General features: G+C 61.2%; 45 protein-coding genes and 2 tRNA genes (2 of these 47 only partly in view). 22 read left to right on the top strand and 25 right to left on the bottom strand.

The annotated features are described in order from the left end of the window. The 9 genes in view from LCL94_RS09430 to LCL94_RS09390 are tightly spaced (at most 3 nt apart) and all read right to left on the bottom strand, a layout consistent with a single transcriptional unit that may run on beyond the window. On the bottom strand, nt 1-5 hold the beginning of the coding sequence (locus LCL94_RS09430; protein ID WP_224831978.1) for a molybdenum cofactor biosynthesis protein MoaE. It extends 496 nt beyond the left edge of the window; the window shows 5 of its 501 coding nt (coding positions 1-5); its start codon is at nt 3-5; the stop codon falls past the left edge of the window. After that, nucleotides 2-262: a MoaD/ThiS family protein gene (locus tag LCL94_RS09425; protein WP_224831977.1), complete on the bottom strand. Its 261-nt coding sequence runs from the start codon at nt 260-262 to the stop codon at nt 2-4. The genes LCL94_RS09430 and LCL94_RS09425 overlap by 4 nt, the downstream gene beginning before the upstream one ends. A 3-nt stretch (nt 263-265) precedes the next feature. After that, a complete protein-coding gene (gene moaA / locus LCL94_RS09420; RefSeq protein WP_224831976.1) occupies nt 266-1,294 on the bottom strand; it encodes a GTP 3',8-cyclase MoaA in 1,029 nt (342 codons plus the stop codon). Continuing rightward, entirely contained in the window at nt 1,291-2,103 is an 813-nt protein-coding gene (locus LCL94_RS09415; RefSeq protein WP_224831975.1) for a peptidylprolyl isomerase, read from the bottom strand. Before LCL94_RS09415 ends, moaA begins: the two co-directional genes overlap by 4 nt. Next, a complete protein-coding gene (gene narI / locus LCL94_RS09410) occupies nt 2,096-2,797 on the bottom strand; it encodes a respiratory nitrate reductase subunit gamma (RefSeq protein ID WP_067598206.1) in 702 nt (233 codons plus the stop codon). Before narI ends, LCL94_RS09415 begins: the two co-directional genes overlap by 8 nt. A 3-nt stretch (nt 2,798-2,800) precedes the next feature. Then, nucleotides 2,801-3,505 carry a nitrate reductase molybdenum cofactor assembly chaperone gene (gene narJ, locus LCL94_RS09405; RefSeq protein WP_224831974.1) on the bottom strand — a complete coding sequence of 235 codons (705 nt, stop codon included), beginning with the start codon at nt 3,503-3,505 and terminating at the stop codon, nt 2,801-2,803. Beyond that, nucleotides 3,505-5,034, bottom strand: a complete 1,530-nt coding sequence (gene narH, locus LCL94_RS09400) for a nitrate reductase subunit beta (RefSeq protein ID WP_224831973.1) — start codon at nt 5,032-5,034, stop codon at nt 3,505-3,507. The genes narJ and narH overlap by 1 nt, the downstream gene beginning before the upstream one ends. Next, nucleotides 5,031-8,768 (bottom strand): nitrate reductase subunit alpha, encoded by a 3,738-nt coding sequence (locus LCL94_RS09395; RefSeq protein ID WP_224831972.1) that lies wholly within the window; start codon nt 8,766-8,768, stop codon nt 5,031-5,033. The genes narH and LCL94_RS09395 overlap by 4 nt, the downstream gene beginning before the upstream one ends. After that, the gene (locus LCL94_RS09390; RefSeq protein WP_318245577.1) at nt 8,765-11,512 is read right to left on the bottom strand and encodes an MFS transporter; all 2,748 of its coding nucleotides are present in this window, start codon (nt 11,510-11,512) and stop codon (nt 8,765-8,767) included. Before LCL94_RS09390 ends, LCL94_RS09395 begins: the two co-directional genes overlap by 4 nt. A 217-nt stretch (nt 11,513-11,729) precedes the next feature. Here LCL94_RS09390 and LCL94_RS09385 point away from each other — a divergent pair, with 217 nt between their 5' ends. After that, nucleotides 11,730-12,425, top strand: a complete 696-nt coding sequence (locus tag LCL94_RS09385) for a helix-turn-helix domain-containing protein (RefSeq protein WP_200981227.1) — start codon at nt 11,730-11,732, stop codon at nt 12,423-12,425. Here LCL94_RS09385 and LCL94_RS09380 read toward each other — a convergent pair. Further along, nucleotides 12,422-13,636, bottom strand: a complete 1,215-nt coding sequence (locus tag LCL94_RS09380; protein ID WP_200981228.1) for an alginate export family protein — start codon at nt 13,634-13,636, stop codon at nt 12,422-12,424. The genes LCL94_RS09385 and LCL94_RS09380 overlap by 4 nt on opposite strands. 82 nt (nt 13,637-13,718) lie before the next feature. On the opposite strand from LCL94_RS09380, the gene LCL94_RS09375 reads away from it, so the two are divergent. From LCL94_RS09375 to LCL94_RS09365, 3 genes are all read left to right on the top strand, one after another. Beyond that, entirely contained in the window at nt 13,719-14,189 is a 471-nt protein-coding gene (locus LCL94_RS09375) for a hypothetical protein (protein WP_200981229.1), read from the top strand. A gap of 50 nt (nt 14,190-14,239) precedes the next feature. Further along, nucleotides 14,240-14,851, top strand: coding sequence for a carbonic anhydrase (locus LCL94_RS09370; protein ID WP_224831971.1), 612 nt, complete (start codon nt 14,240-14,242; stop codon nt 14,849-14,851). A 730-nt stretch (nt 14,852-15,581) separates the two neighbouring features. Continuing rightward, nucleotides 15,582-16,298 carry a Crp/Fnr family transcriptional regulator gene (locus LCL94_RS09365; RefSeq protein ID WP_224832694.1) on the top strand — a complete coding sequence of 239 codons (717 nt, stop codon included), beginning with the start codon at nt 15,582-15,584 and terminating at the stop codon, nt 16,296-16,298. On the opposite strand, the gene LCL94_RS09360 is transcribed toward LCL94_RS09365, so the two are convergent. From LCL94_RS09360 to LCL94_RS09350, 3 genes are read right to left on the bottom strand one after another with little or no spacing between them, the layout of a single operon-like run. Next, the gene (locus LCL94_RS09360; protein ID WP_224831970.1) at nt 16,295-17,479 is read right to left on the bottom strand and encodes an SAM-dependent methyltransferase; all 1,185 of its coding nucleotides are present in this window, start codon (nt 17,477-17,479) and stop codon (nt 16,295-16,297) included. The two genes, LCL94_RS09365 and LCL94_RS09360, sit on opposite strands and share 4 nt — an antisense overlap. After that, entirely contained in the window at nt 17,466-18,848 is a 1,383-nt protein-coding gene (locus tag LCL94_RS09355) for a cytochrome P450 (protein ID WP_224831969.1), read from the bottom strand. Before LCL94_RS09355 ends, LCL94_RS09360 begins: the two co-directional genes overlap by 14 nt. Next, nucleotides 18,845-20,737: a lipoxygenase family protein gene (locus tag LCL94_RS09350; RefSeq protein WP_224831968.1), complete on the bottom strand. Its 1,893-nt coding sequence runs from the start codon at nt 20,735-20,737 to the stop codon at nt 18,845-18,847. The genes LCL94_RS09355 and LCL94_RS09350 overlap by 4 nt, the downstream gene beginning before the upstream one ends. A gap of 114 nt (nt 20,738-20,851) precedes the next feature. On the opposite strand from LCL94_RS09350, the gene LCL94_RS09345 reads away from it, so the two are divergent. Beyond that, complete coding sequence (locus LCL94_RS09345) at nt 20,852-22,465, top strand: TIR domain-containing protein (RefSeq protein ID WP_224831967.1); 1,614 nt, start codon at nt 20,852-20,854, stop codon at nt 22,463-22,465. Between the two features lie 17 nt (nt 22,466-22,482). Here the strand turns inward: LCL94_RS09345 and LCL94_RS09340 are convergent, their stop codons facing one another. Beyond that, nucleotides 22,483-22,947, bottom strand: coding sequence for a hypothetical protein (locus LCL94_RS09340; protein WP_224831966.1), 465 nt, complete (start codon nt 22,945-22,947; stop codon nt 22,483-22,485). Between the two features lie 183 nt (nt 22,948-23,130). Here LCL94_RS09340 and LCL94_RS09335 point away from each other — a divergent pair, with 183 nt between their 5' ends. The 8 genes from LCL94_RS09335 (at nt 23,131) to LCL94_RS09300 (ending at nt 33,856) form a co-directional block, all read left to right on the top strand. Beyond that, nucleotides 23,131-24,564, top strand: a complete 1,434-nt coding sequence (locus LCL94_RS09335; RefSeq protein ID WP_224831965.1) for a hypothetical protein — start codon at nt 23,131-23,133, stop codon at nt 24,562-24,564. A gap of 74 nt (nt 24,565-24,638) precedes the next feature. Then, a complete protein-coding gene (locus LCL94_RS09330; protein ID WP_224831964.1) occupies nt 24,639-25,022 on the top strand; it encodes a hypothetical protein in 384 nt (127 codons plus the stop codon). 3 nt (nt 25,023-25,025) lie between these two features. After that, nucleotides 25,026-25,475, top strand: coding sequence for a hypothetical protein (locus LCL94_RS09325; RefSeq protein WP_224831963.1), 450 nt, complete (start codon nt 25,026-25,028; stop codon nt 25,473-25,475). A 23-nt stretch (nt 25,476-25,498) separates the two neighbouring features. Next, entirely contained in the window at nt 25,499-26,842 is a 1,344-nt protein-coding gene (locus LCL94_RS09320; RefSeq protein ID WP_224831962.1) for a serine hydrolase domain-containing protein, read from the top strand. Nucleotides 26,843-26,867: 25 nt separating this feature from the next. Then, nucleotides 26,868-28,208, top strand: coding sequence for a mechanosensitive ion channel family protein (locus LCL94_RS09315; RefSeq protein WP_224831961.1), 1,341 nt, complete (start codon nt 26,868-26,870; stop codon nt 28,206-28,208). Nucleotides 28,209-28,376: 168 nt separating this feature from the next. After that, nucleotides 28,377-29,576 carry an acyl-CoA dehydrogenase family protein gene (locus LCL94_RS09310; RefSeq protein ID WP_224831960.1) on the top strand — a complete coding sequence of 400 codons (1,200 nt, stop codon included), beginning with the start codon at nt 28,377-28,379 and terminating at the stop codon, nt 29,574-29,576. Between the two features lie 28 nt (nt 29,577-29,604). After that, entirely contained in the window at nt 29,605-30,735 is a 1,131-nt protein-coding gene (locus LCL94_RS09305) for an acyl-CoA dehydrogenase family protein (RefSeq protein ID WP_224831959.1), read from the top strand. A gap of 250 nt (nt 30,736-30,985) precedes the next feature. Beyond that, nucleotides 30,986-33,856 (top strand): M16 family metallopeptidase, encoded by a 2,871-nt coding sequence (locus tag LCL94_RS09300; RefSeq protein ID WP_224831958.1) that lies wholly within the window; start codon nt 30,986-30,988, stop codon nt 33,854-33,856. A 575-nt stretch (nt 33,857-34,431) separates the two neighbouring features. Here LCL94_RS09300 and LCL94_RS09295 read toward each other — a convergent pair. Together LCL94_RS09295 and LCL94_RS09290 are read right to left on the bottom strand one after the other, a co-directional pair. Next, nucleotides 34,432-36,423, bottom strand: coding sequence for a TonB-dependent receptor (locus tag LCL94_RS09295; protein WP_224831957.1), 1,992 nt, complete (start codon nt 36,421-36,423; stop codon nt 34,432-34,434). A 210-nt stretch (nt 36,424-36,633) separates the two neighbouring features. After that, a complete protein-coding gene (locus tag LCL94_RS09290) occupies nt 36,634-37,089 on the bottom strand; it encodes a hypothetical protein (RefSeq protein WP_224831956.1) in 456 nt (151 codons plus the stop codon). 571 nt (nt 37,090-37,660) lie between these two features. On the opposite strand from LCL94_RS09290, the gene LCL94_RS09285 reads away from it, so the two are divergent. Then, nucleotides 37,661-39,271 (top strand): AAA family ATPase, encoded by a 1,611-nt coding sequence (locus LCL94_RS09285; protein WP_224831955.1) that lies wholly within the window; start codon nt 37,661-37,663, stop codon nt 39,269-39,271. 68 nt (nt 39,272-39,339) lie between these two features. After that, entirely contained in the window at nt 39,340-39,705 is a 366-nt protein-coding gene (locus LCL94_RS09280) for a carboxymuconolactone decarboxylase family protein (RefSeq protein ID WP_224831954.1), read from the top strand. Nucleotides 39,706-40,504: 799 nt separating this feature from the next. On the opposite strand, the gene LCL94_RS09275 is transcribed toward LCL94_RS09280, so the two are convergent. Continuing rightward, the gene (locus LCL94_RS09275; RefSeq protein WP_224831953.1) at nt 40,505-44,383 is read right to left on the bottom strand and encodes an autotransporter domain-containing protein; all 3,879 of its coding nucleotides are present in this window, start codon (nt 44,381-44,383) and stop codon (nt 40,505-40,507) included. A 70-nt stretch (nt 44,384-44,453) separates the two neighbouring features. On the opposite strand from LCL94_RS09275, the gene LCL94_RS09270 reads away from it, so the two are divergent. Next, the gene (locus tag LCL94_RS09270; protein ID WP_224831952.1) at nt 44,454-44,594 is read left to right on the top strand and encodes a hypothetical protein; all 141 of its coding nucleotides are present in this window, start codon (nt 44,454-44,456) and stop codon (nt 44,592-44,594) included. A 66-nt stretch (nt 44,595-44,660) separates the two neighbouring features. Here LCL94_RS09270 and LCL94_RS09265 read toward each other — a convergent pair whose 3' ends face one another. Beyond that, the gene (locus LCL94_RS09265; RefSeq protein WP_224831951.1) at nt 44,661-45,338 is read right to left on the bottom strand and encodes a hypothetical protein; all 678 of its coding nucleotides are present in this window, start codon (nt 45,336-45,338) and stop codon (nt 44,661-44,663) included. Between the two features lie 163 nt (nt 45,339-45,501). Here LCL94_RS09265 and LCL94_RS09260 point away from each other — a divergent pair, with 163 nt between their 5' ends. Next, nucleotides 45,502-46,440, top strand: a complete 939-nt coding sequence (locus LCL94_RS09260) for an LCCL domain-containing protein (protein WP_224831950.1) — start codon at nt 45,502-45,504, stop codon at nt 46,438-46,440. A gap of 11 nt (nt 46,441-46,451) precedes the next feature. Then, the gene (locus tag LCL94_RS09255) at nt 46,452-46,937 is read left to right on the top strand and encodes a hypothetical protein (RefSeq protein WP_224831949.1); all 486 of its coding nucleotides are present in this window, start codon (nt 46,452-46,454) and stop codon (nt 46,935-46,937) included. Nucleotides 46,938-46,940: 3 nt separating this feature from the next. Here LCL94_RS09255 and LCL94_RS09250 read toward each other — a convergent pair whose 3' ends face one another. From LCL94_RS09250 to LCL94_RS09235, 4 genes are all read right to left on the bottom strand, one after another. Next, complete coding sequence (locus LCL94_RS09250; RefSeq protein WP_224831948.1) at nt 46,941-49,412, bottom strand: serine/threonine-protein kinase; 2,472 nt, start codon at nt 49,410-49,412, stop codon at nt 46,941-46,943. 81 nt (nt 49,413-49,493) lie between these two features. After that, nucleotides 49,494-50,042, bottom strand: coding sequence for an ECF-type sigma factor (locus tag LCL94_RS09245; protein ID WP_224831947.1), 549 nt, complete (start codon nt 50,040-50,042; stop codon nt 49,494-49,496). Nucleotides 50,043-50,285: 243 nt separating this feature from the next. Continuing rightward, nucleotides 50,286-50,361 (bottom strand) — tRNA-Thr (locus tag LCL94_RS09240). Between the two features lie 20 nt (nt 50,362-50,381). After that, a tRNA-Cys gene (locus LCL94_RS09235) sits at nt 50,382-50,455 on the bottom strand. A gap of 129 nt (nt 50,456-50,584) precedes the next feature. Between LCL94_RS09235 and LCL94_RS09230 the strand changes: the two genes are divergently transcribed. Both LCL94_RS09230 and LCL94_RS09225 read left to right on the top strand, forming a co-directional pair. Continuing rightward, nucleotides 50,585-51,364, top strand: coding sequence for an acyl-CoA thioesterase (locus LCL94_RS09230; protein WP_224831946.1), 780 nt, complete (start codon nt 50,585-50,587; stop codon nt 51,362-51,364). Between the two features lie 410 nt (nt 51,365-51,774). Next, the gene (locus LCL94_RS09225; protein WP_224831945.1) at nt 51,775-52,275 is read left to right on the top strand and encodes a transglutaminase-like cysteine peptidase; all 501 of its coding nucleotides are present in this window, start codon (nt 51,775-51,777) and stop codon (nt 52,273-52,275) included. 36 nt (nt 52,276-52,311) lie between these two features. Here the strand turns inward: LCL94_RS09225 and LCL94_RS09220 are convergent, their stop codons facing one another. The 3 genes from LCL94_RS09220 to LCL94_RS09210 form a co-directional block, all read right to left on the bottom strand. After that, entirely contained in the window at nt 52,312-53,109 is a 798-nt protein-coding gene (locus LCL94_RS09220) for a crotonase/enoyl-CoA hydratase family protein (protein ID WP_224831944.1), read from the bottom strand. Then, nucleotides 53,084-53,821, bottom strand: coding sequence for a winged helix-turn-helix domain-containing protein (locus LCL94_RS09215; protein ID WP_224831943.1), 738 nt, complete (start codon nt 53,819-53,821; stop codon nt 53,084-53,086). The genes LCL94_RS09220 and LCL94_RS09215 overlap by 26 nt, the downstream gene beginning before the upstream one ends. A gap of 122 nt (nt 53,822-53,943) precedes the next feature. After that, nucleotides 53,944-55,128: an LL-diaminopimelate aminotransferase gene (locus tag LCL94_RS09210; protein ID WP_224831942.1), complete on the bottom strand. Its 1,185-nt coding sequence runs from the start codon at nt 55,126-55,128 to the stop codon at nt 53,944-53,946. A 151-nt stretch (nt 55,129-55,279) separates the two neighbouring features. Between LCL94_RS09210 and LCL94_RS09205 the strand changes: the two genes are divergently transcribed. Together LCL94_RS09205 and LCL94_RS09200 are read left to right on the top strand one after the other, a co-directional pair. Then, on the top strand, nt 55,280-57,157 hold the full coding sequence (locus tag LCL94_RS09205) for a PHA/PHB synthase family protein (RefSeq protein ID WP_224831941.1): 1,878 nt from the start codon (nt 55,280-55,282) through the stop codon (nt 57,155-57,157). A gap of 108 nt (nt 57,158-57,265) precedes the next feature. Continuing rightward, nucleotides 57,266-57,671, top strand: partial view of a phasin family protein gene (locus LCL94_RS09200; RefSeq protein ID WP_224831940.1) — the 5' portion only. Its footprint extends 371 nt past the window's final position; 406 of the gene's 777 nt are visible here — the first part of the coding sequence; the start codon lies at nt 57,266-57,268; the stop codon falls past the right edge of the window.

The raw sequence follows: 57,671 nt of genomic DNA, 5'->3' as shown, positions 1-57,671 counted from the left end.
CTCATCCACCGGACACCGGAGGAAAGATCGCCACGACATCGCCGGGCCTCACGACCGTTTCGTCGGGGACGATGGTTTCGTTGATGCAGGCCCGGATCCGTCCTTTGGCCAGACTATCCTGAAGGAGCGGAAAGGTGCTGCCCAGACTCGCCAGGAGGTCAGGCACGTGGAGCCCCGTTGCTGGTAGCGGGATGTCGACAGTCGGACCGCATGGATCGGCCAGTCGGCCGCAGAGTTCGACGCTGATCGTCAGTTCGGCCATGCGTTATCCTCCAATCGATGCCAGGTGCGGTGTCGCGCCGCTATTCCCCTCGTGCAGGCGATGCGCAGGCGCCTTGGCTCCAACCAGCGTCCGAATGCGCTCCGCCAGGTCCGTTTCAGAATCCTCTGCCAGCAGCGGTCGTAGATCGAAACCGCCATCCCCGAACAGGCAGAGATGCAATTTACCGTCGGATGACAATCGCAGGCGATTGCAGCTTGCGCAGAAGTCCTTCGAATAGGGGGCTATGATACCGATGCGGCCCTTCGCCTCCGGATGGCCGAACTCTACGGCCGGGCCTGCACCGACCTCGCGAGGCAGCCGCTGCCACCCGACAGCTTCCAGCCGGTCGATGACGCTCTGCCCCGCGACATGGCGCTCGTCAAAGAAGGAAGCGTTGTCGTTCGTTCGCATCACCTCGATGAAACGCAGCGACAGATCGCGGGCGGCCACGAATTCCACCATCGTCTCCAGCTCATCATCGTTCACTCCGCGCATAAGCACCGCATTGAGCTTGATGCTCTCAAACCCCGCAGCCTCGGCAGCATCAATCCCGCGCATCACCTCGGCAAGCCGGTCATGGCCGGTGATGGCCGAGAAGCGGGCGGGATCGAGCGAATCCACGCTGATATTGATCGCGCTCACACCGCAATCGCGCCATGCTTTTGCACGCTGGGCGAGACGGTATCCGTTTGTGGTCATCGCTACTTTGTGGATCCCTGGCACTTGCGAAACCGTACGGACGACGTCTTCGAAATCGCGCCGCAAGGTTGGTTCCCCGCCCGTCAGGCGGACTTTCCATAGGCCAAGCTGTGCAAAGGCCGTGACAGCTCTGCGAACTTCCTCAACGGACAGTTCGTTCGGCAAATTGCACGGCTTCTTGTATCCCTCCGGGAGGCAATAGGTGCAGCGAAAGTTGCAGACCTCGGTCAGCGAAAGGCGCAGATATTCGAAGCGCCGCCCGATACTATCGCTCAGCCGCGTGGAGCCGCCTGACGCCAACGGCAGAACATCTCGGATACGATGATCGTTCACTGAACCAGCGGACCTTCTGCCGCAGCGAGATCGACGCCTTCGATCTCGGTTTCACTGGCAAGGATCGACAGATACTGGGACATGGCCTTGCGGTAGCTTGCCTCCTCCAGATAGTTGCGGATCGATTGCTCGACCACTTCGAACGGCAATTGCCTGCCCTCGGCGCGGCGCCCGGCACGGATCACATGCACGCCATAGGGTGACTTTACCGGATCGCGGCACAGCTCGCCTTCTGCCAACCCGAACAGCGCCTGCTCGAACTCCGCGACCGTCTGACCCTTCCCGACCTGGCCGAGATTGCCGCCTTGCTCTTTCGACGGACAGGCAGATTTGGCCTTGGCCAGCTCAGCGAAACAGGCAGGGTTTTTCTCGAGCTCGCGAATGGCCATCCGCGCATCGCCCACTGCCAGGCTGTAGTTGAACTCATCCTCCGGGCTGGCGGAAAACAGGATATGCTCCGCCTCGATCAAGGTCTCGCTGCAGAAGCGGTCGGTGTGGTTGTCATAGAAACGCCTTGCCTCCTCTATGGTTGCGCTCGGCACCATGACATTCTCGACCAGGAGAGCGTCGATCCGGGCATCGTCCTCGACCAGTTTGCGGCCTTCGACATCGGTGCACTCACCGGCGACGATCTCTTGCCTGTCTGCTTCGGCCAGCAGGAGCTGGCGGACAGCGAGCGCCCGCGCCGCTTCCTGCCAGGCTTCCTCTGCGTCGGGGGCCGGATGGTTCTGTACCTCGGCGGCGATAGCGGCAGCGGGAATCTCGACCCCGCCGACAACCACTTTGGGATGCTCCAAGAAGTCAGCCATGGCTCAGGCTCTTGCGCGAACGCACGACTTGATAGCCGCCACGCCACAGATAACGTACCGGAGCCGATAGCATGTGCACCAAGCGGGTGAACGGAAACAGCACGAAGATTGTCAGGCCCAGGAACAGGTGCAATTTGAAGATGATATGGACATCCGCAATATAACTCGCCGCATCGCCCTGGAAGGTGAAGATGCCCTGCGCCCAATTCATGAACTTGACCATTTCATGCCCGTCGAGATGACCGGCGGAAAGAGGGATGGTCGCTAGACCCAGTGCCAGTTGCACCCAAAGGATCAGGATGATCATGTTGTCGCTGAAATTCGAGGCAGCGCGGACGCGGGGATCGAAGAAGCGACGATGGATTAGCAATGTGGCGCCAATGATCGCTGCGACGCCGGCTATTCCGCCAGCGACGATCGCCAGCAACTGCTTGGCTCCGTGGCTGATACCCAGAGCATCGAACAGCGCGATCGGGGTCAGCAGGCCAACCAGGTGGCCAACAAAGATGAATAGCACCCCGACATGGAACAGGACCGATCCAACCATGAGCTGCTTGCGACGCAGCAGCTGGCTGGAACCGGAACGCCATGTATAGGGCTCCCGGTCGAAGCGTATGATCGAGCCGATCGCGAGTATGGCGAGCGCGATATAGGGATAAATCCCATAAAGCAGGTGGTGGATGAAGTCTTCCATGGCTCAGCTCCTTGCCGAGGATTGGATTGCTGGGGTTTCTCGCATGCGATCGAGCATCTCGCCGACCTTCGGACAAGCCGCATTGGGATCGGGGACCGCTTCAGCCCCGAAGCGGATTTCCTCTTCTTCCCATTGCGCATCTAGTTCTTCCAGGCTCTCCGGATCTTCCGCCGGAGGAAGCGCGTTCTTCGCCTCTTCGTCCATCTCGACCCCGGCAATGTCGCACAGCAGGGCGAACAGCGGAGCATAGTCGGACCCCTTCTCTGCCAGCCGCGCGGCCAAGGCGACTAGTACCACCCCCGGTTCGGCCAGCGTGTCACGCGCGGCCTCATCAGGCAGGGTCGAACAATAGTCGAGAAACAGTGGCAAGTAATCGGGCAGTTCATTGCCGGTCGGCTCCAGCCCTGCGGCGAGATACCGCTCACGCAAGTCGACCATAGCCTGGCCGCGATCGCGACTTTCGCCGTGAACATGCTCGAACAGATGCAAGCTGTGCGCCCGCCCACGATCGAACAGTTCGACATAGGCCTCTTGCACATCATAAATGTCACTCGTGGCAAGCCGGGTCAGGAGCGGATTCAGTGCCTCTACGGATTTGGCCTGAAGTGAGCGGTCATCATTGAGCCGCTGACGGATTTCGCCTGACACTGCCTGCAAGTCCAGCGAAGGATATTGCAGCAGCAGAGAAAGCAAATGGAGCGATTTCATCAGAATACCTCCGTCGGAGTCTGGAGTTTCTTGCGGGCGGCGGGCGCACCGAACAGGTTCGGTTCGCCACTGCCGCCTGAGCAACCGTTACCAAAGGAAAAGCCGCACGAGCCGCGCTCGTCGAACATGTCTTCGGCATCCTCGCGGTGGCCGGTGGGGATGACGAAGCGGTCTTCATAGTCCGCCAGCGCCATCACCTTGTACATCTCCTCGATTTGCTCGCCGGTGAGGCCGACATCGGTTGCGATGGCCTCATTGTGGACACCCTCGACAGTTTTCGCCCGCATATATCCCCGCATCGCGAGCATGCGTTCAAGGCACACCGCAATCGGCTCTTCGTCTCCTGCGGTCAGCAGGTTGGCGAGATATTTGAGCGGGATCCGCAGGGATCGAATATCGGGCATGTTATTGTTGATCGAAATTTGCCCAGCATTGGCGGCAGCGCTGATGGGTGACAGCGGCGGCACGTACCAGACCATCGGCAGCGTGCGATATTCCGGGTGGAGCGGGAAGGCGACCTTCCATTCCATCGCCATCTTGTAGACGGGCGAATTACGCGCCGCTTCCAGCCAGGCTTCGGGGACACCATCCTTGCGCGCCTGCTCGATCACTTCGGGATCGTTGGGATCGAGGAAGATATCGAGCTGGGCCTGATAAAGATCCTCGACATTTTCTGCCGAGGCGGCCTCTTCGATCCGATCCGCATCATAGAGCATCACGCCGAGATAGCGGATCCGGCCAACGCAGGTTTCCGAGCAGACGGTGGGCTGGCCCGCTTCGATACGCGGATAGCAGAAGATGCACTTCTCGCTCTTACCAGTCTTCCAGTTGTAGTAGATCTTCTTGTACGGGCAGCCCGACACGCACATGCGCCATCCGCGGCAAGCTTCTTGGTCGATCAGGACGATCCCGTCTTCCTCGCGCTTGTAGATTGCGCCGGAGGGGCAGGCGGCGACGCAGGTCGGATTGAGGCAGTGTTCGCACAGCCGCGGCAGATACATCATGAAGGTGTTTTCGAACTGGCCGTAGATCTCCTTCTGGACCCCTTCGAAGTTGTAATCTTCGGAGCGCTTGGAGAATTCGCCGCCGAGGATTTCCTCCCAGTTGGGACCCCACTCGATCTTCTCCATTCGCTCGCCCGAAATCAGGCTGCGCGGACGCGCCGTCGGAAACGCCTTGCTCTCGCCTGCCTTCTGCAGATGCGCGTAATCGAAGGTGAAGGGTTCGTAGTAGTCGTCGATTTCGGGCAGATCGGGGTTGGCGAAGATCTTCGCCAGAACCCGCCACTTGCCGCCCATCTTGGGCCGGATCGAACCGCCGGGCGTGCGGACCCAGCCACCATTCCAGCGCTTCTGGTTTTCCCAATCCTTCGGATAGCCGATGCCTGGCTTGGTCTCGACATTGTTGAACCAGGCATATTCCATGCCTTCGCGGCTGGTCCACACGTTCTTGCAGGTGACCGAGCATGTATGGCAGCCGATGCACTTGTCGAGATTGAGAACTTTGCCGATCTGTGCGCGAATCTTCATGCTGCGGTCTCCCCTTCAGGAAGCGCTTCTTCGAGCCAGTCGACCTTCTGAAGCTTACGGACGATCACGTATTCGTCGCGGTTCGACCCGACCGTGCCGTAGTAGTTGAAGCCATAACTCTGCTGAACGTAGCCACCGATCATGTGGGTTGGCTTGAGCACCGCGCGGGTCACCGAATTATGAATGCCGCCGCGCTGGCCGGTCAGCGGCGATCCGGGGACGTTCGTGATCTTCTCTTGCGCATGGTACATGAAGAGCGTGCCTTCCTTCATGCGCTGAGACACCACTACGCGGGCGACAAGCGCTCCGTTGGCGTTGAAGGTTTCGACCCAGTCATTGTCGACGAGACCCGCCTTCGCAGCATCAACCTCGCTCATCCAGACGATCGGCCCGCCACGAGACAGGGTGAGCATCAGCAAATTGTCAGTGTAGGTCGAGTGGATGCCCCATTTCTGGTGCGGCGTAATGAAGTTCAGGATCACATGCGGAGCGTCCTTGGCCTCATCCAGCATAGGCTGCACGGCCTTGGTATCGATCGGCGGGCGATAAACGCAGAACCCTTCGCCAAAGGCGCGCATCCACTTGTGATCCTGATAGAGCTGCTGCCTCCCGGTCAGCGTCCGCCAAGGGATCAATTCGTGCACATTGGTATAGCCGGCGTTGTAGCATACATGCTCGCTTTCCAGCCCCGACCAGGTCGGAGAGGAAATGATCTTCCTCGGTTGCGCCTGAATGTCGCGAAAGCGGATCTTCTCCTCTTCCTTCGGCAGTGCAAGATGCTTGTGGTCGCGACCCGTCTTTTTCGACAGGTCACCCCACGCCTTGACCGCAACCTCGCCATTGGTTTCCGGCGCGAGCATCAGGATGACCTCGGCGGCATCGATCGCGCTCTCGATCCTCGGCGCGCCTTTATCCGAGCCATTGAGCTTGGTGGTACCATTGAGCTTCCGCAAATTTTCCACCTCCCTCTCGGTATTCCAGGCAATGCCTTTTCCGCCATTGCCGAGCTTGTCCATGAGGGGACCGAGCGAGCAGAACCGTTCATAAAGCGCGGGGTAATCGCGCTCGACGAGAGCAACGGTTGCCATCGTCTTGCCAGGGACAGGTTCGACTTGTCCCTGGCCCCAGTCTTCGACCTCGAAGGGCTGGGCGATCTCGTTAGGGCTGTCATGCTGGATCGGGCTCAAGACCACGTCTTGTTCGACGCCTAGAACCTCGGGGGCAACTTCGGAGAACTTCTTTGCGATCCCCTTGTAGATGTCCCAGTCGCTGCGCGATTCCCAAACGGGGTCAACCGCTGCCGATAGCGGGTGGATGAAGGGGTGCATGTCGGACGTGTTGAGATCGTCCTTCTCATACCAACTCGCAGTCGGCAGGACGATGTCCGAATAGACACAGGTGGTCGACATGCGGAAGTCGAGCGTGACGAGCAGGTCGAGCTTTCCTTGCGGTGCATCATCGTGCCACTTTACTTCCTTCGGCTTCTGGCCACCGATCTCTCCCAAGTCCTTGCCTTGCACGCCATGCGCGGTACCGAGCAGGTGCTTGAGGAAATATTCGTGGCCCTTGCCCGAAGAGCCGAGCAGGTTGGAGCGCCACACGAACATGTTGCGCGGCCAGTTGGCTGGATCGTCCGGATCGAAGCAGGACATTTCCAGCTCACCCGACTTGAGCTGCTCCGCCACATAGTCCTTGGCGTCCTTGCCCGATGCCTTGGCGGCCTTGCCCACTTCGAGCGGATTGGTCTTGAGCTGCGGCGCGCTTGGCAGCCACCCCATGCGCTCAGCGCGGGCGTTGTAATCGATCAGGCTCGCGTCCCATTCGCCCTCCGGCGCGGTCGGCGAGAGGATTTCGTCCACGCCAAGCGTTTCGTAGCGCCATTGGTCGGTATGCGCGTAGAAGAAGCTCGTCGAATTCATCTGCCGCGGCGGCCGGTTCCAGTCGAGCGCAAAGGCCAGCGGGAGCCACCCGGTCTGGGGCCGGAGCTTTTCCTGGCCGACGTAGTGCGACCAGCCACCGCCCGACTGGCCGACACAGCCGCACATCACCAACATGTTGATGATGCCCCGATAATTCATGTCCATGTGGTACCAGTGGTTCAGGCCGGCCCCGACAATGACCATCGACTTACCCTTGGTCACTTCGGCATTGCTGGCGAATTCGCGGGCAATCGTAATGATCTGTTCAGCCGGTACCCCGGTGATTTTCTCAGCCCAAGCAGGGGTGTAGGGGACCATCTCGGCGTAGTCGCGTGCAACATGTTCGCCGCCCAGACCACGGTCGAGGCCGTAATTGGCGCAGAACAGGTCGAACACCGTAGCAACGAAGGCCTTGCCTTCCTTGAGCTGGACCTGGCGCACCGGCACCCGACGATTAAGCACGCTGGGGTGATCAGTGCCTTCGAAATGATCGTGTTCGCGATTGCCGAAATAGGGGAAGGAGACCTCGACCACCTCGTCGTGCTGACCTTCGAGGATGTTGGTCATGCGAAGGGCAGTGTCGTTGCCACGCCCATCTTTTTCCTCCAGGTTCCACTTGCCCTCTTCGCCCCAACGGAAGCCAGCGGAACCGCTGGGCACCACGACTTCTTCTGTGGTGTCGTCAATGGCGACGGTTTTCCAATCGGGATTGTTGTCTTCCCCAAGATCCTCGAGGAAATCCGCAGCCCGCAAGAGCCGTTCGGGCACGTATGCACCGTCTTTTTCGACCAAACGCACAAGCATCGGCATGTCGGAATACTTGCGGCAGTAATCCTCGAAATACTCTGCCTGACGGTCGAGGTGATATTCGCGCAGGATGACATGCCCCATTGCCATCGCCAGCGCCGCGTCTGTGCCCTGCTTGGGATTGAGCCACAGGTCGGCGAATTTGGTCGCCTCGGCATAGTCAGGGCTGACCACGGCAACCTTGGTCCCGCGATAGCGTGCCTCGGTCATGAAGTGCGCGTCGGGCGTGCGCGTTTGCGGCACGTTGGAGCCCCACATCATCAGGAAGCCGGCATTGTACCAGTCGGCGCTTTCCGGAACGTCGGTCTGCTCACCCCAGGTCTGAGGGCTGGCGGGTGGCAGATCGCAGTACCAGTCGTAGAATGACATGCAGGTGCCGCCGAGCAGCGAAAGGTAGCGCGAGCCAGCCGCATAACTCACCATCGACATCGCCGGGATCGGCGAGAAGCCGATCACCCGGTCGGGGCCGTAGGTCTTGGCGGTGTAGGCATTGGCCGCGGCGATGATCTCGTTGACCTCATCCCACGTCGAACGCACGAAACCGCCGTGACCACGTATTGCGGTGTAGGTTTTGCGCTTGGCCGGATCCTCGACGATCGAAGCCCATGCCGCGACGGGAGTCCGCACCGTACGCGCTTCGCGCCACAGCTTGACAAGCCGCGAGCGGATCATCGGATACTTCAGCCGCTGGGCCGAATAGATGTACCAACTGTAACTTGCACCGCGCGGGCACCCACGAGGCTCGTGGTTCGGCAGATCGGGCCGCGTACGCGGATAGTCGGTCTGCTGTGTTTCCCACGTGATGATCCCGCCCTTAACGTAAATCTTCCAACTGCACGAGCCGGTGCAGTTCACCCCGTGGGTCGACCGCACGATTTTGTCGTGCTGCCAACGCTTGCGATAGCTGTCCTCCCAGTCTCGGTTCTGGTTGGTTGTGATGCCGTGGCCTTTCGAAAACGGCTGCTTGGCCTGTTTGAAGAAGGTCAGGCGGTCGAGAAGATGGCTCATGCGGTTGCTCCCTTGATCTGAGCGAGTGTTTCAACCGGGGCTGGTGCCCGGCCGCGCTCGATGTCGTGCAGCAGGCCGCCGCGGCGGGTGTAGGCCCACCAGGTCAATGCCGCACAGCTGGAATAGAAGATGAAGAAGCCCCACAGCGCCGCCATTGGCGAACCGGTGGCGGCAATCGCGCTACCGAAGCTCTTCGGAATGAAGAAGGCCCCGTAAGCGGCAATGGCCGAAGTGAAGCCAACGATCGCAGCGGATTCCTTCTCTGCCTGGCGAACCCGGGCCGTTGCATCGAGTTCCGGCATCAGGCGCGGGACTTCCTGGCGCATGATGTTGGGGATCATCTGGAAGGTCGATGCATTGCCAACACCGGTCATGAAGAACATGAAGATGAAAGCGCCAAGGAAGCCCCACCAGTTGGCCGCTTCGAGGAAGTACACCACCCCGAGCACGCCCAGCATCATGAGTACAAAGACCCAGAAGGTTACCCGAGCCCCGCCCCACTTGTCCGACACCCATCCCGTCGCAGCACGGCTGAGCGCCCCCACAAGCGGCCCGAGGAAGACGAACTGCAGCACATCCACATCGGGGAACTGGTGCTTGGCGAGCAACGGCAGGCCAGCGGAGAAACCGATGAAGCTGCCGAATGTGCCGGTGTAGAGCCAGCACATCAGCCAGTTGTGCTTGCGCTGGAAGATCACCGACTGTTCGGAGAAGCTGGCTTTTGCATCGGCGATGTCATTCATCCCGAACCATGCCAGCAGCGTGGACACCATGATGAACGGCACCCAGATGAAGCCGGCATTCTGCAGCCACAGCTGACCGCCTTCGGCAGTTTGCTGAGGCTCCCCGCCCAGCGCGCCGAACACGCTGGCGACAATCACCAACGGAACGAGGAACTGCATCACCGAAACTCCCAGGTTTCCGAGTCCGGCGTTAAGCGCGAGCGCATTGCCCTTCTGCGCCTTCGGGAAGAAGAAGCTTATGTTGGACATGGAGGAGGCGAAGTTGCCGCCACCAAAGCCGCACAGCAGCGCCAGAGTCAGGAAGATGACATAGGGCGTATCCGGGTTCTGGACCGCATAGCCTATCCCGAATGCCGGGATCAGCAGCGACGCGGTCGACATCGTGGTCCACAGGCGCCCGCCGAATATCGGAACGACAAAGCTGTAGAAGATCCGCAAGGTCGCGCCCGAAAGGCCCGGCAATGCCGCCAGCCAAAACAGCTGATCGGTGGTGTAGTCGAAGCCTATCGAGGGCAGCTTCGCGACCACCATCGACCACACCATCCAGACCGAGAACGCCAGCAGCAGCGCCGGGATCGAGATGTAGAGATTGCGGCGAGCAATCTTCTCGCCCGTTTGCTCCCAGAAACCGGGATCCTCTGGCTTCCACTCGGTCAGCACCTTGCTGGGCGTAGCAACGGCCTGCTTTTCCTCATCGTGCAGCTCGGCCATTTCAGGGAATTCGGGAAGCGAGCGCATATCGATGCCGCTGGCCTTCTGTTCCATCTGCCGGATAGCGATATGCATCCATGCGAGCGCAATGCCGACCAGGGCGAACAGGACCATGAAACAGCTGGTCCAGATGCCGGTCAGGTCACTGACCGCGCCGAACACGATCGGCAAAATAAAGCCGCCGAGCCCACCGACGAGGCCCACGAGACCGCCCACCGATCCAACGTGGCCCGGATAGTAGACCGGAATGTGCTTGTAGACCGCCGCCTTGCCGAGCGACATGAAGAAGCCCAGCACGAATACAGTGATGACAAAAGGCACCAAGTTCATCGAGGTCGAGAACGTGATGTCGCCTTCGATCCCGTGGATGACGTAATCGGTCGCGGGATAGGACAGCATGAAGAGGCAGATCAGCGAGACGCCGAAGGTGGCGTACATGATCTTGCGCGCGCCATACTTATCCGAGAGCACGCCTCCATAGGCGCGGAACACACTGGCCGAGAGCGAGAAGGTCGCAGCGAGCATACCCGCCAGCTTCACGTCGATGCCGTAGAGTCCCACCATGTAATTGGGCAGCCAGAGCGCGAGCGCCACGAAGGCTCCGAAGACGAAGAAGTAATAGAGCGAGAAACGCCACACCTGCTCATTACGGAGCGGTTCGAGCTGTTCGAGCAAGCCTTTTGCCTTCACCCCGCTAGTCTTGCGGGCCGCGAACTCGGGATCGTCCTTGGCAAAAAGGTAGAACAGGACGGCTACGATCGCCAAGGCTCCCGCCCAGACCTGGGCCACGCCCTGCCAGCCGATCGCCACCATAACCCACGGCGCCAGAAACTTGGTCACCGCCGCACCGACATTGCCCATGCCGAAGAAACCGAGAGCCGAGCCCTGCTTTTCAAGCGGGTAGAACTTGGAAACATAGGCGACGCCTACGGCGAAGCCGCCACCCGCCAAGCCAAGACCCAACGCCGCCAGCAGCATCATGAGATAGCTGTCCGTGTAGGAAAGCAGGAATGTCGATGCCGCCGAGGCGAGCATGGTGATCGGGAAGACGATGCGACCACCATATTGGTCAGTCCAGATACCGAGGAACAGGCGGGTCAACGACCCCGTCAGAATCGGGGTTCCGACTAGCAGTCCGAACTGGGTATCGCTGAGGCCCAGCTCGGCCTTGATTTCGATCCCGACGATCGCGAAGATCGTCCAGACAGCGAAGCAGATCGTGAACGCGAATGTGCTCAGTCCTAGAGCCCGATTCTGTTCGCTGCTGGTCGCGATTTCCTGTCCTGGCATGATATGGTTCCTGATCTGGTATTTCGGACAGGACCTCAATTACGGGAGGCTCATCGAGGCTCTTTGACGAGGATCAAATTGGAATACGAGGCCCGGGCAATCTCCTCTCGGCATGACGAGGCGCAATGGAGTCACCGAAATGGATCATGCACCTTCTTGATAATTATCAATCTGAAGGCTAACTTGGCGAATTCATCGAGCTGGAGCTGCGACAATCATGCGAATCGGAGAGAAGCCTGAAATCGCACGGCTTCCGCTGTTTCGGGACATGGCCGAAGCGCAGCGCGATACGATCCTTGCGGGGGCCTATCTCCAGGTATTTCCTCCCCAGCTTACGCTGTTCGAGAAAGGGCAGGATGCGGACTTCCTGCATGTGCTTGTCGATGGGCTGGTGGAACTGTTTGTGGAGGGCGCCGGGCGCGATACGACCATGCGGATCGTGGAACCCGTCGAAAGCTTTATTCTCGCCGCCGTCGTGACCGATACACCCTATCTGATGTCGGCACGCACGCTCGCATCATCGCGCATCCTGCTCGTTCCTGCATCCGGTTTGCGCGAATCCATTCGGCATGATGCTGCCTTGATGCAGGCGACCATGCACGAGCTCGCACATGGCTATCGCGATCTTGTCCGCGCGCTAACGGATATGAAGGTGCGACAGTCGGCCGAACGGTTAGGCAATCACTTGCTTGAAAAATCCGCCCGGAAAGGCGGGCAGTGGGAGTTCGAGCTCAAGGGTGAAAAGCGACTGCTCGCCTCGCTGCTCGGCATGACGCCCGAAAACCTCTCCCGTGCTTTCGGTACGCTCAGGAAACACGGCGTCTCGCTTGATGGCTCAAAGGTGAGGATCGAGGACCGCGAAAGCCTTGAGCGCTATTCCCGGCCCGATCCGGTTCCGCCTGACCTGCGCTAGAAACTGACCTGGACTTGCAGCCATCCTTTTGTGGTATCGACACTGAACCCTTCCGCTTCGTAATGCGCAAACTTCGCCAGAACGGTAAGGTTCTTCCTTATCGGAAATACCGCAAGCAGGTTCACTTCCCGTCCGTAAGCAAGGTCCGTCTCGGTAGCGTCGAAATCGTGCACGATACCGCGCAATAGCAACCCCTTGAGAGGCGATCCGTCGCCGAAACGATAGCTCACGTCGCCATAGAAATCGCGCAGCCCGTCTGGTGGGGTGGCGAGGAACTTGTCGGCCCAGCCGTTGAAAGCGTGCAAGGTCGCCAATGGAGTCTGCAGCCCGGTCGATCCGTTGCCTTCCAGACGCTCAAAGCCGACCTTGGCAGTGAAACCCCCGGTCGAAACCCCCGGCTCGAGCAGCAGGTAGTCGAGCGAAAAATTGCCCGGATTCGGCCCCAGATCGCGCTGGTTCGCGTATTCCGCAGTGTAGAGGAGTTTCGTACTGCCGCTCACCGGCTGCGAGCCCGCAAGGCGCAAACCCAGTGTTTGCGAACTGGCCGCGGGCGCATCGGGGATATCGAGGAAATAGCCATAGGCAGAAACCGTACCCACTGACGGAATGGCGTAGCTGGCGTTGAGGGCATGGATATCGTTGTCCCGCCAGATTCCGTTGGGGGAATCCGGCCCAAAGATCCGGTTGACCCGCCATGCATGGAAGTACTGGATCGATGCCCCTTCGACGGGCTTCACCGATAGCTGTGCAAGGTCGAATGTCTGGTCGTTCTGGCGCCAGTCGACCGAACCGATCCAGCGCTGATTGTCGAGGTTGACCTTTTGCCGCCCGGCGACCGCTTCGATCGCCGGATCAGGGCGCCATCGCACGAAGGCGCGGTTGAGCAACACGTCGGACGAATCGGCGACGACGGGGAACTGGACCAACCCGTTGGTGGTGTCATTAAAATCCTCTGGCCCGATCCGGACCACGGCCTCGCCTTCGACCAGCGCGCTGAAACCGTTCCACTCGTCGGTCTCGACCCCGCCCCTGATCCTGAGTGTCGAAGCGGTGGCATCTTGCGGCAGATTCGCCTGATCGACTACTTCGAGCCGGTACCTCAAATCCAGATAGGGGTCGATCGGCAGGTCATTGCCGTCATCTGCGAAGGCGGCGGTCGGCGAAAGTATCGCCAGCGAAGCAGCCGTAAGGCTGAGAAGGTGTGTTTTCATATCGCCCGAATAGACTCGCAAGCCGAGATGTATTTGATGCTGATCAAAGTTGTGCAGGCGATAACAGCTAGAAGGCAAGACCATGATCTTCGACGACTTCACCATTGCTCGCGTGCTGCATGTCGTCTCCATTGTCGGCTGGATCGGCGGCGTCTGGTTCGTCACATTCGTGGTGATGCCGGCCATACGGAAGACCGAAGCGCCTGAGAACCGGTTGCAGGCCTTTCACCGCATAGAGCAGGGCTTTTCCGCACATGCCAAGGCGTGGGTTCTGCTGGCTGGCGCCTCCGGGTTCTGGATGACGTGGCGCGGCGACATGTGGGGGCGTTTTGCCGAGCAGGGTTACTGGTGGATGCATGCGATGCTTGCCCTGTGGCTGGCGTTCTTTGTGATGCTGTTCATTGCCGAACCGCTGTTTTTGCACCGACGGATGGCGCACTCGCAAACACCCGAACGCGATTTTCGCTTGATGGTTCGGGTGCATCAGGCCCTTTCCATTGCCGCCCTGTTGACGACGCTTGGTGCAATGGCCGGCGCCCACGGAATACTCTGAACGGGATGGCTCAAGAGCCGTCAGCGAGAACCGAAGGATGATGAGACCAAGTGGAAGAGGTACCTCAACTTACACCCGATCAAGCTCTTGAACTTTTGAAAGAAGGCAATCGGCGTTTTCTCGACGATACGACTTATGAGCCGACCATGGATCGCATGCGGCGGCTCGAGCTTGCGGCGGCGCAGCGCCCCTTCGCGGCCTATCTGAGCTGCTCCGATTCGCGCGTTCCGCCAGAGCTTCTCTTTGAACGTGGGCTTGGCGAGCTTTTCATTATCCGCAACGCAGGCAACACGCTGTGCACGACGGCACTCGGTAGCCTCGAATTCGCGGTCACGAACCTCAAGGTGCCGCTCATCGTGGTGATGGGGCACGAAGCCTGCGGCGCAATCAACGCCGCGGTGTCCCTCGCGCGGGGTAAGGCCACCTTCTCAGGAAACATTTCCAAGGTTTTGCAATCGCTGCTCCCAGCCGTGCTTGAGACAGATCCCTGGGCAGATCACATCGTCGACGCCGCCGCGATCAGCAATGTCCGGCGCGTGGTCAGAGAGCTGCGAGAGGAAGCTTCACCGGCCTTACTAGCACCGCAACGCCAGGGCTCACTCAAAGTGGTCGGTGCCTTCTATCATCTCGACAGCGGGAAGGTTGATTTCCTTGAGAATTGAGACGGGATCGCATTTGTTTTGATCCGAGACAATGACACAGATACGAGTTATTCTTTAAATTATTAGATTGGCCCATTCTGCTGTTGATTGAGTGAAGTGGGGAGTCTGCCATGATGAGCAATCTAACCAGACGCGAGGCTATGGGACCGGCGGCGGTTGGTGGCGCGGGAGCGGCGCTGGCTGGTGCGTGCTGACCATAAACGCACACACGCGATCGCTCCACAATTACTCGACATAGGATCACATGCATGGCGCGATGACGGGAACGCCGCTGATTGCGCTAGCTATGAACGACCTCTCCTCTCCTATCACATGAACTTCGGCACAGCAGCTATGCACATCATCGACGCGTTCATGGCAAACCTGGATTGTGAAGTGATCGACGCCCGCTATCGGGCTTCGAAGGCATAGTGACGCGGCCCAACGTCAGGGGTGAATCAGATATCCGACTGGATGCAGCCATTTGGATGCCTTGCACCAATCGCGATACTCTGGCGCTGGGCCCCAAGTAGCCCTAAGTTTTTCTGGCGCAGGAGTTCGCTTGCATCCATTCGAAAGTGTGGGTCTAGGTGTGGGTCTGGTTCATTTCGCGACATCTATAGTTTCTTGATATCAAGATGTTAGATCAAAATCAGATCGGACTCCGTCTCCGCCATTTCACTGCTTGTCTGGACAAAAGGCGCAAGCGCGCTTGGCAGACCATGCCGCCATGGGTATCTGCTTGGTGGAAATGTCGATGCCCGAAGCCCTCACGAACTTCTGCCAGTCCTGCACGGTGCGCAACCGCGCGATCTGCGGCGACCTGCATGACGATGAGATCAACGTCCTGAACAAGATCGGGCGGCGTCGCTGGGTCGAAGCAGGCGAGCAGGTGCTCTGGGAAGGCGACGACGCCGTCGTCGTGGCCAACGTGATCGAAGGGCTGCTGAAGCTTTCGACCCAGACGAGCGAAGGCAAGGAACAGATTCTCGGCATCGCCTATCCGTCCGACTTCCTCGGCCGGCCATTCGGCGAGACCACGCCTTACGGCGTCGAGGCCCTGACCCCTGCGCTCGTATGCACCTTCCAGCGCTCGGACTTCGACCATTTCGCCCGCGAACATCCACGGCTCGAACACAAGCTCCTCGAACGCACCTTGTCCGAACTGGACCGCACGCGTCGCTGGATGCTGCTGCTCGGGCGGATGAATGCAGAGCAGAAGATGGCTACATTCCTGCTCGACATGGCCGACCGGCTGGTGCCTGCAACCTGCGCACCGACGGAGGGAAGCAACGAGGTTATGGAGCTGCCGCTTACCCGCCAGCAAATCGCCGACGTCCTTGGTCTCACGATCGAGACGGTCAGCCGCCAGTTCACTAAGCTGCGCAAGGAAGGCCTGATCGACCTGCCTTCGCGCAGGGACGTGCGGATTATCGACCGCGCGGGACTAGAAGCGCTGGCCAGCTAGGGCCGGGCGGTTTCCCGGCGCGCGTGAACATACCAGAGCGCGTGCGCAGGCCGCGCCTTCCTCGGCTCCAGATCCATCCCGCCGAACTGCCACATCCACGACCGGCGCAGGTGGTAGATCCACGACCAGGGCGCGAACGGGTTCACGACGAGTAACAGCAGCGCGGCAACGGCCTTGCGTGCTGTCCAGCGGACGGTGAAGTTGCCGAAGTGCCTGCTCGAGGCGATCGAGCTGTACTGGTAGTCGACCGTCGTGTCCTGCAGGTGCTCCACCTCGAACCAAGGTACGCAGAGCCGGTCGAAATCGCCGATCCGCGGATAGAGCCCGGAATAATGGGCATGGAACGAATAGGCATGGAGCCAGTCCGAGGCCGTCCATCCGCCCGAAGCCGAACTGTGTAGCGTCGCGGAAAAGACCTTGCCCGATCCCGTGTCGGGTTTGAGCGCCTCCGACGCCGAACGGAAGACATTGGCATAGACCTCGTCGGTGCCGCGCCGATCGCGCATCTGGTAGGATGTGCAGAAATGTTCGAGCGAGCCGATCAGCGTGACCGCATCGAACCTGCCCGCCAGCTTTGCCGGCAGGGGTTTGCGGAAATCGAGCACATGCGCCTCGATCCCACGCGCCTCGACAATCCGTTGCTGGTCGGGTGAAAGGGTGAGGCCCGTCCCGTCGATGCCGACCGATTTCAGATAGGCGAGAAAGTCGCCCAGGCCGCATCCCACGTCGAGCACGCGCATGCCCGGTTTGAGGCCAAGCAGTTCGACGATCCGGCGATACTTGTCGCGGGTCGCCTGCTCGATGCTCTTGTCGAAATCGCCGTCGAAAAGGCCCTCGGTAAGGTCTCCGCGAGCTTCGAGATCCGCGCGATCGCCGAGGAAGATCGTGAACCACTGATAGACCCGCGCGACGCGTTCGGACGAAGGGAACAGCCCGCGGTGGAACACCGTAAAGGCCAGCAGCTCGTGCAAGGCCAGCACCGCATAAGCAAGGACGGGCATCCACCACCACGAGAGCCCTGCAACAAGGCAGATTGCACCCGCAACGGCGATCATGCCGAGCCAGACCGCGGTGCTGACGGGTGTCAGGAAAAGGATCGACCTCAGGTCACCGGCCTGCCGCGAAGTCGCCCGGAGGTCTGCCTCCGCTCGGATATCGGCGCTCCGCTCAGCGAGCGCCATCTACCGGGGTCCGCTTGCGGTCGAAGTTGGAACTCAGGTCCTTCGGCACCATGCAGCCGAACCAGAAATCCTGGTCCAGTTTCTCGCCCAGCCCGACGTTGGGGTCACTGTGCATCAGCGCGGTTCCCACCGCGAGCTGGATATAGGCAAGGCCCACGTCCTGCGCGAGGCAGGTCCGCTCGCCCCTGCCGAAGGGGAAGAAATAGTCGCTGCCGAGCGGATCGCTCGCCCGCCTTTCAGCGGTCCAGCGGCCCGGCCTGTAGTGTTCGGCATCCTCCCAATGATCGGCATGGGTATGGGCGTGGCGATTGCCGATGAGCAGGCTGGTATCCGCGGGCATTCGGTATCCTGCGACCACCACGTCGGCATCCGTCCGGACATTGCGCGTCCAGAGCGAAACGGGCGGCAAGAGGCGCAAGGTCTCGAGCATCGCGGCCTGCAATTCCTCGCAGGCCCTGATCTGGGCGTGCGCGGCATCGGGCCCGAGTTTGGCGAGTGCATTGCACACACGCTCCATCTCCGTGTCGGACTTGCCGAGGAGATAGAGGGTGCAGGTTACCGCACTCGAACTGGAAACGATGCCGCCGTAATACATGTTGGCCAGTTCGGTCGCGAGCAGGTCGTCATCGTGGTCGCAGCCCGACCTGATCGCGTGCCGCAGGAGATCGGTGCCCGCAGGGTTGGTCTCGGCCCGCGCCTTGCGCACCGCACCGACAAAGGCCGCATGGTTGCGATCCTGCGCCGCCTGCGCTTCCTCGGGAAGTGTATCGAAGAGAAAGGGCATCTTGCTCTTCATCCGCCGGTCGAGTTCGCTGGCAACGATGACCCAGTCGCGGAAAGTGCTTTCCCCGAATTCCTCGCCATAGAGCATCACCGAAAACGCATCGAACGCCATGTGCAGAAGCGTGTCGTAGGTGTGCTCGAAACTCTTCCCGACGAAGCCCGAAACGCGCTTCCTGAGCTGCTCGTGCATCCGCGGCAGGGCGGTGTCGAGCCAGCCATCGCGCAGGGCGAGCACCATGGGATTGGACGCCATGCGTTCCGCCCAGACCTTGCCGCCCGGCTGGGTGAAAACGTCGCCTTCGTCAGTCGAAACCGGGCGCAGCGCGGCGGTGGGCGTCTTCTTGTAGAAGTCGGCCGTGTCCGTGACCATGATCTGGGTGATCGCTTCCGGATCGCTCACCAGCACGATGTCTGCCCCCGGCAGGTCGACCCGGGACAAGGCTCCCACGTCGCGCGCGTAATGAAGCATTACGTCCCACGGCAACTGGCCGTCCACGAAATCGAGCATATCGCCGAGTATCGGCAGGCCCTTGGGAGAGGGAAGGTCGTCGATCGACGGCTGATGTCCTCCACCCTTGCCCGTCATATGTTGATGCTCGCCGGGACCTTGGACGGAAGGAGGTAGACATAGGGTGCGGAGCGCGTGACGAGGTCACGGTTTTCACGGGCGATCTGTATCTCGATTTCCTTCAGGCGCGCCTGGAACACGGCGAGAGCACCCTCGACGATCTCCGGTTCGGTGATCATGTCGGAATAGGGGAAGCTGTTGGACTTGTATTCGCCCAGATGGGTGTGGTGGACGCCGCCGAGAAGCGAGAGGAACTCGGCCTGCAACTCCCCGAACTGGAGCGGGGGCAGGAGATCGAGCCAGTCCTGCTCGGTCGCGTCCCCCTCCTTCCATTCCGCCCACAGCGCTCCGGCAAGCGCGGGTGAATAGGACATGTCCGCCCACTGGGTGAAATTGACTGCCGCGTGCTGCGCGCTGGCGGTGAACATGATCATGGCCAGCGCCTTGCGCAGGTCGGCGCGGTTGGTGATCGGCGTGAAACCCCCGATCCCGCCTTCCGACAGAGGCGACGAAAGCGTCTTCGACCAGGCCCCGAGTTCGTCGTCGGCAGCGACGTCCGCATCGCTGCGATAGTAATAATCGACATAGGACCGCGCCCAGTCGCCGATGGCATCCCACAGGCGCAGGGCATCGTCACGATAGGGGTAGTCGACGAGCCGCCCTTCCGGACCGATCTTGCGCCGCGCGAAATCGGCCGGCGGCATGGCGGCATGGAAGTCGTATTCCGACACGGCCCGCCCGGCGAGCCGGATCATGCTTTCCAGCGTGCCGCCGAAGGACAGGTCGATCACGCCGCCCGGCGCCAGCATGGAATGGGCGGCCGAATTGTTGATCGCCAGCGTGCCTTCGAAATGCGGCATCAGCAGCTTGTAGAGCGGGTGCCGCTCAGACAAGTTGCGCTTCGTCGCCAGCGCCGCCGCCTCCATGATGAGATGCGTCTGGCCAAGATGGCAGACCAGCTCGTGATAGTTCGCATCGGCGACCTGCACTGCGGTCTTCGCCTTCTGCCACGCCCAACCGTCGGCGGGGGTGGAAATCGAGAAATTTGCCGGATCCTGCCCTACCTGTATCGCGACAGGGCGCAGGGACCCGCCGGTTGGCGGCACGGCGAACAGGGCAATCGGAGCGGGTGTGTACTTGCGCTCCCCGAGGATGGGGTTCGTATTGTCCTCGACCGTATCGCCGATCAGCTCGTAGTCGAGCAGGAAGAGGCGACCGTCCTTCAGGGCCGCAGCCAGCGTGTCACCGGCCTCGGCATTCACGGCGTAATGGTCCTCGGTGACCGGAAACTTGGCGGGCAAGTCGTCGACGCCCTTGATCAGCATCGGGTTCTGTCCGGCGACTCGCATCTGCGCAAACCAGCCGTCATCCTGCCACTTTTCCATGACAGGCGGGCGGGCGACCTCGCGATAGAGGTCGTCATAGCACTGGATGGACTTAGGGCGCCCATGCGGCGTCAGGGGTGACATCCAGGGGCTGCTGGCAGTGGCATCGTGATGTCCGGTAATGTGCTGGCCGCGCAGAACCTTCTTCATCAGCGAATGGCTGGCGTCTTCGCCGAGGTGGTCGAGCAACTCGCCCACCTTTTCGATCCCTGCCCCGAAACCCTTGATCAGGTTGGTGAAACTCAGGCCCTTGGCGACCTGTTTCTCGAAGGCGTTCTCGACATCGTGCTCTTCCTCGATGCAGCGGTTTGCCACCACATTGGCGAGGATGTTCTTGAGCGGCAAGAGCGTGCGGAGCGTCCATTCCTTGCTCGGCGTCGCCTCCTCCGGCACCTGCGCCACCATCGGAATTCCGGGCACGATATCGTAGGATATCGCATAGCGAGCCTGCGCGACAGCAAGGTCGGCAGAGCGTTTCTGCCGATCAGGGTCGTGCTGCGGTAGTGTTGCCGTATCCCCCATGAAGCAAAGTCTGTCAGCAGGTTTGGCGCCAGTCAATCTGCGGTTGACCGCCGTGTCCCGTGCGGGGAACAAAGGGCTTGGTCGAAACAGGGAGGCGTTATAGGTCGGCATTCCATGAGCGGGATCTTCATTTCCTATGCCCGGGCGGACGAGCGCAAGGCGCGCTTGCTGGCGGAGATGCTGCGCCTCCACGGCTACAAGGTCTGGCGCGACGACCAGCTTCCCGCACACCGTGCCTATGCCGAGGTGATCGAGGAACGCCTGCGCGATGCAGAAGCGGTCGTGGCCCTCTGGTCATCGGCAGCCGCGCGGTCGCAATGGGTGCGGGCGGAAGCCGATACGGCCCGGCAGGATGGCAAGCTGGTCCAGGTCACGCTCGACGGAGCGCAGCCGCCTCTCCCCTTCAACCAGATCCACTGCCTCGACATGAGCGGGTGGGACGGCAAGGAAAGCCCTGCCTGGCACCGCCTGCTGGCAACGATCGAGGAACTGGCCGAAGCCGGCGAGCCGGTGCCCAAGGCCTCACCCCGGCCTGCCATGGGCACCCAGAAGGCAACCATTCCGAGCATCGCCGTCCTGCCCTTCAAGGATCTTTCGCCGCAGGAAAGCGACGAGTATTTCGCCGACGGCATCGTCGAGGAAATCGCCACCGTCCTCTCGCGGTTCAATGTCCTTTTCGTTCTCGGAGCTTCGACCAGCAGGGTCTACCGCGACAGCACGTTGCCCCTGCCGGAAATAGCGCTCGAACTGGGGGTGCGCTACCTGCTCGTAGGCAGCGTGCGCAGGGCCAGCGGACGAGTTCGCATTGCAGTGTCGCTGATCGACGGCGAAGGCGGGGCGCAGGTCTGGGCCGGCCGTTTCGACGACGAGCTCGAAGATGTCTTCGAACTACAGGACCGCATCGCCAATTCGGTCGCCAGCGCGATCGACGCGACGATCGAGGCGCTCGAAACCCGCCGCGCGGTGGAGCGGCCGACCAGTTCCCCCGGCGCCTACGAGCTCTTCCTGCGGGCCAACGCCGCCACCATGAGCTGGGATCGCGAGGACATGGAAGTCGCGATCGAGGCCGCCGAGGAAGCGCTACGCCTCGACCCGAAATTCGCATGGGCCGCCGTCATTCTGGCGATGAGCCATGCGGTCTATTACAATTCGCAGTGGGACGAGAACGGCGAGGAGCACCGCGAAAAGGCGCATCGTTACCTCGACCTCGCCCTGCGCCTGCGGGGAGAGGACACCTATGTGCTGGCGCACGGCGCCGGGGTGCTCGTGGCGCTCGGCGAAGACCTGCCGACAGCGGAGCGCCTCATCGGCCGCGCGCTGGAGGTAAATCCCGGCTCGGCCCTCACCCGCCTCTACGCCGGATGGACTGCGCTTGCGGCCGGTCGACCGGAAGAAGGCATCGAGCATTTCGAGGAATCCCTGAGGCTCGATCCCCATTCCGCGCGGCGCTACGGCCTGCTTTCGGGCAAGGGCCTGTGCCTCGTCGGGCTGGGACGGCTGGACGAAGCGCATATGGTGCTATCGGAATCGCTGCATCTTGCTCCCGATCACAGTCCCGGCATTTTCGGCCTGACCTTGTGCCTTGCGGCGATGGGCAGGCCCGAGGAAGCGCAGACCATGGCCCGCAGGCTCGATCCGCCATCGGTGATCGAACGATCGCTGGCGGTCGTACAGAACCCGGAACAGCGCGCCTCGATGCAGGCGATGCTGGCGCAGGTGATGGAATAGCGAGCGCCCCGCCGCTTTCAGATAATTCGCAAGGCGTCGGCTTTTCCGTTTCTCGCAAGATCCAGCCCCTCGGCAATGCTGGAGATGTATTTGAGCGACAGTTCCGTCATCGGCCGAAGATCCTCCGACCCGCGCGATCCGATCTGCCAGTGCCCCTTGCTGTCGCGAGCAATCCAGTTCTTCTCTTCCATCTTCGCGATCTTGCGCCTGACGGTCTCGCGAGGAATCCCGGTGACCTGCGCGATCGAGAGCGTGTTCAAGGGCTTGCGGAAATCGATGTTCTTGCGCGCGAGCAGATCGGCATAGCTGAACGAGACGGGCAATCTGTCAGCCGGCAGCAGGGCCGCACCGACGACCGCCATGATGAGTGCGGCATCGAGATCGCCGCCGAATGCATCCCTCAACTCGGACAAGAGGGCGATCATGCCTTCGACATGGCGCGGCCAGAGGAGGGAAAAATGTTCTTCGGCGATATTGGGCAATTCCACCCCCATTAAAGCGCCCGACAGGAAAATTGCGTTTAGTGCCCATTTTGGGTAATTGGTAGCTGGTAAATCGCATCATTTGAGGCGCATAGGGCCAGTCGGGTCGCCATTCATTCCTTTCAGGGAGGTTGGCGTATGCATGCAGAAGGTGACAGTTCTACCGCTCGTGGGTTTCGCGCGATGCGCGTCAGACCCCTCGTGTTGCTGGCCGCCGCTGTTTCGCCACTCGCCTTCGGATCGCCCGCATTCGCGCAGGATGCCGAACCCGCCGCCGACCAAGGCCCGACCCAGATCAAGTATACGTTCGAAGGCGGCGTAAACGCCGTCGCCGAAGAAAATCTCTACTGGAACCTGGCGGACAAGTTCGCTCCCTCGGCCGGTTTCGATTCGGACACGCAATGGCTCGAATTCTATGTGAAGCCGGGCGTCGAGATCACCCATGACGCAAGCTCGGACATCCAGTTCTACGGCGGCTTTTCCATGGTCGCCTCGGCGACGCTCGGTACTGACGCCTTCGACCAGCAGAACACCAGCCGCGTAACCATCGAAGAGGCCTATGTCGGCTTCCGCACGGGCTCGGTCGAAACCGGCCAGTTCGACCTGTCGGCCGGTGCGCAGGAACTGAAGCTCGGCACGGGCATGCTGATTTCCAACGGTGCTTCCAACGGTTTCGAACGCGGTGCCGTCAAGCTTGGCCCGCGCAAGGCGTGGGAGCGCACCATCATCGGCCGCTTCCGCTACCAGGGCCTTACCGCGACCGGATTCTTCATCGACCCGAACGAGCTCGCATCGAACAACACCAAGACGCACAGCGTCGGCGGCGACATCCGCTACGATTTCGACAAGACCGATTTCGCCGGCGTCAGCTACGTCAACGTCCTGCAATCGGGCGCTCCGTATCCGCAGGCAGCGCCGGGCGGCAACGGTCCGCCCGCATTCCTCGACGGCGGGCGCGAGGGCCTCAACGCGCTGTCATTCTACGGCATGTTCCACCCGGCCAAGGGTGCGCTGCCCGGCTTCTATGTCGGCCTCGACGGTGCCTATGAATGGAACGACCGCGTCAGCCTCGACGCGTGGGGTGGACGCATCAAGATCGGTCATGCCTGGAACGACAAGCCGTGGCGCCCCGACCTGTTCTATTCCTACCAGACCTTCTCGGGCGACGATCCCGACACGCCCGAACTGGAGCGGTTCGACCCGCTCAACTACGAAGGCTCGCCCGCAAGCTGGGCCACGGGTTCGAAGGCGGCGCTCGTCTTCATCAACTCGAACGTGCAGTCGCACCAGCTGACGCTCAAGACCATGCCCAGCCCGCGTGACTTCCTGACGCTGAGGGCCGCGCACATCCGGGTGAACGAGCAGCGCAGCCCGATCCAGTTCGGCCAGGCAACCCGACTCGAGATCACCGACGATTTGGGCGCCGTGATTGCCGGCGTCACCGCCAACCATCTCGCGGACGATTTCTTCATCGAATACACCCGCGTACTGACGCCCAATGCCTTCCTGACCGGAGGGTTCAGCATCTCCATTCCCGGCAAGGGGATCGAGAATGCCTTCGGTGGTGATGCACCCGCGTGGACGGGTGGCTTTGTGAATCTCGTCGTCAATATGTGACCGGATCGGGCCGTCGGGCCCAATGAAGTCGCGCCTTACCCGGACAGCGGCTTTCGAATTGAGGAGAGACAGTGATGAAAAAGCTTCTTGGAAAATCTCTCGGCGCTGGCGCCCTTGCCATGGCCACCATGGGCCTGTCGCCTGCAGTAGCGCAGGACGATGCCGGCGAAACGCTCAGCCAGGAAGAGCAGGTCGATAACGGCCTCAAGAATTTCGGCTACATCGCCGGTCTCTCGCGCGGGTGCGTCGCCGAAAGCCAGCAGGTCGCTTTTGAGCGGGACGTGCTGGACATGAACGCCTCCATCGCCCGGCTGCTCGGTGTCGACCGCGCCTTCCTGTTCTCCTCCGCCTTCGGTTACGGCACCAGTGTTGCCGTCGAGACCGAGAACTGCGCCGAAGTCCTCAAGCAGTACGAACGGCGCGCGGCGAAATTCCGCGGCGCGGCACAGGAGGGCTGAGCCATGTACGCCAAAATATTGATGGCGCTCGGCACGGTAACCGTTCTCACGGCTATCCCGTCCGAAGTGCAGGCACAGAGCTGGGAAGTGCGCCGGGAAATCCGCGAAGCCAACCGCGAGGTCAATCGCGAGAGGCGGGAAGCGGACGAACGCATCAGGCGCTGCAAGGACCGCGAATGCGTCGAGCGCGAATACCGCAAGGCCAATCGCGAAGTCGCCCGCGAACGCCGCGAAGCACGGCGCGAAGTGAGCCGCGAAATCCGCGAGGATTATTACGACCGGTTCTACCGCGGCAACGGTCGCTGGTGGCGTGACGGACGCTACTGGAACCGCAACGATTACCTTCGCCGGTATTACAAGCGGACCGACAATGACGGTGCGGATGTCCTGACGGGCGTGCTCGTCGGAGCGGCCGTGATCGGCGTGATCGCTGCTGTCACGGATGACGATTGAGGCCTCGAACAGGGAGTAATTCCATGCGTTTCATTTCCAGACTCCCCGCGATGGGGCTTTCGCTTGCTGTCGCTGCAGGCCTTTCGGCATCGGCATCGGCCCAGCAGGGTCAGCCGCCCCTTTCGGCAGAGGAATCCGATCCGCGCGTACTCGGCTGGATGGTCGGTTCGCCGCCGCCTGCCGACAAGATCATCACCCAGCCCGATTCGGTCTATTTCAGCTTCCCTCGCCTGCGGTGGAGCGTTTGCCACCTGCGCGAATTCCTTCCGACGGAAGAAATCAGCCGAGGGCTCGGCGCGCCGGTTCCGCTGTCCTACCTGACGCCCGACGAACTTACGCAGTACGCGGAAGAGATCGACGCACTGACATTCACGCCGATGAATTCGGACGGGCAGATGACGTGGAAGGATTCGCTCGGCGCCAATTACACCGACGGCATGCTGATCATGCACAAGGGCCGGGTGGTGTACGAGAAATACTCGGGCTGCCTGACCGAAGATGGCAAGCACGCCGCCATGTCGATGACCAAGTCGCTGACCGGCCTTCTCGCCCAGATCCTCGTGACCGAGGGCACGCTCGATGAAACCAAGCGCGTCATCGACATCATTCCCGAAATCAAGGGTAGCGCTTTCGCCACGGCGACCGTGCGCGAGGTCATGGATATGACCACCGGCGTGAAATATTCGGAGAATTACGCCGATCCCAATGCCGATATCTGGGTCTATTCCCGCGCCGCCAGCCCGCTGCCCAAGCCCGAAGGCTACAAGGGCCCGAACGGCTATTGGGAATACCTCCAGCAGGTGCAGCCCGAAGGGCGCCACGGTGACGAGTTCCACTACAAGACGATCAATTCCGACATGCTCGGCTGGATCATCACCCGCGTGACCGGGAAGGAAGTGACCCAGCTCGCATCCGAACGGCTGTGGTCGAAGATGGGCGCGGAACAGGCCGCCTACCAGACGGTCGACGGCAAGGGCGTGCCCTTCGCCGGTGGCGGTCTCACCGCGAGCCTGAGGGACCTTGGCCGGCTCGGCCAGCTCATGCTCGACGAGGGGGTCATCAACGGCCGCAGGCTCTTCCCTGCAGAAGTAGCGCAGCGAATCCGGCAAGGCGGCGATCCGTCGAAATTCGCCGGCTTCCCGACCATTCCGAACGGCAGCTACACCAGCCAGTGGTGGGTCTTCCATAACGAGCACGGCGCCTATGCCGCCCGCGGTGTGCATGGCCAGACCATCTATGTCGATCCTACGGCAGAGATGGTGCTGGTGCGCTTCGCTTCCTTCCCGACAGCAGCGAACGGCAGGATCGATCCTACCTCGCTGCCCGCCTACCAGGCGGTGGCCGAATACCTGATGGCAAAGGATTGAGGCCGCCCGAGACGAGGAGGCCGGATTGGCTGTTTCAAGGATAATCGCGCTGTGCTTCGCGGCGTTCTGGACGCTTGCGTTCGCCCATGTGGCGAACGCCCAGGACGCCGCGGAGGAAACTGCAGCACCGGCTGTCGAAGAAACCGCAGCGGATGCAGGCGAGGAAGACCTCGTCTCCATGGTCACCCGGCCAGAGATATCCAATCCGGAACTGGCGCACCTGCTCGTACCGCTGACTGCGGATGAACTGCAGCAGGCCAGCGATACGTGGCTCGGCCTCGTCCGCGCAAAAACCGAGGAAATCGCCCGCGCCCAGGCCGACAGAGTCGGTGGCAAAGACCCTGCCGACGAGGCGAAGATCGCCAGGATCATCACTCTCGTCGAACAGCGCGCCAAGCTGCTCGAGAAGTTCACGCTGGTGGTCGATTCCCTCGAAAGGAAGGGCGGCGATCCGGATCAGGTCGCCCGCCTGAGGGCTTACCGGAACGGTATCCTGTTCGAAGAAACCTCGCAGGCCAGCGCCAAGGCCCTGTTCGGCTCGATGGTCGAGTGGCTCGGCAGGCCGGACGGCGGAATTGCCTTGCTGAAAAGGGTGCTGGTGGCTCTCCTTGCCCTCGGTGCCATCGTGCTGGCGGCACGGGTGGCGAAAGGTTTCGTCCGGCTCTGGATCGGGCGATTCACCAGTCTGTCGAAACTCCTGCAGGCCTTCATCGTCGGAGCATTCTTCTGGCTCTTCATACTGGCCGGCATCGTCATCGTCCTCGCTTCGATCGATGTCGACATCACGCCCGTCTTCGCGCTGATCGGGGGTGCGTCCTTCATCCTCGCCTTCGCCTTCCAGGATACGCTCGGCAATCTTGCGAGCGGGCTGATGATCATGATCAACCAGCCGTTCGACGAAGGCGATTACATCGAAGTCGGCGGCGTCGGCGGCACGGTCAGGAATGTCAGCATGGTGGGTACCACCGTGGCCACGCCGGACAATCGCATCGTCATCGTCCCCAACAAGAACGTCTGGGGCAATGTCATCGTGAATGCGACGGCCAGCGAGACGCGTCGCGTCGACCTGGTGTTCGGCGCTTCATACGGCGACCCCATCCAGGACGTGCTCGATGTCCTGCAGCAGCAGGTCGCTGCCCATCCCAAGGTCCTTGCCGATCCCGCTCCGGAAATCCGCCCGACCGAACTGGGCGCGAGCGCGGTGACGTTTGTCTGCAGGCCGTGGGTGGCGGCAGGGGACTACTGGGATGTCCACTGCGACCTGACGCGCAGCGTGAAAGAGGCGTTCGAGAAGCGCGGGCTGACCATGCCCTATCCGCAGCAGGACATTCACGTGAAGTCGCTGCCCTCGCCTGCAAGCGCCTGATCCGCACGAATCCGGTTCCCGGCGCCCGAAACCGGGAAGGAATCTTGCACCTTCCGTTGCGTAACGGTTGCGATTCGCTCGAACCTTCCATTACGTGAGTGACGGAAGCCGGCAGGAGCTGGCCCTGACAGGGCTAGCCGGACAGAACGGATATCGGAGCCTGAGCCAATGAATCTCGAATTCACCCCCGAGGAAAAAGCCTTCCGCGACGAAGTGCGCGCCTTCATCTCGCAGAACTATCCGGCCCATCTCGCCGATTTCGGCATGCGCGAGGACATGTCGCCCGAAGACATGGTCGCGTGGCACAAGATCCTCGGCGAAAAGGGCTGGTCCGTACCTGCCTGGCCGGTGGAATATGGCGGCACCGGCTGGACGCCGACCCAGCGCTATATCTGGTCGGAAGAGAACGCCCGCGTGAACGCGTTCATGCCGCTCCCGTTCGGCGTGGCGATGGTCGGCCCGGTCATCTACACCTTCGGCAATGAAGAGCAGAAGGCGAAGCACCTGCCCGGCATCCGCAGCGGCGACGTGTGGTGGTGCCAGGGCTATTCCGAACCGGGCGCCGGTTCGGACCTCGCTTCGCTTAAGACCACCGCGGTCCGCGACGGCGACCATTACGTCATCAACGGCCAGAAGACCTGGACCACCTTGGCGCAATATGCCGACTGGGGCTTTTTCCTGTGCCGGACCGATCCCGATGCCGACAAACCGCAGGAAGGCATCAGCTTCATCCTCGTCGACATGAAAACGCCCGGCGTCGAAGTGAAGCCGATCAAGCTCCTCGACGGCGGCTACGAGGTCAACGAAACCTGGCTCACCGACGTGCGCGTACCGGTCGAGAACCTCGTTGGTGAAGAGAACAAGGGCTGGACCTATGCCAAGTTCCTGCTCGCCCACGAACGCAGCGGGATTGCCGGTGTCGCCCGTTCGAAGCGCGGTGTCGAAAAGCTGCGCGAAATCGCCGCGAAAGAGACTCTCGACGGCCAGCCGCTGATCGAGGACTTCGATTTTGCGCGCAAGGTCAGCCAGCTGGAAATCGATCTCGCCGCGCTCGAGATCACCGAACTGCGCACGCTGGCCGGGGAACAGGCCGGCAAGGGACCGGGACCCGAAAGCTCGATCCTCAAGATCAAGGGCACCGAAATCCAGCAACGCCTGACCGAACTCACGCTCGAGGCGGTGGGCAGCTACGGCACGCCCTATTACGGCAGCATCGCCAACGACACCGGATCGAACGAATATCCGATCGGGCCGGAGTATGCGCACCACTCTGCCGCGACCTATTTCAACATGCGCAAGACCTCGATCTATGGCGGATCGAACGAGATCCAGCGCAACATCATCACGAAAATGATCCTCGGCCTGTAAGGCGCGGGGCACCAGCGGAGAGAGACCCGTGGATTTCAACTTCACCGAAGAACAGGACATGGTGCGCGACGGACTTTCGCGCATGGTCCGCGAACAATACGACTGGGAAAGCCGGCGCGCGGCCATCGCGAGCGATGCGGGCTGGCGGCCTGAAGTCTGGGCCCAGCTGGCCGAACTCGGCATCCTGGGGATGCCATTCAGCGAAGAAGTCGGCGGCTTCGGCGGCGGCGCAGTCGATGCGATGATCGTGATGGAAGAATTCGGCAAGGGCCTCGTGGTCGAACCCTTCGTTCCCACCGTGGTCTGCGCTGGCGGCTTCCTGAAGCATGCGGGCAGCGAGGCCCAGCGCGAGGAGCACCTCTCGGCCATCATCGATGGCAGCCGCGTTTTCGCCTTTGCCTATGCCGAACCGCGCGGGCGCTATGATTATGCCGACCTTGAAACCACCGCGAAGAAGGACGGGGACGGCTATGTGCTGAACGGCCACAAGGCCGTGGTCATCGGCGCTCCCTGGGCGAGCCACCTCGTCGTCACCGCCCGGACCGGTGGTGACCGCCGGGACCGCGAAGGCGTGAGCGTTTTCATCGTCGACAAGTCGGCCGACGGCATCGTGACGCGGGACTACGAGACCGTCGACGGACGCCGCGCATCGGAAGTCTACTTCGAAAACGTCTCGGTGCCCGGCGATGCGCTGATCGGCGACGAGGGCGCTGCCCTTCCCCTGATCGAGCAGGTGACAGACGAGGCGATCGCCGCGCAGTGCGCCGAAGCTTGCGGAGCGATGAAAGTCGCCCATGCCATGACCGTCGAATATTCACGCCAGCGCAAGCAGTTCGGCGTGCCGATCGGCAAGTTCCAGGTGCTCCAGCACCGCATGGTCGACATGTACACCGCCTACGAGCAGTCGGTTTCGCTGACCTATCTAGCGACGCTGAAGCTGGAAGCAGGCGAAAGGGAGCGCAAGCGCGCGGTGTCCGCCGCCAAGGTCGGTGTCGGGCAGGCCGCCCGTCTCGTCGGGCAGGAATCGATCCAGATCCACGGCGGCAACGGTGTGACCGACGAATATGCGATCGGCCATTACTTCAAGCGCCTGACGATCTTCGAATCGGAATTCGGCAACGTCGACCATCACCTGAAGCGGCACGTCTCGCTGGCCTGAACCCGCTGAAGGCGTTCAGCCCCGTTAAGCTTCTAATCCAGCCAACAGGGCCATCGGACCAATGTCCGGTGAGCCCCGATTGGCTGTGCGACCAATAAAGCGAGGCGAACCTTTGCCGCGCATGTGATGCTTTGCCTGCCTATTCTTTGTGCCCCGCGAATTCTTTCAGGCCGAGCGTTGGAAAAACCAATCCAGCGCCTCGCAAAACGCGATTCATTCGATTAGCCTTCTGACAACAGAAGGGATTTTCATGCGCAACAAACTCGTACTCGCCGCTTCCGCCATCGCTCTGGCGACCAGCCAGGCCAATGCACAGGAGAGCACGGGGGCATCGAACACATCGCAACAGGCCTCTCCTGCAGATGCCGCTGGCGAAGTGCGACTGGAGTATGAGAAGTTCGTTCTGGGCAACGGACTGGAAGTCATCCTCGCGGTGGACGATTCCGATCCGATCGTCTCGCTGATGACCGTGGCCCATGTCGGCTCCGCCCGCGAAAAGCCGGGTCGCACGGGCTTTGCGCATTTCTTCGAACACATGGCGTTCAACGATTCCGAGAACGTGCCGCAGGGCGCCAATCGCCGCGATATCCCGGCCTGGGGCGGCGATCGTAACGGCTACACCACCCGCGACCGCACCGTGTACTACGAGACCGTCCCGATCGACGCGTTCGACAAGCTGCTGTGGATCGATTCAGACCGCCTCGGCTTCATGATCAATACTGTCACCGAGGACGCGCTCGAGCGCGAGAAGCAGGTCGTCAAGAACGAGAAGCGCCAGCGGGTCGACAACGCGCCTTACGGCTATGTTGGGGAAGTTGTCGCCGGCGCGCTCTATCCGGCAGACCACCCCTACAACTGGACGGTCATTGGCTCCTTGCCGGACCTCCAGGCGGCAACGCTGGCCGACGTGCGCGAGTTCTACGACGCCTACTACGGGCCGAACAACGCGACGCTCGCCATTGTCGGCGATATCGACATTGCCGAGACCAAGGCCAAGGTCGAACGCTGGTTCGGCGAGATTGCCCGCGGGCCAGAGGTTCCCGATGCCACTCCCCGTCCGGTAGAGCTCGATGCTGATGCCCGCCTGATGTTCGAGGACAATTTCGCAAAGCTTCCCGAACTGCGTCTCGTCTACCCCACCCCGGCGCAATTCGACGGCGACGAAACGGCACTGAACGTGCTCGCCAACTATCTCGGCTCGAAAGCCTCTCCGCTCTACCGCCAGGTTGTCGAAGGCGGACTGGCCGCCAACGTATTCTCGTTCCACCGGGCAGAGGAACTGGCCGGGGAACTCGCGATCCTGGTTCGCGCCAATGCAGGCACCGACCTCGATGCCGTTCTGGCAGCGGTCGACGCCGGTCTTGCCGAAGTCGCAGACCAAGGCATTCCCGAAGGCGAGCTGCTGCGGATCCAGGCGGAATCCGAGACCGGCCTCTACAACCAGCTCTCCACCGTGCGCGGCAAGGCAGAGGCGCTGGCGATCGGCAACGAGTTTGCCGGAGATCCGGCCTATATCCTGAAGACCCTCGCCGACGTCCGGTCCCTCGACACGTCCGATGTCGGACATGCGTTTGCAGCGCACGTCGCCGGACAGCCCCGCGTCATCACCAGCTTCGTACCCAAGGGCGAAGCCGCACTCGCCGTCGACAAGAGCGAAGTCGCCAAGGTCTGGATCGAGGAAGTCGGTGAAGGCAGCGCCGACGAGGAAGTGAGCCAAGGTGAAGCGGCGGAATTCGTGAAGACGCCTTCCAAATATGACAGGTCCGAGCCGGCTTTCGGCGAATTGCCGTTGTCGAAGACAGTTCCGACCTGGAAAGCCGATCTTGCGCAGAACGTCTCGCTTATCGGCACGACCTTCGATGAAACCCCCGTGGCGTCCTTCATCATCACGTTCGAAGGCGGGACCCGGCTCGACACGGATGAAGGCCTCGGGACGACCGCCCTGCTCACCTCGCTGATGCAAGAAGGCTCCGCCACGCGCAGTGCTGCGGAAATCGAGCAGGCCCTCGGGCGCCTCGGTGCAGGCTATTCGGTAGGTGCGAACTCCGACGGGGTTTCCATCAGCGGCACGACGCTGGCCCGCAATCTGCCCGAGGTGGTCGAGGTGTTGTCGGAAATCATCGCGACACCGCGCTTTACCCCTGATGCCTTGTCGCGAGCGCGCGACAGGCAGTTGTCTGCCATTCGTAGCGCGCAGGCCAATCCGGCCGCGATCGCCGCACTTACTTTCGACGCCTTGCTGTACGGCGACCATCCCGAGGGGCGCCGCTCAATCGGAACGATCGAGACAGTCGAGGGGACTGGTCTGGAAGCCCTTCGGGACCGTCACGCAGCGCTCGGCGCAAATGGCGTCAGGATCCATGTTGCGGGAGACATCACCGCAGCTGCTGCCCGTGATGCCTTCTCCTCGCTTGCCAGTTCGCTCGCGCGTGAAGCAGCGCCAGTAGAATTGACGCTTCCCAGCGATACCGGCGTTGCAGGAAACGTCTATTTCATCGACGTGCCGGGATCCAAGCAGAGTGTCATCCGCGCCGGACGCCTGACGGTCGCGTCCGACAACCCCCAGCACGAACGGATCGAGTTCGCCAACCAGAAACTTGGCGGTTCCATCGGCGGCGATCTGGCGCAGATGCTGCGTATCGAGAAGGGCTACACCTACGGCGCCTACTCCGGTGTCAGTGGCGGCCGTGTCATCCAGCCGTGGGGCGTGCAGACCAGCGTGCGCGCCAATGCGACCGGCCCGTCGCTCGAGATCATCCGCGACATGGTGGCCGCGTATGGCCAGAACTTCGGCGAAGCGGAAGCCGACCTCACGCGCAACCAGATCATCAAGGACACAGCGCGATCGCAGGAAAGCCTGGGTGCCAAGCTCGGGCTCATTGCCGAGATGGCCAAATACGGCTTGTCGGACCGTCTGGTCGAAGAACGCCAGGAGCGGCTGCTCGCAATGTCCGTGGTAGATTTCCGCAAGACCGCGCAGAAATGGTTTAATCCGAAAGAAATGATCTGGGTCGTGGTCGGCGACGGGGAAACCCAGCGGTCGGCCGTGCAGGAATTCGCTGCCAGCCTGCCCGGCGAGTTCATCGAACTGGATACCGAGGGCAACCCAGTGGGAGAGTGAGTGCGGGGCCTACGCGCGAGTTCGACCGGTCGAGGCCCATAGGAGGCCTCACCGGATTCGCGGAAGGCATCGTGTAGAGGCTCCACACTGCGTTCGGGACCAATAGGGCAAAACCAGCCATCGGCCCCGACATCACGGTGCATCCGAATGTTCGCTACTAATTTGGAAAGTAATGGTGCCGCTTACGTGACTCGAACACGTGACCCCATCATTACGAAAACCTTGGATAAAATCCCAAAAAGCAATTTTTTATATGAGCTTACGCAGATAGCGGCGAAACCCGGACCAATCCACCCAAGCAATTCCCAAAGTACCTAGACAGCGATGCTCTAACTTAGGCGCGTGAAAATGCTTTGGCTTGATCGGTTGCGTTTAGGCGTCCCACTCCCACCCACTTGGGGCGCCGCAGCAGTCCATTTGATGGCTGCATTTGTTCGCGCGTGAGGCAGTCACTAACGACCAGATAGGGGTGGAAGGCGGTCCTTCGAGGAGTTGCGAACTGCTCATAAACTCCGAGGATGCGGCGGTAGGGCCGGCCCGCATAAACACAGACCGGCCCAACCTTCAGAAAGGCGTCAGAACCTCGCGCTGATACTTACCCAGCCTCCCTGGCCGGCACCGGGCAAGCGTTCGCCGGTTGGCACGTCAGAAATGCCAACCCTGCTGCGACCTGCGAGGTGCGGCTGGTATTCGGCATTGAACAAGTTCTCGACCCCGGCTTCGAGCGCAAGGAGCTCATTGACGGCGAGGCGTCCAAAGAGACCAAAGACGACGTAACCATCGCTCGGCTGTTCGTCGTTTGAGCGAGAGACATTGTCCTGGCTTGCCGCGGCGATCATTTCGGCGCCGAGGGAAAGGCGATCGCCCGTCCAAGCAGCGGCAAGACGAAGGTTTGCCGGCGCCACGCGATAAAGGTCATCGTCGATGTCGCGCCGCTTTCCGCGAACGAGGCTGGCGGTTCCGGACAATTCGATCCGGTCGACCGGCCGGATGACGAAATCGAGGTCCGCGCCATACAGTTCCGCATCCACGTTCGAAAAACGAAGCGGTGTGGTGTCCCCATTCATGGCCGCGATCATCTCGATCGGGCTGTCGATCACACCTACGGTATCATCGACGGGCGTGCCCTGGATGAATCCGTCGACCCCGCGATAGAATATCGTCGGGCGCAGGGTGACAGCGTCCGTTTCCCAATCGAAACCGATCTCCGCAATCCAAGCTGTTTCAGGATCGAGGGCGAGGTTCCCGACATAGATGTTACCGTCGGCCAGACCGAAGCTCGCTTCGGTGGGCAACCAGCCAAACCGCTCCAGCAGGCTGGGCACACGCTCCTTTCGGGCAAGTGTGACGCGAGGCGTGACATCTCCCGCCGGGATCCAGAAGCGTGCTACTGCATCGATGGTGGTCGTGGAATAATCGCGGTCGGAAGCCGCAAAAGCCGCCGCCAGACCACGCGGTCCCATCGGAACCGCCGATCCGAGAGCCGGGATGCCCGCAGTCTGATCGGTCCGATCGATGCGCGTGCCTAGCTCGAACTCGATTGCAGACAGCGCGCCGCGCCACTGTGCGAAAGCACCAACCCTTTCCGATTTTACGTCAGGCTGTGCATCGATGAAGAAGGCAGGATTCGCAGGGTTAGTAATGCGAACGAACTTGTCGGTCAGTTCCGCGTCGCCGCCGATAGCGAAATAAGATCCGTCGGACCCAAAGCGCAGTGCGACTTCGGCGGTATTCGTATCGGCCTCGGCGAATGTCGCCCGGGCCTGCATGGGCGGGGCGGCCGGTGCCCTCGTGGTCTGGTTGTCCATCAAGTGCCGGACCGCCACGTGGCCCAGTCGCATATCGAGGTGGACCCCATCGGCAACCTCGCCCCGGAAGCCTGCTTGGACGAAGTCGGTATTGAAATAGACGATATCGAGCGCGAAGGGCGGATTACCGGTCGGATCAGTTTCGCTCCTGCGATACTCGACGAATATCTCGCCGGGGCCAGATCGGAAGCCCGCATGGGCACCGTACAGGTTGCGTTCGAACGAGGTTCCTCCGGCGGTTCCACCGGGGAAATCGTAGTCGCTGCCCTGCTCGCGGCTGGCAATCAACCCGAAGCGCCATTGGTCGCTGGCGATACCGGCCAGACCGCCGACTGCATAGCTGTCGTCGACACTGCGGTACTGGGCCGAAAACCTGCCCTGCGCCGAGAAGCGCGCTTCATCAGTGAATTCGGCCTCGGCCAGTCGGGCGTTGACGGCTCCGGCCAGCGATGGGCCTTGCGATACAGGGGCAACGCCGCGAGCGACCTCGATCCGCTCGACGAGAACCGACGGCGCATAGTGAAGAGGCGGGTCCATCGCATTCGGTCCTCCCGAGGCAAAACGTTGGCCGTTCACTCGCCCGAGCACTCGCTCGCCGGCGAGCCCGCGATACGAAAGCTGCCCGGAAAGTGCGCCATTGCCGACCAGTGCTCCCCCGGCCGTTCTCGCTGCAATTGCAGCGGCATCGGCGGGCGTCGCGATCTGTTCGGGTTTTTCGACCCCGTCCTGCGAAATATCTCGCGATTGCGTGCCGGTCACGACGATCGTGTCGACGAGGATTGCCGTGTCGTTTTCAGGTGTCGACCGCTCTTGGGCAAGGGCTGGCTGTGCGGCAAGGGTCGTACAGGACGCCATCAGGAGCGTCCTGAGTAGGATTCTAGAGTTCATTGTATTCTCGCATCTGCATTGTGCACACGGGCGCAGGTCGACCCCAAAGGGCCGAAACGAGCGCCGAAACTGTCGAGGGGATCAGCCCTTCACAGGTGGAGCGCGCAAGGGCGGACGCAGATATCTTGGAAGCGAAACCGCCAGCGCAGGCAGCCTCGCTTCATCGAGGAATTCGACCGGGAATTCCGAACTTTCCGGTGCGACCGTGGCAGGCAGCAGGGCTGCCATCGACAGGGCGGAAAATGCGCAATCCGGATCTGGCTGCGAAGCATCGGGTGGTGTCCCGTCCCGCTCCGCCTGATCCGGCATGTGATGGCCCATCGAGGCATGATCGACCTGTTCGTGATGTCCAGGCTTCGCCGCGGTAAGTCGCGCAAGTTCGTTCGACGAAGGGCAGGGCACCACCGCGAACACATGGCTCGCGGACGGAACAATCATGTAGCCCGAAGGAATGATCACATTCAGGCTCAGGACGCAAAGAGCCATGCCCAGCAGGGCAGCACCCTTCTTGCGCAGAAAACTCAATGGATCGAACATGTCGCTGGCGCTTTAGCCGCCAATCGATGCGGTGTCATTTGCAACGACCGCAACAGGTATAGCCCTTCAGAGTAAGATACCATTGTCCACAAACGGGTCGCTCACTGACCTTCGGCCGCTAGCGCATCGCCCAATCAGTTAGATAGTTACTAAGCAGGTGGAATGCGGCCGTTCTCTTGGTCCCTTTGCCGAGACCAATCCCTAGCTTCATCCAGAGTTCGATTACAAAAAATAGGTACCGACGATTGACAGGCATCAAGGAATTGCCGCGCTCTTACTGATCGAAGGAAGAGCCAAGCAGGGTCCCAAGGGTAAGAAATGGATGAAGATAAAGGGCTGCAACTACCAGCGAACGTCTTAGGATTGCAGATCGATAAGAGTAGCATCAACGCAACGCCGGTTTGGTTTGATGAGTTCAATTCCGGGCTGAAACGGCGTGTGCATTTCGCTGTTACGGGAAACCTCCGAGACTTATTCCCTTTTGCGGCTCATGACCGAATGGACTTCCTTCGCTTCGAGGATGTGCTCTGGCGCATATGTCGAGACAGGGGCTTCGACGGGTTAATCATATATGACCCTGACGCGGGGGCTGCGATTGCATCCGCTATGTGATGAGGGTCTTGCAAATGTAATTGCTGAAGCAAGCGTCCCTCTGGGCGATACAATTGATACTCCGGAAGAATTCATACGGATACACAAGGCGATCACAACCACCTCCACGCCGCGCCTGCTATTTCTCGTCGACTATGCTTCGCACCTCTATCAGGCATACCCCTATGGTCTCTCTGAAATTCTCATCGAAGCACATCATTCCTCGCAGCAGACTCTGAGTCCGACAGGTTATTACGTAAGTCCAACTATTTGGCTCATAGATAGACCCGGCGACTTGCCGGCTTGGTTTACCAAGAGCAATGATGGCTTACGCGAGGTCTTCGTCGAGCTTCCAAACCTTGAGGATAGGCACGCCTTCGCCAAAACACTCCTGCCGATGTTTTGCGACCACGATGCTCTAGATGCTGGCGAAATATCGGCCTTCCTTGAGCAGTTTGCGCTCGAAGCTGACAGCTTGACCCTCGTAGGTATGCGCAAGGTTGCCGAATTGGCTCAGGCTGAGAAGATCGCAACGAAGGACATTGCTGATGCGATCCGCATGGATCGTCTCGGAACGCGTCGCAACCCGTGGAAATCGGAGATCATGCGTGCCCGAGTGGCAAGAGCGGGAGAGATTTTGTCTAAGCGCGTAAAGGGACAGAAGCGTGCGATAGAGAAATCCTTGGACATCCTCATCCGCTCGATCGTCGGCTTGTCAGGTTCGCAGACCAGTTCACGCCACAGTCGCCCTCGTGGCGTGCTCTTTCTTGCCGGGCCAACTGGTGTCGGCAAGACTGAGCTTGCGAAGGCAATTACCGAGCTCCTTTTCGGGGAAGACACAGCGTGTCACCGCTTCGACATGTCCGAGTTCATGGAAGAGAACTCGATCAGCCGGATGCTCGGCGCGCCACCAGGCCACCCCGGGCACGAACACGGTGGCCAATTGGTCAATGCGATGCACAAAAAGCCTTTCAGCGTCGTGTTGTTCGACGAGGTTGAAAAGGCGCACCCGCGCATTCTCGATATGTTCCTCCAGATACTCGACGAGGGACGCCTAACTGACTCGCGTGGATCGACTGCATACTTCTCCGAAGCACTGATCATCTTTACGTCGAATATCGGAATGATCGGCAAAGACCACACGCAGAATCTCGGTATGAATATTCTGCCTGGCGACAGCTATGCCGAGCTTGAGGAGAAGCTGATTGAGGCCATCCGCAACCATTTCCGCATTGAGCTGCACCGACCGGAACTTTATAACCGCCTCGGCCAAAACGTCGTTGCCTTCGAATTCATCAACGGAACCGTAGCCTACGAAATATTCCTCGCAATCATTGGGAGGGTGAAGGAAGCTGTTCGTGCAGAGCATGCCGTTGAAGTGATAATCGAGGAGGTGGCGCTGGGCCAGATACGCGATCTTTGCCTCATCGATTGGTTTGAAGGTGGACGTGGCATTGCCAACCGCATCGAGACCCACTTCATCAACCCGCTTTCGCGCGAGATCTTCCGTCTTCAGCCCAAGCGCAATCTCACAATCCTTTCAGCGCAGGATATCAACGGTCGCACGGTGCTCAACTGTACGGAAACTTGAACGACTACTAATCGCCAAGAGTTCAATCGGAACCAGATAGAATCCCATTGACGAAGGATAAGATGTTCATGTCACATACTGAGTTTAAAGACTGGCCTGGCATGGCTGCAGGCCTCATCCCCGCCATTAAGGAACTGCATCGCGGTTCTCCGGGCGTGATGAAAGCGTTCCGCGAAATGGGGGCCGCTGCACATGAAAGTGCTGTGCTCGATGCCAAGACCAAGGAACTGCTCGCAGTGGCCATATCTGTCGCAGTGCGGTGCGATCCTTGCATCACTTATCACGTCGAGGGTGCGCGCAAAAAGGGAGCGACGCGAGAGGAAATCGCAGAGACGATAGGCCTTGCGATATATATGGGTGCCGGCCCGAGCGCGATGTACGCTGCGCAAGCCCTCGAAGCGTATGATCAATATGCGGATCAGGCTGCAGAATGACAGAGTGATTGGGACGTTGAGTAGACTTCTAGGTTCATACAGAAGAAAAAGGGCAACCTCTGTTTTTCGATGTCGGAACCTACGTTTCTGCTCATCGTCATGGATCGGCACGATGGCTGGTGCGCGATCATATGTCCGTCGGCGGCGCGCAGGAGATCATACAGGGGAAGCTGGGATCGAGGAATGGCTGTGAGCTTTACAGCGTTCTTTCCCAACTGGCAGGCTCACATTTCGGAAATGCGAAACAATAGCGTGAAACTCGCTGGTTAGATCCGTGCTCCTTCGCTACACATCGTCACTTCGCATCGCTCTTCCCGAGCGGACCGTCTGCCTGACTTCGTGGGGCGCGAACTCTTAGCGCTCCAGAGATCCGGAATTGCGGGCGAGCTGGGAAGGCTTCGGTGAATTCCCAAGCGATGAGCGTCCCAAATAGGACCCAAAAGCACACCCAGCCGGACTGGCTTTTCGGTGCAAGTTGCGAGTGATGCTTCTGAATGTGGTGGTGCCGCTTACGTGACTCGAACACGTGACCCCATCATTACGAATTTGGCGGAACACTTTCGGATAAATCCTTCTGTTCATAGGCTTGGATGTCCGCCAGTGCTTCAAACATGACCTACCCCAAAGGCGACCCAAGATGTGTTCACGTCATTGAATTTTCGTTGCCTATTTAAAGCGCTTTGCTCCAAGGTGGGTCTGCAAAGTGACCGCCGCTATACCCACTTCAGAAGCTGGTTTGAGGCCTCCAAGGGCGGCAACGCAGCAACAGATTGGAAATTGATCTGGTCCTCCTGCAAAATCAAAGCTGGAAGGAAACCGCGGCGGACAGTGCATGGCTGTCGCTGCCATTCGCGATCAGCCCACGGTAGTGCACGCCTATCTCTGCCGAGCCCGAGACGCCGAAGATGGCCGACAGGTCGAGTACTCCCGCGTCTCGCGAACCTTGTGCGCCCACAATTTCGAAAATTGGTCCGCTGTCGAAAGCCAGACCGGCTGAGCTTCGGTAGCCGCTGAACACGTGTTGCCAACCGATTGTGCCCTCGAAACGGAGGAACTCTTCGGGCGAGGTGGCGAAATTTACGCCCGTTATGCTTTCGGCAGAAGTTACCTTTCTGCTGGCGCCTGAAAGTGCTGCAACGCCGCCCGTTTCTTCGAACCTGTCCATGTCGAGGCGCGCAAATGCGAAGCGCGCAAAGGGTTCAATACTGGCACCGGCTGCACGCAGCTCGTGACCTACCTCCACGAAAGCGTGGATCGTCTTGCCATCATATCCCGCCGTAAGCTGTTCATCGAAGTCGCGGAAGGACGGTTGTCGCGATGTATTGACCGTGCTGTGCGTGTATCCCGCGCCGGCTCGCATTCGTGTATCGCCCGCGCCCAGGCCGACGTAGCCTGTCAGATGAAATGAATGCAGGTCGGCACTCGACAGGCGCTCGTCCAGCTTCACCTTGCTATCGGTATATGCAGTCGCGATCCCGACCACGAAACCATTTGTCAGCGCCAATTGCGCTCCGCCCACGACACCAACCAAATCCTTGTCGACCGACGCCGTGTCCTTAGCTTTGTCGAAGCTGCTCCAACTGCCGATCATCTCTGCCCAGACCGATGCCGCATTATCGCTGTGGATTGCATGTTCAAGAACGGTCTGGCGTATCAGCCTGACGTCATCGGCCAAGGCCGTTTGCACGCTCGCATGGACTTCTCCGGAGAGGAGGTCGAAAGCCATTCGCGCGTCATCTTCACCCAGGAGAAGGATCGATTCCGCAACAGGGTTTCCAAAACCCAGATCTTCCACGGCACCTGCGACCTGCTGCTGGTTGTAGGTCTGAGCAATGTCGGTGAAGGCGATCTCGTTACGGCGTAGTGTCAAGGTGACTGCATTCGGCAGATATTCGAGCACAGGGAAGAGGAAGGCGAAATCCGAAGTCGCCCCGTCGAACTGCCCGGTGACGCCGCCCGTGGCAGTAAGGATCGTGTAGGCGGTCGACGGATTGAAATCGCCATCGGGGCCGACATGAGCGACTGTGCCCCCCTGGAGTGTCGCCGAGCCCGTCACTGAAATCAGGTCGCTTGAGGTCCCGCTTGGATCGACCTCCACCTCGAAAACCGAGCCTGCGGCAAAGGTGAGGTTCCCGGTGACATTGAGCGTACCGATGGAATTGCCTGGCGCGACCACCCCACCCGATCCGATGGAAAGCGTGCCAGTGGTCCCGGTGCCCATCAATCTGCCGCTGCCTGACACACTCATGGTTCCGCCGATTGCGCCAGCCATGTCGAGTGTCCCGCCGACAAGTTCGACTGCTCCGCCGAAACCGGAACTGTCGGCCAGAAATCGGGTGTATCCGGCGAGGTGGCGGACCAGCCCTTCACCCGACAACGCGGGCTGGAAGATGTAATCGGTAGCCGTATGGTTGAGTACGAGCGTTCCGGTACCCGCGCCAAAGGCCAGCGTCGGAACTTCGAGCACACCGGGGCCAACAGCCAATTCGCCTACGGCTCCACCAACGCTTACCGTACCGTTAGCCCCTGCCAACTCCGCCAGGACCAAGGACGACGCAGTTAAGGTCCCCCCATTGCTGAGGGTTAGTGTTCCCGTCCCAGCGGCGCCTATGAAAAGCTCGTCCGAGACTGTCCATTGCGATGCCGCTCCATCGACCGAGAGAGATCCTACGCCGCCAACAGAGTTCCCTATGACCGTATACCCGGTGGCGAGATTGCCGCCATTGATCACAGTCAGATCGGCTGTGCCCCGATTGCCAAGAACGAATCCAACCTCATTCGTCCAGGTCGAGCCGGCGCCGTCAACCGTGATCGAGGCCGTAGATCCGTTTTCGTTGGCAACGTAGGCGGCATCGTTTCTTACGGTGCCCCCGTTGGTGATCGCCAAGGAAGCATCCCCACGTTGCGCAACGAAGACGTTGTCACCGATGTTCCATGCCGATCCGGAACCGTCGACAGTTACCAACCCATCAGACCCGCTTTCCCAGCCGACGTAGCCGAACAGGCTGTTGACTGTTCCGCCATCAGCAATTGCGAGGCTGCCTTCCCCTTCAAAGCCGATGTAAAGCGGATCTGCGATCGTCAGGTTCGATCCGGAACCATCGACCCTCACTTCGCCTAGCGCTTCGGATCCCGCTCCGATCACGCCTGCGGCTGCCGTCACGCTCCCGCCCCTTGTGATTGCAAGCGTAGCGGCCTCGAAGTCGCCGACGAATAGAACACCGCCACTTTCCAGCAAGGAACCTGCGCCATCGACGCTGACCTCGCCTAGCGCATCCGATCCGATGACGGTGTCAAACCCGTTGCTGACGCGGCCGCCGTTGGTGATCGACAGATTGCCGTCGCCCCGCCACCCGACAAAGAGGTTGGCCCTGTTCGTCCATGATGACCCCACGCCATCGACCGAGACAGAACCGTCCGAACCGACGCCGGCACCGAGGTACCCAAAGAGGTCCGAGACCGTGCCGCCATCGGAGATCGTCAGACCCCCCGATCCTCTTGCCCCGACGTAGAGATAACCTGCGTCGTCGACGGAATTGAGATCACCATTGAGGTAAACTTCGCTTCCGTCGCGCACTACCAAGGTCGCTTCGTCGCCGGGGTCGGCCGCGATGACGATCTCGTAAGTTCCATAAATGGCTCCACCATCGCCTACCACCAGGGTCCCGCCATGCAGCGTCGTCGATCCGGAATAGTCGCTCTGACCGGCGAAGATCGTTTGACCAGCATAATGGTCGAGCGCACCCGCGCCTGTGACCGAAGGAGCAAAAACGTAACCCGTGTCGGTGTGATTGAAGACTAGCCTTCCATTCCCTTGGCCAAACGCCACAACGGGGGCTTCGATCAATCCCGCACCGGTAGCGGCAACACCGGCTGCTGCGCCGATGTTGACGGTTCCGACCGAACCGGCCTGCTGGGCAACAACTACAGAGCCAGCCGAGACCCGTCCGCCGTTCGCGAGGGTCAGACCTCCCGTGCCAACCCTGCCGACGATGACTTCACCGGTATTTTCCCACGCCGAACCGGCTCCATCGATCACGACATCGCCATCGGAATCGGCCCCATATCCGATGATCCCAATCGTGCTACTAGCAAAGCCACCATTGGTTATTGCCATCGTACCTGAGTTGAAGACGCCCACATAAAGGTTCTGGCTATTCGTCCAGGACGAACCAGCCCCGTCGATCGTGACGGAGCCGAATCCATTCGAGACGCGCGCGACGTAGCCATTCCTGCTGCTGACTGTTGCTCCGTCTGAAATCGTCAGGCTTCCGTTGCCGTTGTAGCCGATCGCCAGGTCACCGCTGTTCGCCCAAGCCGAACCCTCTCCATCGACGGTGACCGTGCCAACCGCGTCTCGCCCGCTGCCGACGAACGCGAAGTTGTTGCTGACTTCTCCTCCACCGGTGATGGTCAGGTTCCCCGCACCAGCGTTGCCGACAGTGAGGGTTCCGGTAATGGCCAAGTTCGAGTTTGCCCCATCTACGGTGACTGTTCCTTCCGAACCTGCGTTGCCTCCCATCTGGACTTCCAGACTGCTGACCGCCCCACCGTCAGTAATCACGAGACTGCCTGTGCCGGTGTTGCCTACAACCAGGCCATCGCCGATGTTCCACGGGCTCGCTTGCGTTCCGGTTCCGTCGCCTCTGACAGTCTCGGTATCGTCATTGTCGATCACCACCTGCGCAAGAGCGGGGGACGCATGGGTGAGAACTGCGAGGGCCGACCCCGTCAGGAGCATCCTCGCGATGAGCCCCCTTTCCGACCGGATTGCGGAAGGCGACGAGACGCGACGGGCGAATGCAGGGCGAGATTTCATGGGTATCTCCGATGCGATCGATGGTCCGGCACGGAGTCCGGACGAAGGGGCTGTCGAATTGGTAGTGTGAGGCCTGGAAGGGCTGTTTCCGGCTCGCCGGCGCCAGCGCAGCACTCCATGAGGACATCGATCATCCTCAGATCGATCTGATGAAGAAGCCTCCGCCCGACGGGGCAGCCGTGCCGCCGGCAGGGAAAGCCGCGATCAGCATTCCCGAGCCGCCCTCGGCGAAGGCAATTGCGCGTTCGCCCAGCTGGTCCTGCAGGCTGGCCCTCGTCCTGCCAATGGTCGAAGTGCTGCCGCTCTTGCGAATTTGCGGCGGATAGCTGCTCCCAGCGGAAGGGGCCGTGCGCGAACCGGTTGCCCAATTGCCGCGATAGTCCGTCAGGAAGGTGTCACCAGGCAGGAATGTATCACCCGGTAGAAAGGTGTCCCCGGGCAAAAACGTGTCGCCTGGCAACGCCGAACGTGCCGGAGGCTTGGTGCGTTGCCGTGTCAAGGCTTCAGCGGAGAGAACACGCTTCACGGTCCCGGCAATTCTGCCTTGCACGACCTTGACGAAATAGACTTCCACGCCGTTTCGCGCGGCATCTTCATCAGCGGAAATATAGAGCGAGCGGGCTAGCAGCGAGACATATTCCTCGCCGTCCGTACCGTTGATCTCCCGCTGGTTGGCTAGGACCACGGTCGCGCTGGGACCGGCAGTCGAAGGGCCAAAACTAAAATCGACGGTTGGCGTACTTTGCGTGGCAACCGCCGCTTGCGGCAACGAAACCACCAGAGCAAGAGCGCTGTACAACGCCATCTTCTTCAACCGCATATCCGTCCTCCCAAAACCGGTGTGATGACTGCAAAACGCAAACGGATTGGCATTCCCGCCAAACCACAGGTCGAAATCGCGAGTGGCGGGTTTGCACCCGCATTTGCGTGTTCCCCTTCGAAACCGGCCTTGGGGCCACGATCGAGGGGAAGGTGAGATGGAGATCAAACATGGTGTGATGCTGGGAGGCGCAGCCGCGCTGGCATTAATGGCGGCGGGGACAGTTACGGCGCAGGGCAACCTGCCTCAAGTCGATGTGACGCCCAGGGACATCGGCGTTTGCAAGGCGCCGACCAGCTACCAGGGGACCGACGAGGTACTGGCCTGCTATTGTCCTGAAAGCGCCAACGATCCCAATCATTCGAGTGCTGTCTGGGGCAGCGACATCTACACGGCCGATTCCTACACCTGCAAGGCTGCCCGCCATGCCGGCGTTATCGGCAATGCAGGCGGTCATGTGATCCTGCAAATGCTGCCCGGCCAGTCGAGTTATCGCGGCAGCACGCGCAATGGCGAGCAGACCCGCAGTTACGGCCGCTATCGCGCCAGCTATCGGTTCGTGGAGACTGCCCCACCGATGCAGGCCGATGCGGACGATCCCTCGACCGAGCGGCTCGTTTCGGACCTTCCCGATTTCGACATGTCGATGATCTTTTCGCCGAAGAAGAAGCAGTCGGGCCTTGGCAGCGTGCTCGGCGCCATCGGCCGCAGGGCCAGCAGCGGCACGGTTCGTGATGCAGCCAACGTGGGTGCCGAACTCGCGAACATGCCGGTAGGCGGAACGGGCGCGGAGGACATCGGCAAGTGCACCAGCCTACCGCCCAAGTACCGAACGGAGGCCTTCAAGCTCCTGAGCTGTACCTGTGATGCGAACTTCAGCGTCAAGTCGCCGATCTGGGGCACGGGTCTCTATTCGGGTGACAGCCATGTCTGCAAGGCGGCCCTTCACGCCGGAGCGATCGGACTCGAAGGCGGGCGTGTCGCCTTCCAGACGCTGGTCGACCAGCCCTCCTACACCGGTAGCGCGCGCAACGGTGTCGAAAGCATGTCCTACGGCGAGACCAACCGTCTCGGCGCCTACAGGTTCGTGGAATAGGGGATCTCGTGATGAGGAATTTGAAGATTGCGTCGGGCATTGCCGCCACCCTGCTGCTCGTAGGGTGCGGCGACGATGGCTCGGACACGCTCGAGTATGATGGAGAGTCCGGCTCTGTATCGGCAGACCTCTCCTACGAGGACGGAGACGGGCTGGGTTCGGTCAACCTGCCTCGGCCCGATTGGATGCCTGCTTCGCTGCCCCTGCCGAAGGACGCTCACATCTACGTTACGACCGAGAACAAGCTCGACGTGAGGCCGATCCGGATGCTTCAGGCCCGCAGCATGGAAGAGCCGGAGAAAATCGCCGGGAGCTTCATGGAGTGGGCCAGGGCCAATGGGTTGGACCCGAAGGACCAGAGCTCTCCATCGGTGCCCCACCTGACCAACATCTCTTTCAATGACAGCAGCGGGCATCCGAGCACGTTTCAGGTGATGCGAAACGATGGAGAGCCTAACAACATCGTGATCGCGATCGTGGGCGACCTGCCCGGCTGACGGTCAGAGCCGTCTGGCTGCGTCCCGGCACGGATCCACCAACCGCGCCGGGACGGATGCCCCACCCGCCTCCAGTGCTTTCAGTGCCGGTCCAATATGCCCGGCTGCCTCGGCACGCCTTCCTTGTCCTGCCAATGCCATCCCGACACGGCAACGTGCCGTTTCGATGGCGAAATGCCCCGGAGGCATGACCTTTGCGAGATGAGCGAGCGCCGCGCGTGCATCGCTTTCCGCCTCCTCGTAGCGACCGAGAGCCAGAAACAGTTCGGATCGCGTCAATGCCGGAAAGGCCCGCCGCGGGTGTGCTTCGGGCAAGTACTCACGGAACGAGGCGTCCGCGATTTCGAGTGGATGTTCCGCGCCAGAAAACTGTTTCGCCTGGACCAGAGCAGCACCGAGATTCTGCGCCACTTCACCTCGTGCCAGCCCTGCAGGCTGCGCAGCGAGAAGCAGGCGATATTCGCCGATGGCTCCCTCGACCTGACCCGCGGACATCAGCGCAAGCGCCAGGTTGTTGCGGTGGGCCAGGGTAGAAGAATGGGACGCGCCGAAAGCGGCTTCACTTATGGCCAAGGCCGCGCGATGACGCTCAATCGCTGCGGCCGTGTTGCCAGCCTTCTCCTCCAGACGCCCGTAATCCGACAAAGGCAAGGCGAGGCGCGGGTGGCGATCGCCGTAATACATCTTCACCAGCTCAAGCGCCCGCTCGATCTCTCTTCGCGCGTGATCGAGTTCGCCCAGCCCTGCCAACGCGCGCGACAGACCGGACCGGATCTCGATTTGCCTCGGATCGGAGGCGTTCACCCCGGCCTGCGCTAGAGCCTTCTCGAACAGGGTCTTCTGGGCCATCCAGTCCCCCTCTTTCGACCAGGCGACCGAGACGAGTGCATTGACAGCCCGCGGGTCATTCCCGCTGGCCTTTGACAGTAGGATCATGACTTCGTCTGCCAATTTGGCGGCCATTTCGGCATCGCCAGCCTTGGCGGAAATATCGGCAAGTAACGCCTTGGCCTCGGCTTCGCGCAACGATCCGGAAAGACCCGCGGCGGCAACAGCGTCCAAGCTGTCCTTTGCAAGCGCTGCAGCCTTTTCCGTATCGCCTGCACGCAAGTGCGCCCGTGCAGTCCAGTTCATCAAGTCGGCCAGCATGGCCGGATCGTCGGCAATCGTGTCGCGTGCCGTCGCCAGCGTTTCGTCCAGCATCTTCGCGGCTGCATCAGGTTCAAGCCCGAGGCTGTCTGCCTCCAGCAGATCCGCGCGGCGGAACAGCTCCAGCAAGACCTCTTTCCCCCGCTCCTCCCGGTCGGCCGCTGCAAGCGCAGCCTGCCGCTCTCGATCAATTGCGGCAGCCGAAAGAGTTGCTGTGACGGCCCAGCCTGCCGACCCTGCGACAATCAAGAGTCCCAGTGCAGCTGCAAGGCGGTTGTGACGGACCAGCCGCATCGCTGCCTGCCATGGAGTATCGGGCAAGGCGACCACCGGCCGGTCCGCGATTACCGCGCGCAGATCTGCTGCGAGCTCGGAAATGGAATGGTACCGGCTTTCGGGTTCCACCAAGGTAGCGCGCGCGATGACGGCATTTAGCGGCCTCGCCCGATCTCCGGCATCGACAACGTGATCCATCAGCCGACCGAACTGGTAGATGTCGCTGGCAGCTGTCAGTGCCTGGCCATGAGACTGTTCGGGGCTGGCGTATCCGGGCGAGAACCCCTCTGCCGCCCCGGCCCGGCCGAAATCGTCCAATGCCTGTGCGATACCGAAGTCCAGCAGACGCACACGACCTTGCTCGTCGATCAACAAGTGTTCGGCTTTCAAATCTCCATGGATGACGAGGTTTGCATGGGCCTTCCCGATGATTTCGGCGGCAGTGGCCAGAAATTCAAGGCGTTCTTCGACAGGTAGGTCTCGCTTCGCACAATAGGAGTCCATTGGTTCTCCGGCGACCAGTTCCATGACCAGCCACGGCGAGCCGGTCGCCGTTTCGCCAGCATCAATTATTCGTACGATGCCCGGATCGTCGAGGTTGGCGAGCAGTTGCCGCTCGCGCTTGAAGAGTTCCCGCGCTGCTGACCCCAGGATGCCACCGCGCAGTATCTTCAGCGCGGCGCGCTGCTCGTACCGCCCGTCCGCGCGGCACGCCTCATAGACCTCGGCCAATCCGCCACTACCGATGTGCGAGACGATCTTCCAGTGCCCGAAGGCCCGACCAATGCGGGGATCTGAGCCACCACCCGCCCCTTCTTCCCCCAGAATTCCTTCGAGCGTTTCTTTGCGCTGACCCTCAAGCTGCTCGAACAAGGAGCGGCTGCGCTTTTCCTTTTGCAGCAGTCGGGTGATCTTGCCGAGGATGTCGGGTTGTGCTGCGAACTGGTTTTGCAGCCACGCTGCCCTTTGTTCGGGAGGTAGATCAAGCGCCGCATCGAAGGCCGCGTCCACGACCTGGCGGTCGTTTCCTGGTTCAGGAGGTGTGGCCATCCGATACTTCCGCTTCTGTGCGTAATGCCTTCACACGCGAATAACGCAATCGCTCCCAATCGCCCGCCACACGCAGCAACCCTAGCTATCCAATTCATCTGCGAGATAAGCGCGCGCGCGCGCCCATTGGCGCTCCACCGTGCGAAGAGACCGCCCAAGAGCAGCAGCCGTCTCCTCAACTGTCAGTCCCGCAAAGAACCGGCACTCGACGACACCTTCGAGTTCCGGCGCCGTCGCGGCCAACGCTTTGAGTGCATCGTCGAGGGCAACAAAGCGGGCATCGAGGATACCAATCACTTCGCGTCGCTCGTCGAGTTCCAAGTGAACTGCGCCCCCACCACGCTTGGCAGCAAGTTTCCTGCGTGCATGGTCAATAAGTATCTGCCGCATGGCCCGTGCTGCGGTGGCAAGGTAGTGGTCGTGATCAGTGAATTCTGCAGTGCCCGATTGCGAAAGCTTAAGCCAAGCCTCGTGGACTATCAGCGTCGTATTGAGCGAGGGCCTACTGGCCTGACGATGCAATTGGCGCGATGCAATGCGGCGAAGAGTATCGTAGGTTTCAGCGAATAATTCGCTTTCGTAATCCGGATTTCGCTGGCCTGCCCCATCCCGCGTCGCGTGCGAATCCATACGTCGTCCCCAACCGACCCGCTAGAACAGCTATCGAATTTTCTACGCCATGCAAACCACCAGCTGGCTGAGTTAGACAGCAGCGTGGAAGCGGACGAAATCGCGCCAACAAGGACCTGATTGACATGGATCGGGAGTAGGATCCGCCCAATTACCTTCTCAAAGCGCCCCAGGCAGGACCCAAACGCGCGACCTGCCGGACGGCAGTTCCGCGGGAAATTTCGCGCTTACCTATGGAAGTACTGGTGCCGCTTACGTGACTCGAACACGTGACCCCATCATTACGAATGATGTGCTCTACCAACTGAGCTAAAGCGGCACATTCCCATCTGAGGGAAGTGGAGGCCCGAGCCGGAATCGAACCGGCGTGCAAGGATTTGCAGTCCTCTGCGTAACCACTCCGCCATCGGGCCTCGCCCGACCTCTCGGACGGGAAGCGGCGCACTAGCGATTCTGACCGGCCATTGCAATCGGCTTTGCAAGCCTTCCCCTTCCGTTACGTCAGTCTGGACGAAGCCTGCGCAAGCGGCAATGAGGGGGCGATGAGCATTGCCAGCCTGATCGACCCGATCCCCGCCGAGGGCGGACATGTCCGTTTCGACAATCTCGACCACTGGTTGCAGGGGCGCACGCTTTATGGCGGCGCGTCGGCACTCGTCGCCTACACCGCCGCGATCCGGGCCTTTCCCGATCTGCCGCCGCTCCGCGCCGCCCAGGTCGCCTTCGTGGCGCCGACCGCTCCCGAGGCAGAGCTGCGCCGCGAAATCGTGCGCCAGGGTCGCAATGTCGCGCAGGTTCGCAGCGAGATCTGGTGCGAGGGCAAGTGCACGCTGACTGCTTTCTGGCTGTTCGGCACCTCGCGCGAGGCCAATGCGCACCATCCGGCAGCGCCTGTCGCCGACTGGCCGGGTTCCCCCGAGGAAGCCGAACCGGCCATGGCCGGCAAGGGCCCCGCCTTCATCCAGCACAATTTCGAGATCCGCCGCGCCCAGGATGTTCGCGGTCCGGGTGATCCGGTCGTGCGGCGCTGGGCACGGCTCAACGACCGCGAGGGTCTCGACGCGGTCAGCGAACTTATTTTGCTGGGCGATGTCCTTCCTCCCGGAGCGATGCGGGCGATGAAGCGACAGGGTCCGATCAGCTCGATCAACTGGTCCTTCAACCTGCTCGAGACCCAGCCCGCAACGCGCGATGGCTGGTGGCTCTCCGAAAATGCCAGCCAGCATGCCGACGGTGGTTACTCGTCCGAGCGGCTGCGGCTCTGGAACGCCGACGGTAAGCAGGTGCTCGACGGGATGCAGAGCGTCGCGATCTTCGGCTGACGCGCACCAACTCCACCTGAAATGCGACATGCTGTGCCCGGCGCGAGTCGGGCAGAGAGGTTGTCCGATTGCCGCACAAAGTTGTGGCTGGCATTTTCCCTCCCCACGGGATCGACATGGACAAATTCGGGAAATCGAGGCGGCGCGCGGCGCTGGTTGCAACGACAGGCTTGTGCCTCGCTTGTCCGTCGATGCTTCTCGCGGGATCGGAGTCGCCGGTCCTGCCTCTGCCCAGCCCGATTGCCGCTCCCGATCCCATTGAGGAGTGTCAGACAGGCGAGGCATTCGTCATGCCTGCTACCGGCTTTGCGTTTACCCTTCCCCCACCGGACACCGCCGCCGCAGCGCAGCCCTGCGAACCACCTGCGCCGCCAATGCCGACCCGGCCGGCCGCACCCAGCCTCTTTCGGATGGTAGCCCTGCCGGTCGGCAGCGCCGCAGCGCCCATGGGCAAGTGGGAAGCCGCGCGCATGGTTGCGATCAGCGGACAGGCAGGGCCCTGGAATGAATTCCTGGCGCAGGGCGACAGGACTGGTGCGGACAACGCGCTGGGAGCGGTCAATCGCTGGGTCAACTGGCGCGTTCGTTATGTCGACGACAAGCGCGGCGACGAATGGTCCGCCGCCTCAACGACTCTTTCCCGCGGCTATGGCGATTGCGAGGATTTTGCTCTCGCCAAGATGGCCCTGCTGCAAGAGCTCGGCATTCCCGCCGACGACATGTTCCTGGTCCTGTTGCGCGATCGCGCACAGGGCGAACACGCTGTGCTTGCCGTGAGACAGGATGGCCGCTTCCACGTCCTCGACAACCGGACGGACAAGGTTCTCCCTGCCGATCGGATCGAGGACTACACACCCATCATGAGCTATTCCGGCGCATTCGCCTGGACCTACGGCAAGCCGGCCGGCTAATCCCTGCGCGTCGGCTATCGAAAGCCGGCCCTGCGATCAGGCATCCGTGAAGTTCGGCGCCCTTTTCTGCATCCCCGCCATGACCGCCTCGACCTGGTTCGGCCGGCGCATGACGGCTGCTTGCTCGACGCTTTCCGCCATCAGGATATCATCGCCCGACTGCTCGGCCATCGCTTCCGACAGGCGCTTGGCACCGCGGATGGCCTCGGGATTGCGGTTGGCAATCTCGGCAGCGATGTCGTTCGCCTTGCCCAGCGGGTCCTCGCTCACGAAGGTTGCGAGGCCGTAAGCCTGCGCATCCTCGCCCGAGAATTCGCGATTGGTGTAGACCAGCTCGCGCAGGACATCGTACCGGACCAGCCCGCGCCACAGGGCATAGCCGCCCATGTCGGGCACCAGGCCCCATTTCATCTCCATGATCGCCATGCGGCTGGCCGGATGCACCACGCGGATGTCGGCGCCGCTTGCAATCTGCAGGCCGCCGCCGAAACAGACGCCGTGGACCGCCGCGATCACGGGCACCGGGCACTTGCGCCAGGTCATGGCGACTTCCTGGAACTTGTTCGCATTTCCGTGCGTGCGTTCGGTCAGCGGCTTGCGCTCGCCATCGGGCGCAGCAGTAAAGCTGGAGACGTCGAGCCCGGCACAGAAGCTGCGCCCCTCGCCCGCCAGAACCACGGCCCGCAGGCCCTTCATGGTACGCAGCTGTTCACCGGCATCGATGATGGCATCGAACATCGCCGGGTCGAGCGCGTTCATCTTGTCGGGGCGGTTCAGCCGGACCTGGGCAACGCCGTTGTCGGCAAGCTCAATCGTAACGCGTTTGCTGGACATGGGACTCCACAGTGCTTTCTCTCGAGAGCCTGCGTTCCTGCGTTATCATCGCCCCGCTGTCCAGCGCTGCACGCCTGTCACGCGCAAAGGCCTTGAAGCTCGCAGCCCCTTCCGTGCTCAGGCAATAGCCGCCGTCGGGATGGGTCTGGACGAGCCATGCGAGGCCGGACACCGCCAGCTTGGCCCGCAGGCGCGAGACATGGACCTCCAGCGAATTCGTCTCCGGCTCGTGCCGCAGCCGCCAGACATCGGTCAGCAGCGCTTCCTTCGTGACCTGTTCGCCGGGACATTCTGCCAGCCGCCACATCAGCGCGAATTCCCGCGGATGCAAACCGATCCAGCGCCCGTCGGCCTGGCCGTCGCGGTAGAACAGGTCGAGGCGCAGCGGGCCCACTGTGCGGTGGCGGGGGATCATCTTGCGCAAGCCTTCGAGCTTGACCATGCGGGCCGCCAATTCGACCAATGCGACCTGGCTCGGCAGCGCATCGGCAAACCCGCTGCGGATGAGATCGGCCCGGGCCTGAGCCTCTTCCACACCGACCACGATGGCGTGCCGCCTTTCCGCCATGTCGGCCCAGTCGGGGCACCTCCCGCCAATCCGCCAGTCGAGCATGACCGGCGTGGCAGGCGAAATATCGGACGAACGGAAGGCCGGGGTCATCCGCCAGTCGAGCAGGCGAAGATCCCAACGTCCGGGCGGGCTGGCAGCCATGGACAGCCAGAAAAATTGAGGTTGCGACACAAGCCTTCTCCTAGGCTCTCCCGTCGCGCTACCCAATATTCAATTTGGCTAAGCGTCAGTATTTGCAAGAATACCTAGTCAATGGCTGCCGGTCATTTACCCCGCTCGGCGAGGAACTTCTTGATGTTGCGCGCGGCCTGTCGGATGCGCTGTTCGTTCTCGACCATGGCGATCCGGACATGGCCTTCGCCCTCTTCGCCAAAGCCGACACCCGCCGCCACTGCGACACCGGCGTGCTCCAGCAATTGCTTGGAGAATTCGAGGCTTCCCATGTCTTCGAAGCCTGGCGGCAGCTTGGCCCAGGTGAACATGCTGGCAGGCGGATTGGGGATGGCCCAGCCGGCCCGGGTGAAGCTTTCGACCATAACGTCGCGGCGGTGCTGGTAGCGCAGCCGGTTTTCCTCGACCACGTCCTGCGGACCGTTCAGAGCGGCGCAGGCAGCGGCCTGGATCGGCGTGAACGCGCCGTAATCGAGATAGCTTTTGACCCGCGTCAGCGCGGCGACCAGCTGCTGGTTGCCGACACAGAACCCGATCCGCCAGCCGGCCATCGAGAAGGTCTTCGACATGGAGGTGAATTCCACCGCCACGTCTTTCGCCCCCGGCACCTCGAGGATCGAACGGGTCGGCTTTCCGTCGTAGTAGAGTTCGGAATAGGCAAGGTCGGACAATACCCAGACCTTGTTGTCTCTCGCCCAGTCGACCAGCCGCTCGTAGAAGGCGAGGTCGACCGTCTCGGCCGTGGGATTGCTGGGATAGTTCACCACCAGCACTGTCGGGCGCGGGACGGTGTAGAGCATCGCGTTGTCCAGCGCGCGCCAGTAGCGTTCGTCGGGAGTGGTCGGGACGCTGCGGATGGTGGCACCGGCGATCATGAAGCCATAGGTATGGATCGGATAGGCGGGGCTCGGTGCGAGGATAACATCGCCCGGCGCGCTGATCGCGGTGGCCATCGACGACAGGCCTTCCTTCGACCCCATCGTCACCACGACCTCGCTCGCCGGATCGAGGTCTACGCCGAAGCGGCGCTTGTAATAGTTGGCCTGCGCGCGGCGCAGCCCCGGAATGCCCTTCGACTGCGAATAGCCATGCGCATCGGGCTTGTTCGCCACTTCGCACAGTTTGTCGATCACGTGCTGCGGCGGAGGCTGGTCGGGATTGCCCATTCCCAGGTCGATAATGTCGCGCCCTGCCTGCCGCGCGGCATGCCGCATCGCGTTCACTTCGGCGATGACATAGGGAGGCATGCGTTTGATGCGGTAGAATTCGTCGGACATTTCGGCTCCAAAGCGCTGGCACGGGAATTCGGCTGCGCGGTCACATTGATTACCTATTCACCGTGCAAGCGCAAAGTGGCTCGCTAACACTCTTGTGCGAATTATCGTGTAAGTGGCTAAAGAGGCGCTACAACGCCCGGAAAGACCGATCATGACCGAGACGCCCGACCCCTTCACCAACATGTACGAAGCTCCTGCCAAGCTCGCGCGCGCACTCTTCGCGCCGATGATGGGGACGATGGATGCAGGGGCGGCCGCGCAAGGCATGATGACGCCCGAGGATGCGCGCCACTGGGGCGAAGTCGCCGCCAAGCTGCAGGGCATGTGGGCGCAATACCAGGCCGAACAGCTAGCCAGCCCGCAGGCGCTTGTGCCCTATTTCGACCCGGCGCGCTGGATGGCGCTGGCGACCGACTGGTACCGCCAGATGCCGCTGGCCCAGGCCGACCAGCAGAAGGCCCTCATGGAAGAGGGCATGAGGCTGTGGGAGGACGTGCTGGGGCAATACGGTCTCGGCCCGAAGGCTGCCGAACACGCGGGCGGCGATGTCCAGTTGCCGCGCAAGGACCGCCGTTTCGCTGACGAAAAATGGCGCGCCCATCCGGCCTTCGCGCTGATCCACCAGACCTACCTGTTCCTCGCCGAACGGGTCGCCGAGATGGTCGACAAGGCCGAAGGGCTCAATCCGCAGCAGCGCGAACAGCTTCGCTTCACGACGCGCGCGATCACCGAGGCGGCCAGTCCCGCCAACTTCCCGCTCACCAATCCGGTAGTCATGGAACGCACGCTGGAAACGCGCGGCGACAACCTTGTGAAAGGCATGGAGCACCTGCTCGCCGACATGCGTCGCGGGCAGCTGTCGCACACCGATGCGAGCGCTTTCCGGCTCGGCGAGAACATCGCGACCACGCCGGGCAAGGTGGTTCACGAAACGCCGCTCTACCAGCTGATCCAGTACGCGCCTGCGACCGAAAAGGTCATGAAAACGCCGCTGATCATCTTCCCGCCGTGGATCAACCGGTTCTACATCCTCGATCTCAATGCGAAGAAGAGCTTCGTGAAATGGGCCGTCGAGCAGGGTCTGACCGTGTTCATGGTGAGCTGGAAATCCGCCGATGCCAGCATGAAGGATGTTGTCTGGGACGATTACGTCCGCGCGCAGATGGACGCCATCGACCATGTGCGCGAGAGGCTCGATGTGCCCAGCGTCCACGCGATCGGATATTGCGTCGCCGGGACGACGCTGGCCGCCACCCTCGCCATCCTCCACCGCCGCGAACAGCAGGACAAGGTGAAGAGCGCGACCTTCTTCACCGCGCAGGTCGATTTCGAGAAGGCAGGCGAACTGCTCAACTTCATCGACGACCAGCAGCTTGGCGCGATCAAGGCGCTGTCGCCCGACGGCTATCTCGACGGGCGCTACATGGCGGCGACATTCAACCTGTTGCGCGGCACGGACCTGATCTGGAACTACGTCGTCAACAACTACCTGCTGGGCGAAGACTATCCGGCCTTCGACCTGCTGCACTGGAACGGCGACGTGACCAATCTGCCGGCCAAGTGGCACCAGCAGTATTTGCGCGACCTCTACCGCGACAACCGCCTTGTCGAAGGCGATGCGCTCACTGTCGACAACACGCCGGTCGACCTCGGCCGGGTTGCCACGCCGACCTATGTCCAGGCAGGCAAGGAAGACCATATCGCGCCTGCCGAAAGCGTCTGGCGCATTACCGAACACTTCAAGGGGCCGATCAAGTTCGTCCTTGCAGGCTCGGGCCACATCGCGGGCGTGGTCAATCCGCCCGAGGCGGGGAAGTACCAGTACTGGACAAACGACGGCGCGCCGCGCAGCCTGGCTGAATTCCGCGAGGGCGCGGTGGAGCATCCGGGCAGCTGGTGGCCGGACTGGATCGACTGGCTGCGCGAACAGGACAGCGAAACCGTGCCCGCAACCGGCAAGCGAAAGCCCGGATCGAAGGGTGACAAGGTGATCGAGGACGCCCCGGGACGCTACGTCGCTACGCGCTAAACGCTTGTAAATGCGGCGCTAACCGCATTATTGTGCAGTGCACAAAAATATCCTTGACTTCGCACTTGCAATGCCTATTTTGTGCAGTGCAACAAAGCGAGGTTTCCCATGGCTGACAGCCAGAGCAAGATCGATGCCGCTGCCGAGAAGGCGTTTGCCGAAGCTGCGGAGAAGAAGACTGCGGAAGCAGTGAACACCAAGGCCGTCGAAAAGGCGGTCGAGGCCGACAAGCCTGCACCGGTGAAGACGGAAGCGGTCGCCAAGGCGGTTGCCGCTCCGGCCAAGGCCAAGAAGGTCGCTGCCAAGAAGGCTCCGGCAAAGAAGGCCGCTGTGAAGAAGGTTGCCGCCAAGAAGGCTGCGCCCAAGAAGACGGCCGCTGCCAAGAAGCCCGCGACCACCAAGTCCACCCCGATTTCCAAGTTGAAGGATACCATCATGGCTACTGCCAAGACCGCAAAGACCACCGACTACACCGCCAAGGCGAAGGAACTGGCTGCCGACGTGCAGACCCGCG

It is taken from the genome of Qipengyuania gaetbuli, from assembly GCF_020171365.1.
GTDB lineage: Bacteria > Pseudomonadota > Alphaproteobacteria > Sphingomonadales > Sphingomonadaceae > Qipengyuania > Qipengyuania gaetbuli_B.
The sequence above is the reverse complement of the archived record's forward strand: the minus strand, read 5'-3'. Positions and strand labels throughout refer to the sequence as shown.

Coding starts and splice junctions, on each gene's coding strand:
- LCL94_RS09425 (WP_224831977.1), bottom strand. CDS start 262: ATGGCCGAACTGACGATCAGCGTCGAACTCTGCGGCCGACTGGCCGAT.
- LCL94_RS09415 (WP_224831975.1), bottom strand. CDS start 2,103: ATGGCTGACTTCTTGGAGCATCCCAAAGTGGTTGTCGGCGGGGTCGAG.
- narI (WP_067598206.1), bottom strand. CDS start 2,797: ATGGAAGACTTCATCCACCACCTGCTTTATGGGATTTATCCCTATATC.
- narJ (WP_224831974.1), bottom strand. CDS start 3,505: ATGAAATCGCTCCATTTGCTTTCTCTGCTGCTGCAATATCCTTCGCTG.
- narH (WP_224831973.1), bottom strand. CDS start 5,034: ATGAAGATTCGCGCACAGATCGGCAAAGTTCTCAATCTCGACAAGTGC.
- LCL94_RS09395 (WP_224831972.1), bottom strand. CDS start 8,768: ATGAGCCATCTTCTCGACCGCCTGACCTTCTTCAAACAGGCCAAGCAG.
- LCL94_RS09390 (WP_318245577.1), bottom strand. CDS start 11,512: ATGCCAGGACAGGAAATCGCGACCAGCAGCGAACAGAATCGGGCTCTA.
- LCL94_RS09385 (WP_200981227.1), top strand. CDS start 11,730: ATGCGAATCGGAGAGAAGCCTGAAATCGCACGGCTTCCGCTGTTTCGG.
- LCL94_RS09380 (WP_200981228.1), bottom strand. CDS start 13,636: ATGAAAACACACCTTCTCAGCCTTACGGCTGCTTCGCTGGCGATACTT.
- LCL94_RS09375 (WP_200981229.1), top strand. CDS start 13,719: ATGATCTTCGACGACTTCACCATTGCTCGCGTGCTGCATGTCGTCTCC.
- LCL94_RS09365 (WP_224832694.1), top strand. CDS start 15,582: ATGTCGATGCCCGAAGCCCTCACGAACTTCTGCCAGTCCTGCACGGTG.
- LCL94_RS09360 (WP_224831970.1), bottom strand. CDS start 17,479: ATGGCGCTCGCTGAGCGGAGCGCCGATATCCGAGCGGAGGCAGACCTC.
- LCL94_RS09355 (WP_224831969.1), bottom strand. CDS start 18,848: ATGACGGGCAAGGGTGGAGGACATCAGCCGTCGATCGACGACCTTCCC.
- LCL94_RS09350 (WP_224831968.1), bottom strand. CDS start 20,737: ATGGGGGATACGGCAACACTACCGCAGCACGACCCTGATCGGCAGAAA.
- LCL94_RS09345 (WP_224831967.1), top strand. CDS start 20,852: ATGAGCGGGATCTTCATTTCCTATGCCCGGGCGGACGAGCGCAAGGCG.
- LCL94_RS09335 (WP_224831965.1), top strand. CDS start 23,131: ATGCGCGTCAGACCCCTCGTGTTGCTGGCCGCCGCTGTTTCGCCACTC.
- LCL94_RS09330 (WP_224831964.1), top strand. CDS start 24,639: ATGAAAAAGCTTCTTGGAAAATCTCTCGGCGCTGGCGCCCTTGCCATG.
- LCL94_RS09325 (WP_224831963.1), top strand. CDS start 25,026: ATGTACGCCAAAATATTGATGGCGCTCGGCACGGTAACCGTTCTCACG.
- LCL94_RS09320 (WP_224831962.1), top strand. CDS start 25,499: ATGCGTTTCATTTCCAGACTCCCCGCGATGGGGCTTTCGCTTGCTGTC.
- LCL94_RS09310 (WP_224831960.1), top strand. CDS start 28,377: ATGAATCTCGAATTCACCCCCGAGGAAAAAGCCTTCCGCGACGAAGTG.
- LCL94_RS09300 (WP_224831958.1), top strand. CDS start 30,986: ATGCGCAACAAACTCGTACTCGCCGCTTCCGCCATCGCTCTGGCGACC.
- LCL94_RS09290 (WP_224831956.1), bottom strand. CDS start 37,089: ATGTTCGATCCATTGAGTTTTCTGCGCAAGAAGGGTGCTGCCCTGCTG.
- LCL94_RS09285 (WP_224831955.1), top strand. CDS start 37,661: ATGACCCTGACGCGGGGGCTGCGATTGCATCCGCTATGTGATGAGGGT.
- LCL94_RS09280 (WP_224831954.1), top strand. CDS start 39,340: ATGTCACATACTGAGTTTAAAGACTGGCCTGGCATGGCTGCAGGCCTC.
- LCL94_RS09270 (WP_224831952.1), top strand. CDS start 44,454: ATGAGCCCCCTTTCCGACCGGATTGCGGAAGGCGACGAGACGCGACGG.
- LCL94_RS09260 (WP_224831950.1), top strand. CDS start 45,502: ATGGAGATCAAACATGGTGTGATGCTGGGAGGCGCAGCCGCGCTGGCA.
- LCL94_RS09255 (WP_224831949.1), top strand. CDS start 46,452: ATGAGGAATTTGAAGATTGCGTCGGGCATTGCCGCCACCCTGCTGCTC.
- LCL94_RS09250 (WP_224831948.1), bottom strand. CDS start 49,412: ATGGCCACACCTCCTGAACCAGGAAACGACCGCCAGGTCGTGGACGCG.
- LCL94_RS09245 (WP_224831947.1), bottom strand. CDS start 50,042: ATGGATTCGCACGCGACGCGGGATGGGGCAGGCCAGCGAAATCCGGAT.
- LCL94_RS09230 (WP_224831946.1), top strand. CDS start 50,585: ATGAGCATTGCCAGCCTGATCGACCCGATCCCCGCCGAGGGCGGACAT.
- LCL94_RS09225 (WP_224831945.1), top strand. CDS start 51,775: ATGGTAGCCCTGCCGGTCGGCAGCGCCGCAGCGCCCATGGGCAAGTGG.
- LCL94_RS09220 (WP_224831944.1), bottom strand. CDS start 53,109: ATGTCCAGCAAACGCGTTACGATTGAGCTTGCCGACAACGGCGTTGCC.
- LCL94_RS09215 (WP_224831943.1), bottom strand. CDS start 53,821: ATGGCTGCCAGCCCGCCCGGACGTTGGGATCTTCGCCTGCTCGACTGG.
- LCL94_RS09210 (WP_224831942.1), bottom strand. CDS start 55,128: ATGTCCGACGAATTCTACCGCATCAAACGCATGCCTCCCTATGTCATC.
- LCL94_RS09205 (WP_224831941.1), top strand. CDS start 55,280: ATGACCGAGACGCCCGACCCCTTCACCAACATGTACGAAGCTCCTGCC.